53 protein-coding genes and 1 riboswitch (1 of these 54 running past the window's edge) are annotated in these 57,671 nt (G+C 49.9%); of the genes, 22 read left to right on the forward strand and 31 right to left on the reverse strand.

The genetic code is table 11. From position 1 onward, the window contains the following. Window positions 1-126: 126 nt before the first annotated feature. The 4 genes from FC99_RS07170 to FC99_RS07185 all read left to right on the forward strand — a co-directional run bounded on the left by FC99_RS07170 (window position 127) and on the right by FC99_RS07185 (window position 4,194). On the forward strand, window positions 127-1,029 hold the full coding sequence (locus FC99_RS07170) for a helix-turn-helix domain-containing protein (RefSeq protein ID WP_048734352.1): 903 nt from the start codon (window positions 127-129) through the stop codon (window positions 1,027-1,029). Window positions 1,030-1,354: 325 nt separating this feature from the next. Then, window positions 1,355-1,888, forward strand: coding sequence for a L,D-transpeptidase (locus tag FC99_RS07175; protein WP_048734348.1), 534 nt, complete (start codon window positions 1,355-1,357; stop codon window positions 1,886-1,888). A 237-nt stretch (window positions 1,889-2,125) separates the two neighbouring features. Next, complete coding sequence (locus FC99_RS07180; RefSeq protein ID WP_048734344.1) at window positions 2,126-3,856, forward strand: hypothetical protein; 1,731 nt, start codon at window positions 2,126-2,128, stop codon at window positions 3,854-3,856. Between the two features lie 68 nt (window positions 3,857-3,924). Then, window positions 3,925-4,194: a type II toxin-antitoxin system RelB/DinJ family antitoxin gene (locus FC99_RS07185; protein WP_048734342.1), complete on the forward strand. Its 270-nt coding sequence runs from the start codon at window positions 3,925-3,927 to the stop codon at window positions 4,192-4,194. Between the two features lie 641 nt (window positions 4,195-4,835). On the opposite strand, the gene FC99_RS14165 is transcribed toward FC99_RS07185, so the two are convergent. Both FC99_RS14165 and FC99_RS14170 read right to left on the reverse strand, forming a co-directional pair. Beyond that, window positions 4,836-5,141: a DapH/DapD/GlmU-related protein gene (locus FC99_RS14165; RefSeq protein ID WP_235805883.1), complete on the reverse strand. Its 306-nt coding sequence runs from the start codon at window positions 5,139-5,141 to the stop codon at window positions 4,836-4,838. 72 nt (window positions 5,142-5,213) lie between these two features. Further along, window positions 5,214-5,420, reverse strand: a complete 207-nt coding sequence (locus FC99_RS14170) for a maltose acetyltransferase domain-containing protein (protein ID WP_235805884.1) — start codon at window positions 5,418-5,420, stop codon at window positions 5,214-5,216. A gap of 96 nt (window positions 5,421-5,516) precedes the next feature. Here FC99_RS14170 and FC99_RS07195 point away from each other — a divergent pair, with 96 nt between their 5' ends. Then, a complete protein-coding gene (locus tag FC99_RS07195; protein ID WP_048734339.1) occupies window positions 5,517-5,798 on the forward strand; it encodes a type II toxin-antitoxin system Phd/YefM family antitoxin in 282 nt (93 codons plus the stop codon). Here the strand turns inward: FC99_RS07195 and FC99_RS07200 are convergent. The 4 genes from FC99_RS07200 to FC99_RS07215 form a co-directional block, all read right to left on the reverse strand. Next, on the reverse strand, window positions 5,795-6,712 hold the full coding sequence (locus FC99_RS07200) for an amidohydrolase family protein (RefSeq protein ID WP_048734335.1): 918 nt from the start codon (window positions 6,710-6,712) through the stop codon (window positions 5,795-5,797). The genes FC99_RS07195 and FC99_RS07200 overlap by 4 nt on opposite strands. Window positions 6,713-6,724: 12 nt before the next feature. After that, window positions 6,725-7,366 carry an NAD(P)H-binding protein gene (locus FC99_RS07205; protein WP_048734333.1) on the reverse strand — a complete coding sequence of 214 codons (642 nt, stop codon included), beginning with the start codon at window positions 7,364-7,366 and terminating at the stop codon, window positions 6,725-6,727. An 88-nt stretch (window positions 7,367-7,454) separates the two neighbouring features. After that, window positions 7,455-7,790, reverse strand: coding sequence for a MerR family transcriptional regulator (locus tag FC99_RS07210; RefSeq protein WP_048734330.1), 336 nt, complete (start codon window positions 7,788-7,790; stop codon window positions 7,455-7,457). Window positions 7,791-7,810: 20 nt separating this feature from the next. Beyond that, entirely contained in the window at window positions 7,811-8,188 is a 378-nt protein-coding gene (locus FC99_RS07215) for a DUF2255 family protein (RefSeq protein ID WP_048734328.1), read from the reverse strand. Window positions 8,189-8,335: 147 nt separating this feature from the next. Here FC99_RS07215 and FC99_RS07220 point away from each other — a divergent pair, with 147 nt between their 5' ends. Next, entirely contained in the window at window positions 8,336-9,187 is an 852-nt protein-coding gene (locus FC99_RS07220) for a LysR family transcriptional regulator (RefSeq protein ID WP_235805888.1), read from the forward strand. Between the two features lie 361 nt (window positions 9,188-9,548). On the opposite strand, the gene FC99_RS07225 is transcribed toward FC99_RS07220, so the two are convergent. Both FC99_RS07225 and FC99_RS07230 read right to left on the reverse strand, forming a co-directional pair. Beyond that, a complete protein-coding gene (locus FC99_RS07225; protein ID WP_048734323.1) occupies window positions 9,549-10,394 on the reverse strand; it encodes an aldo/keto reductase family protein in 846 nt (281 codons plus the stop codon). A gap of 212 nt (window positions 10,395-10,606) precedes the next feature. Then, on the reverse strand, window positions 10,607-12,262 hold the full coding sequence (locus FC99_RS07230; RefSeq protein WP_048734320.1) for an FAD-dependent oxidoreductase: 1,656 nt from the start codon (window positions 12,260-12,262) through the stop codon (window positions 10,607-10,609). Window positions 12,263-12,578: 316 nt separating this feature from the next. On the opposite strand from FC99_RS07230, the gene FC99_RS07235 reads away from it, so the two are divergent. From FC99_RS07235 to FC99_RS07250, 4 genes are all read left to right on the forward strand, one after another. Further along, window positions 12,579-12,977 (forward strand): DUF2255 family protein, encoded by a 399-nt coding sequence (locus FC99_RS07235; protein ID WP_048734317.1) that lies wholly within the window; start codon window positions 12,579-12,581, stop codon window positions 12,975-12,977. Window positions 12,978-13,136: 159 nt separating this feature from the next. Further along, on the forward strand, window positions 13,137-13,838 hold the full coding sequence (locus tag FC99_RS07240; RefSeq protein ID WP_048734315.1) for an ABC transporter ATP-binding protein: 702 nt from the start codon (window positions 13,137-13,139) through the stop codon (window positions 13,836-13,838). A 9-nt stretch (window positions 13,839-13,847) separates the two neighbouring features. After that, entirely contained in the window at window positions 13,848-16,424 is a 2,577-nt protein-coding gene (locus tag FC99_RS07245) for an ABC transporter permease (RefSeq protein WP_048734313.1), read from the forward strand. Between the two features lie 322 nt (window positions 16,425-16,746). After that, the gene (locus FC99_RS07250) at window positions 16,747-17,853 is read left to right on the forward strand and encodes a hypothetical protein (protein ID WP_048734311.1); all 1,107 of its coding nucleotides are present in this window, start codon (window positions 16,747-16,749) and stop codon (window positions 17,851-17,853) included. Window positions 17,854-18,059: 206 nt separating this feature from the next. On the opposite strand, the gene FC99_RS07255 is transcribed toward FC99_RS07250, so the two are convergent. The 12 genes from FC99_RS07255 to FC99_RS07315 form a co-directional block, all read right to left on the reverse strand. Then, window positions 18,060-18,458, reverse strand: coding sequence for a hypothetical protein (locus FC99_RS07255; RefSeq protein ID WP_048734308.1), 399 nt, complete (start codon window positions 18,456-18,458; stop codon window positions 18,060-18,062). 14 nt (window positions 18,459-18,472) lie between these two features. Then, complete coding sequence (locus FC99_RS07260; RefSeq protein ID WP_048734305.1) at window positions 18,473-18,781, reverse strand: hypothetical protein; 309 nt, start codon at window positions 18,779-18,781, stop codon at window positions 18,473-18,475. Continuing rightward, window positions 18,774-20,072 (reverse strand): Y-family DNA polymerase, encoded by a 1,299-nt coding sequence (locus tag FC99_RS07265; RefSeq protein WP_048734302.1) that lies wholly within the window; start codon window positions 20,070-20,072, stop codon window positions 18,774-18,776. Before FC99_RS07265 ends, FC99_RS07260 begins: the two co-directional genes overlap by 8 nt. A 536-nt stretch (window positions 20,073-20,608) precedes the next feature. After that, window positions 20,609-22,435 carry a bifunctional metallophosphatase/5'-nucleotidase gene (locus tag FC99_RS07270; RefSeq protein ID WP_053083549.1) on the reverse strand — a complete coding sequence of 609 codons (1,827 nt, stop codon included), beginning with the start codon at window positions 22,433-22,435 and terminating at the stop codon, window positions 20,609-20,611. A 300-nt stretch (window positions 22,436-22,735) separates the two neighbouring features. Next, complete coding sequence (locus FC99_RS07280) at window positions 22,736-24,346, reverse strand: putative polysaccharide biosynthesis protein (protein ID WP_048734297.1); 1,611 nt, start codon at window positions 24,344-24,346, stop codon at window positions 22,736-22,738. 687 nt (window positions 24,347-25,033) lie between these two features. Next, window positions 25,034-26,959 carry an ABC transporter ATP-binding protein/permease gene (locus FC99_RS07285; RefSeq protein ID WP_048734295.1) on the reverse strand — a complete coding sequence of 642 codons (1,926 nt, stop codon included), beginning with the start codon at window positions 26,957-26,959 and terminating at the stop codon, window positions 25,034-25,036. 186 nt (window positions 26,960-27,145) lie between these two features. Next, complete coding sequence (gene thiE, locus FC99_RS07290) at window positions 27,146-27,799, reverse strand: thiamine phosphate synthase (RefSeq protein WP_048734292.1); 654 nt, start codon at window positions 27,797-27,799, stop codon at window positions 27,146-27,148. Then, window positions 27,799-28,614: a bifunctional hydroxymethylpyrimidine kinase/phosphomethylpyrimidine kinase gene (thiD, locus tag FC99_RS07295; RefSeq protein WP_048734290.1), complete on the reverse strand. Its 816-nt coding sequence runs from the start codon at window positions 28,612-28,614 to the stop codon at window positions 27,799-27,801. The genes thiE and thiD overlap by 1 nt, the downstream gene beginning before the upstream one ends. Before the next feature lie 19 nt (window positions 28,615-28,633). Beyond that, window positions 28,634-29,422, reverse strand: coding sequence for a hydroxyethylthiazole kinase (gene thiM / locus FC99_RS07300; RefSeq protein ID WP_048734287.1), 789 nt, complete (start codon window positions 29,420-29,422; stop codon window positions 28,634-28,636). Between the two features lie 90 nt (window positions 29,423-29,512). Then, window positions 29,513-29,617: riboswitch (TPP riboswitch) on the reverse strand. Between the two features lie 48 nt (window positions 29,618-29,665). After that, complete coding sequence (locus FC99_RS07305; RefSeq protein WP_048734286.1) at window positions 29,666-30,502, reverse strand: oxidoreductase; 837 nt, start codon at window positions 30,500-30,502, stop codon at window positions 29,666-29,668. A 446-nt stretch (window positions 30,503-30,948) separates the two neighbouring features. Then, a complete protein-coding gene (locus FC99_RS07310) occupies window positions 30,949-31,707 on the reverse strand; it encodes an ABC transporter permease (protein ID WP_048734284.1) in 759 nt (252 codons plus the stop codon). Further along, on the reverse strand, window positions 31,704-32,354 hold the full coding sequence (locus FC99_RS07315) for an ABC transporter ATP-binding protein (protein ID WP_048734282.1): 651 nt from the start codon (window positions 32,352-32,354) through the stop codon (window positions 31,704-31,706). Before FC99_RS07315 ends, FC99_RS07310 begins: the two co-directional genes overlap by 4 nt. Window positions 32,355-33,001: 647 nt before the next feature. Between FC99_RS07315 and rlmD the strand changes: the two genes are divergently transcribed. Beyond that, window positions 33,002-34,357, forward strand: coding sequence for a 23S rRNA (uracil(1939)-C(5))-methyltransferase RlmD (rlmD, locus tag FC99_RS07320; protein WP_048736345.1), 1,356 nt, complete (start codon window positions 33,002-33,004; stop codon window positions 34,355-34,357). 82 nt (window positions 34,358-34,439) lie between these two features. After that, entirely contained in the window at window positions 34,440-34,880 is a 441-nt protein-coding gene (locus FC99_RS07325; protein WP_048734280.1) for a DUF2628 domain-containing protein, read from the forward strand. Between the two features lie 236 nt (window positions 34,881-35,116). Here FC99_RS07325 and FC99_RS07330 read toward each other — a convergent pair whose 3' ends face one another. Continuing rightward, window positions 35,117-36,337, reverse strand: a complete 1,221-nt coding sequence (locus FC99_RS07330) for an RNA-guided endonuclease TnpB family protein (RefSeq protein WP_048734278.1) — start codon at window positions 36,335-36,337, stop codon at window positions 35,117-35,119. Between the two features lie 346 nt (window positions 36,338-36,683). Here FC99_RS07330 and FC99_RS07335 point away from each other — a divergent pair, with 346 nt between their 5' ends. The 3 genes from FC99_RS07335 (at window position 36,684) to FC99_RS07345 (ending at window position 38,297) form a co-directional block, all read left to right on the forward strand. Further along, window positions 36,684-37,541 (forward strand): DUF368 domain-containing protein, encoded by an 858-nt coding sequence (locus tag FC99_RS07335; RefSeq protein WP_048734275.1) that lies wholly within the window; start codon window positions 36,684-36,686, stop codon window positions 37,539-37,541. A gap of 137 nt (window positions 37,542-37,678) precedes the next feature. Then, window positions 37,679-38,029: a type II toxin-antitoxin system RelE/ParE family toxin gene (locus FC99_RS07340; RefSeq protein ID WP_048734273.1), complete on the forward strand. Its 351-nt coding sequence runs from the start codon at window positions 37,679-37,681 to the stop codon at window positions 38,027-38,029. Then, window positions 38,019-38,297, forward strand: coding sequence for a helix-turn-helix domain-containing protein (locus FC99_RS07345; protein ID WP_048734270.1), 279 nt, complete (start codon window positions 38,019-38,021; stop codon window positions 38,295-38,297). Before FC99_RS07340 ends, FC99_RS07345 begins: the two co-directional genes overlap by 11 nt. Before the next feature lie 66 nt (window positions 38,298-38,363). Here the strand turns inward: FC99_RS07345 and FC99_RS07350 are convergent, their stop codons facing one another. The 4 genes from FC99_RS07350 to FC99_RS07365 form a co-directional block, all read right to left on the reverse strand. Continuing rightward, window positions 38,364-38,963 carry a hypothetical protein gene (locus tag FC99_RS07350; RefSeq protein ID WP_156166926.1) on the reverse strand — a complete coding sequence of 200 codons (600 nt, stop codon included), beginning with the start codon at window positions 38,961-38,963 and terminating at the stop codon, window positions 38,364-38,366. A 286-nt stretch (window positions 38,964-39,249) separates the two neighbouring features. After that, entirely contained in the window at window positions 39,250-40,761 is a 1,512-nt protein-coding gene (gene glpK / locus FC99_RS07355; protein WP_048734265.1) for a glycerol kinase GlpK, read from the reverse strand. 134 nt (window positions 40,762-40,895) lie between these two features. Continuing rightward, window positions 40,896-41,543: an endonuclease III domain-containing protein gene (locus FC99_RS07360; RefSeq protein ID WP_235805885.1), complete on the reverse strand. Its 648-nt coding sequence runs from the start codon at window positions 41,541-41,543 to the stop codon at window positions 40,896-40,898. Window positions 41,544-41,633: 90 nt separating this feature from the next. Further along, window positions 41,634-41,894, reverse strand: coding sequence for a hypothetical protein (locus FC99_RS07365; protein ID WP_048734262.1), 261 nt, complete (start codon window positions 41,892-41,894; stop codon window positions 41,634-41,636). Window positions 41,895-42,070: 176 nt separating this feature from the next. Here FC99_RS07365 and FC99_RS07370 point away from each other — a divergent pair, with 176 nt between their 5' ends. Further along, on the forward strand, window positions 42,071-42,805 hold the full coding sequence (locus tag FC99_RS07370) for a gamma-glutamyl-gamma-aminobutyrate hydrolase family protein (protein ID WP_048734260.1): 735 nt from the start codon (window positions 42,071-42,073) through the stop codon (window positions 42,803-42,805). Window positions 42,806-43,076: 271 nt separating this feature from the next. Then, window positions 43,077-43,733, forward strand: coding sequence for a DUF6198 family protein (locus FC99_RS07375; RefSeq protein ID WP_048734258.1), 657 nt, complete (start codon window positions 43,077-43,079; stop codon window positions 43,731-43,733). Window positions 43,734-43,805: 72 nt separating this feature from the next. Here FC99_RS07375 and FC99_RS07380 read toward each other — a convergent pair whose 3' ends face one another. The 3 genes from FC99_RS07380 to FC99_RS07390 all read right to left on the reverse strand — a co-directional run bounded on the left by FC99_RS07380 (window position 43,806) and on the right by FC99_RS07390 (window position 48,602). Continuing rightward, the gene (locus FC99_RS07380; RefSeq protein ID WP_048734256.1) at window positions 43,806-45,644 is read right to left on the reverse strand and encodes a S53 family peptidase; all 1,839 of its coding nucleotides are present in this window, start codon (window positions 45,642-45,644) and stop codon (window positions 43,806-43,808) included. Between the two features lie 149 nt (window positions 45,645-45,793). Continuing rightward, window positions 45,794-47,470: an alpha-glucosidase gene (locus FC99_RS07385; RefSeq protein WP_048734254.1), complete on the reverse strand. Its 1,677-nt coding sequence runs from the start codon at window positions 47,468-47,470 to the stop codon at window positions 45,794-45,796. 244 nt (window positions 47,471-47,714) lie between these two features. Next, on the reverse strand, window positions 47,715-48,602 hold the full coding sequence (locus FC99_RS07390) for an alpha/beta hydrolase (RefSeq protein ID WP_048734253.1): 888 nt from the start codon (window positions 48,600-48,602) through the stop codon (window positions 47,715-47,717). 206 nt (window positions 48,603-48,808) lie between these two features. Between FC99_RS07390 and FC99_RS07395 the strand changes: the two genes are divergently transcribed. The 3 genes from FC99_RS07395 to FC99_RS07405 all read left to right on the forward strand — a co-directional run bounded on the left by FC99_RS07395 (window position 48,809) and on the right by FC99_RS07405 (window position 51,448). After that, window positions 48,809-49,603, forward strand: a complete 795-nt coding sequence (locus FC99_RS07395) for a tyrosine-protein phosphatase (protein ID WP_048734251.1) — start codon at window positions 48,809-48,811, stop codon at window positions 49,601-49,603. A 69-nt stretch (window positions 49,604-49,672) separates the two neighbouring features. After that, window positions 49,673-50,605, forward strand: coding sequence for an alpha/beta hydrolase (locus FC99_RS07400; protein WP_048734248.1), 933 nt, complete (start codon window positions 49,673-49,675; stop codon window positions 50,603-50,605). Window positions 50,606-50,626: 21 nt separating this feature from the next. Beyond that, window positions 50,627-51,448, forward strand: coding sequence for a serine hydrolase (locus FC99_RS07405; protein ID WP_235805886.1), 822 nt, complete (start codon window positions 50,627-50,629; stop codon window positions 51,446-51,448). Between the two features lie 1,100 nt (window positions 51,449-52,548). Here the strand turns inward: FC99_RS07405 and purB are convergent. Then, window positions 52,549-53,844: an adenylosuccinate lyase gene (purB, locus tag FC99_RS07410; protein ID WP_048734247.1), complete on the reverse strand. Its 1,296-nt coding sequence runs from the start codon at window positions 53,842-53,844 to the stop codon at window positions 52,549-52,551. A 273-nt stretch (window positions 53,845-54,117) separates the two neighbouring features. On the opposite strand from purB, the gene FC99_RS07415 reads away from it, so the two are divergent. Together FC99_RS07415 and FC99_RS07420 are read left to right on the forward strand one after the other, a co-directional pair. After that, entirely contained in the window at window positions 54,118-55,404 is a 1,287-nt protein-coding gene (locus FC99_RS07415) for an adenylosuccinate synthase (RefSeq protein ID WP_048734244.1), read from the forward strand. Between the two features lie 22 nt (window positions 55,405-55,426). After that, complete coding sequence (locus FC99_RS07420; protein WP_048734240.1) at window positions 55,427-56,413, forward strand: GMP reductase; 987 nt, start codon at window positions 55,427-55,429, stop codon at window positions 56,411-56,413. 130 nt (window positions 56,414-56,543) lie between these two features. On the opposite strand, the gene FC99_RS07425 is transcribed toward FC99_RS07420, so the two are convergent. Next, complete coding sequence (locus FC99_RS07425) at window positions 56,544-57,311, reverse strand: CPBP family intramembrane glutamic endopeptidase (protein WP_048734239.1); 768 nt, start codon at window positions 57,309-57,311, stop codon at window positions 56,544-56,546. A 220-nt stretch (window positions 57,312-57,531) separates the two neighbouring features. Further along, on the reverse strand, window positions 57,532-57,671 hold the 3' end of the coding sequence (locus FC99_RS07430) for a universal stress protein (RefSeq protein ID WP_048734237.1). 295 nt of this gene lie beyond the right edge of the window; only the last 140 of its 435 coding nucleotides appear in the window; the start codon falls outside the window, past its right edge; it ends in the stop codon at window positions 57,532-57,534.

The raw sequence follows: 57,671 nt of genomic DNA on the forward strand, positions 1-57,671 counted from the left end.
GAATCCTTTGGTATTAGTATTTGGCTCTAGTGACTAACTTGTTCTTGCAATTTGCGTAAAAATAATGATGAAACGGTGTAAATAATAGAAAAAGTGGTTAAAATAAACTTAGGAGGAAAACTACATATGCCAGAACCTAACGTTACATTTAATTTAGAACAGCCACCTTTGTTTTTCGTCTGTGGACTATTCGAAGTTTCAAACTTATGGCGTCACAAACCCATGTACCAACAGGGAAATTGGGAAGTTATTCTTGTTCTACAAGGTAAAATCTTTTTGAAAATTGAAGACGTCATGTATACCGTAGAACAAGGTCAATGCTTCTTAGTTCCCCCTTATCAACACATGGTCGGTTACCATAATTCTCCAATTGGTACTCGCTACATTTGGATTCATTTCTTTCCCCAAGTTTCCGCTGATACCCAGACGGCTAATCCTTACTACACCGTAAAAATTCCTCGTCAATTTAAAATGAACGAACCAGACCACCTACTTATTCTAGCCTATCAGATTCTAGACCTCGCTCGCGACACACAAGGATATCCTTTAGACGCCGCTGTGCTTGAACTTCTACTAATGATGGGCCAAGACTACAACAAACAACAACACCTTCTCACCGAAAACACCAGCATCGTAGACAACGTTAAGGTATGGATTGATGGCCATCTCGAAAGTATTACCAATTCTGAAGATATCGCTCGTACCTTTAATTTCAACTCTATTTATCTCAACCGTCGCTTCAAACAGCAATGCCATGTTTCACTATATCAGTATGTGATAGACAGAAAGATAGATAAGGCTAAGCAATTATTGACTGCAACAGAAGATACTATCTACCAAATTTCACAAGAAGTTTATTTCAAGGATTCTAAAAACTTTTCACGGGCATTCAAAAAACGAACTGGACTAACTCCCAGCCGCTATCGACATGCATTCAATCGTAAGTTCGTGAACACCCCAAGTTTTGATCCAGAAGTCCCCACACCTGAGCGAATTACATATGTTTTAAATCAAGACAAAAAGCAGTAGAAATAGCTATCATTGTAAGCGGTTCCTATTGCTTCATATCAGCCTTCGCCTTACAATATAAGTAGTTGAAACGGTCACAAGGAGGTCTTTCAAATGGGGAGCATCGCAACGCTAGCCACCTGGTCGTTCATGTTGATTCTGATTGGCGCGGAAATTGTCCGGGGAATCTTTATGTTTAAGGGTTAAATTTGAAGTTAAGGTGGACTGGCGTTGCGTAGGCACCGGTCCTTTTTTTGTTGTCTTTGTTACCACGCCTTTTAACTTCTAATTCAAGCTCACCGGACAATGCTAAAATGGAAATTAGAACACAAGGAGGAAGACCCACTTGAAAATTGTAAAAATCTATCTGGCATCATTACTCATCATTCTGGGACTCGCCGGTGGTTTGGCAATGACCATCCCCACCACCATCACAGCCAACGCGACCGCCACCTGGAAGCGCCCTTCACAAAAGAAAGCCTATCCCAACTTAAAGAAATACAAACGTGCTTACGTAAAAGTATCCGTTGCTAAACAGCGCGTCTATCTCATGAACGGCAAGAAATCCCTCTACACCATGGTCTGCTCGACCGGAATCAAAGGCGCGCCAACTCCCAAGGGAACCTTCCACATTCAAAATCGCGGCAAGCATTTCTACAACGCTACGGTCAAGGAAGGCGCCTACTATTGGACCTCTTTCAAGGGTTCCGGCGCTTACCTTTTCCATTCCGTTCCCGTTAACGCTAAGGGCAAATACATCGTTAGTGAAGCCCATAAACTAGGCAAGCGTGCTAGTCATGGTTGTGTGCGCCTAAGTGTTGCCGATGCCCATTGGATTTACAGCCACGTCCCTTACGGCATGATCGTCAAGATTCACTAAATATTAATTTCGCATATAGAACGAGGTTCCTGCCGGGAATCTCGTTTTTACTTATCGTCATCATCACGTTTAGTCATTTGTCGTGTTCCCCTATCCCCCCATGCCTAACTAGGGTAAACTAGAGAAAGCAACCGTTTCTAACCAGACGCTGACTAGTTGAAGCATGGCCGGACACCAGCTCACTAGTCGCCCACATAGTCGTCGCTGTTTTTTTACATAAAGGAGTTTAGTAAACTTATGCTTTTAGTCGCGCTATTCGGAACCCTAACTGCACTGGGAATGACCATCCTAGCTTGCATCCAGCGACCCAATCGCTGGCAATTACTGGTCGGCACTTACGTCATTTTCTATGTAGTGGCGTTGTTTATCGACTTCATCAGTCTGCCCAGTAAGGCCCTTTACAGTCTGATCACAATGAACCTGATCTACGGTGTCTGCTACCTTCCACTACTGGTCATTAGCAGTCCCAAAGCCAAGGTCGAAGTCGAACGCAAGTCGAATTCACCATTCAATTTCAACTTGCCGCGCCTAAACTTTGGCTCAAAAATTGCGGCCTGGGTGCTGGCTATTCTAGTCGTCCTCGGTCTCTTTGGCTCGCTGCAGACCCGGTTCGGCGTCAAGGCCGTCTTTGACTCCTTAAAGGTCAAAACGGTCAAGACCGCTCCACTGTTGGACAAGTCCGCAACGCCTATCGCCATCGCTCCGGAAACCGTTCGGAACAAGATGAATAAGGCGATGAGTACCGTGCCGAACACGTCTTATTACAAATTAGGCGCACTCCAAACGCAGGTCGTTAAGGGCAAGACCGTTTATATTGCCCCCGTCGAATTCGATGGCTTCTGGCGTTGGCAACGGGCCCGGAACACCCCTGGTTATTTCATCATCGATGCCACAAACGTCAATGCGGAGCCCCATTTCGTCAAGCAATCCATGAAATACACACCAAGCGCCTATCTCTTTGACGACGCCCAGCGGGTCATTTATAACCGCTTCCCTAGTTGGGTCCAAGAAGGCCAGCCGCAGTTGGAAGTTAACGACCAAGGCGAACCTTACTTCATCCAAACCGTCTACAAGGCCCGCGGTGTCTCCAAACGAATCAATTATCGTAGCCTACACGTGGTTGTGCTGAACGCCAAGACCGGGGTCACCAAGCTTTACACAGCCGCCGGCGCACCGGCGTTTATCAATGAATCCATCGCCTCATCGACCGCCGCTGAAATGAACGAGATCTTCGGCCGTTACGGCAACGGCTTCTTCAACGCCTACTTCAACAAGACCGGCGTTAAGTTGCCTAATAGTAACGGGACCGAAGATGGCGTCACACCGGTCGCCGACAAGCATGGCAACATCTCCTACTTTAACGACTTCACGTCACCCAAGACCAGCGCCGATTCGACCATGGGTTACTCCATGATCAACGCACGAACGGGAACCCTGACCTACTATACTGGTAAGAACATTGGGGTCATGGACAGTGATGGTGCCAAGAAAATTGCCGAAAAGGAATACGTCGCGCAGAAATGGTCAGCAACCATGCCAATCATGTACAACATCGATGGCACGCCGACCTGGGTCGTTTCCCTGCTCGACTCCACCGGGGCCTTCCGGAGTTACGCCTACATCAAGGCTGCCGACCAAAGTGTTAAGGCCTACGCGACAACGGCTGCACAAGCCCTCGATCAATACCGAGTCCAACTCGCAGCGGCTGGTTCCACGGCTAGTTCAACGGCAACGAAGCTGACCAAGGCTAGCGGGACCGTTTCGCGGGTCGCCATCGTTCCTAACGGGAGTACCCAAAGTGTTCTCTTTGCCTTAAAGGACAATGACGTACTCTGGTCAGTCGGCACCGGCGACTACCCGAAGGCCGCCCTCTTAGAGTCTGGCGATAAGGTTAAATTGACCGCCAATGTAAATAAAGAGGCCAAGACTGGGGCTGTTCAGTCATTTTCGAATGAATCGTTTAAATAATCTCCACAACCTTTAATCTAGGTACTCTGCACACATAATGTGTTACAATCACTTGTGAGGTGATAGCTATGTCTAAAGATACAACGTTAACTATTCGCTTAAACAAGAATGTCAAAAGCAAAGCTGCTAAGGTTGCTTCCGGAATGGGCCTTGATTTGAGTACAGCTGTTAATATGTTTTTAGTGGAAATTAGTAAAACCAATAAACTTCCATTTACGCCAACAGGACCGGAATTTCCTGACATTTGGAATGATAACCCTCAAGATATTGCAGACTTTAACAAAAGTATTGGACTAACTGACGACGGGAGAAATTATGGTAAAGAGAACACCAATTAAGCAGGGTCATCTCTACTGGGTCGACTGTGAACCTCACGCAGGACATGAGGAAGGTAGCCATAACATCTACACTGGAAATATTCGTCGACCTGTAGTTGTTGTTTCAAACAACTAGTACAATCAAGAGGGAATGTCTATTGTATTTCCAATCACATCAAAACAACGAGTTAGTCGATATCTCTTACCAATCTTGGCAAAAAAACCTTCTAGTATCATTCTTACACAGATATTAGGATACGATATGTTCGCTCGTAACGCTGAAGCTCTAAATATCACCATACCAAATGAGCAACTCATCTTTTTAAAAAAAGTAGTTGAAAAAATGCTTTAAAGAATCTTTCGTTGCACTTACAATAGTTTTAGAAAAGGCCTTCTCTTTACCTGGGAAAGGCCTTTTTTGTTTCGTCAAAAAGGCACCACCCATTCAACTCAGGTGATGCCCCACTAATTACAGATTTAACCCCAAAGGTTGAAAGTTCCACGTTTTCTGACCGTTGTTGTGATAGAACACAATCTGATCTAGAGGAGGACAGATGCAACCAGCTTACAGCACAGGCGACTTTGGAGACACGTGGTCTTCGTAGCTTGAACAGCCGAAAGAGTGGCACTGCTTGTTTTGAGTCCATCATAGCCACCTCCGCTTAGTCTAACGGTACCAACGACTTGATAACACGTGCCGGCACACCCGCAACGACCGTGTTATCCGGAACATCCTTGGTCACGACCGCGCCAGCACCAACGACCACGTTACTCCCAATGTGGACGCCGCCAATGATGGTCACGTTGCCGCCAATCCAGACGTCATCCCCAATGGAGATTGGTTTGGTCGTCGTAATCAGATAACGACTGCCATCCGGCCGTGTACCAAACCGTTGCGTCGCGTCCAGTGAGTGTGCGCCACAGTATAATTTCACATCCGGTGCAATGATGACGCGGTTACCCAGCATAATTCGGTTGGCGTCCTGAAAGGTACAATTCCCGTTGATAAAGACATCGTCACCGACCTCAATGTGGACACCTTAAACAGCGCTAAACGTTCCATTAATGGTCAAACGCTGACCGACCTGGCCAAATAACTGCTGAATCGCTGCGGAACGTTGATCAACGTCCTGAGTAGTATTGATCACCGCTAGCCACTTTTTACCCCGCGCAATCATCCTTTGCAGCTCCGGGTCCCGGTAATCATAATTCTGACCCGCCAATAATTTTTCGTGTTCCGTCATCATTTGCTTTGACACGCTCCTTTATCGCTATTTTCGGCCACTTCCCGCCAGTCATGCTATACTGCGAACAGATAGTTCAAAATTGAAAGGAAGACCGTCATGTCAGTATTTACCACTGATCTCAATAACGCGCAGAAAAACCTGACCGCGCTAACCGATAACATCGTTGCCCATAACGACCACATCATTGTCCGCAAACCAGACAACAAGAACGTCGTCATCATGAGCGAAGCCGAATTCAACTCCTGGCAAGAAACAATTCGCCTACTGAGCACCGAAGCCAATCACCAAGACTTAAAACAATCCCTAGCCCAAGCCGACCGCGGCCAAATGCACACCTTAACCTCAGCAGAATCAGCTCACTTACACGCTCAGAATTAGCCTAGGCTCGCCAACAACCGTTGCCAGTTACCGCTAAAAATAGCCTGCTTCTGCTTCGCCGTGACCGTCATCTCATTTACGGCTTGTTCGATCACTGCCGTCGGACCCACTGGTGGAATGCCGAATGGCGCGTCAGTCCCAAATAACACGTGGTCGCTACCAAAGAAATCGGCGGCGAGATCTAAGGCCAACGGATTTCCTAAAATGGCCGTATCCACGTAAAATTTCTGAAAGTCCGCGTAGTCTTCCGCGGTTTGAATATACTTGATGCGTTGACTAAAGTACGGCACCATCGCCCCAGCATGGTGGACGATGACCTTTAATCCCGGATACTTGCGGAAATAGCGGGCCGCCACAATGCCGTACATGGCCTGGGTCAGCTCGTATTCCCAGCTAAAGGTCAGATTATTATCCGGCTTACGCATGTCAAACACGGGGTGGAGCCAGATGGGCGCGTTGATTGCCGCCATCCTGGCAAAAATCGGTTCGTATGCCGGAGCCGTGATGGGTTCCCTCATGGCCTGCGTGAAGAGCTGGACCCCGACCAACGCATCACTGCCGGCAACCTGTTCGTCGATGATCTTTAACGCGGCGGGTACGTTGCTCATAGGTAACATCGCCACACCAGCTGGGAAAATATCGCGGTTGGCGCGCACGGTGGTCGCAATTTCATCGTTAGCGGCCCGGCAGAGTTCGGCCGCCTGCTCAGGGTCGACAAAATCTTCGGGATTCAAATTGACCGCTGAAATAATCTGTTGATGATCAGCCGTTAACGATGCGCGGTGTTGCGCCACGTCCGTTAACAGCTGATTTTTCATATACGGAAACTTCGCCAAGATATCCGGGTGAATCGCGTTCATCCGGGCTAAGAATGTCGGCGGCAACACGTGCGCAAAGACGTCAATAACTGTCATCGCATTGCCCCCTTAGAACCAGCTGGGCTGGTCGCCAGCAGTCCCAGCCTTGGCCAAACCAACACTCGCATTCTGGAACGTGTCGGGCGCCTGAATCACGTTGAAGGCAAAATCCGCAACGCTCCGACGAGAAACCTCGGTCCCCTTGAAGCCCTCGGCCACCGTCAACGTTTCGTAGTCGACCTCGTCATTGTTCGTCAACCAAGCCGGTCGAATTTCAGTGTACGTCAACCCGGACTTGGCAACCAGGTCCGCCGTTCTCCGGAAAGCTGGTAAATAAGCCCCAATCATCCCTTCATTCCACTCGCCAAATTTACCGCCAACCTCATTCTGGGCGCCGAGTGAGCTGATGTAAAGGAACCGTTGCTTGCCCGTTTGGTGCATGGCATCGACCACGCTCTGTGTCTGGACATCGAGGTCCTGACCGCCCAAGTTGGCGTACACAATATCTGCGTCAGCCATTGCCTTAACAACTGCCACCGTGTCACGCACGTCACCATCGACCAAAGTAACCCGGTCATTATCGTCGTATTGGCTCAACCGTGCGGCATCCCGCAGAAATAAGGTCAGGGTGTCCGTCGTTTCGTTTAATAGACGGTCCGTTAAGATGCGGGCCATAGCGCCATGGGCACCGAGAATCATAATTTTAGTCATTTTAAAACTTCCTCCAGTTTGTTTAAGTCATGACTGCTGCTCGCCAGCCATTTTGACTAATTTACATATAAGCTCACTACCCGTTCAATTAATCAATGTACGCCGGTAACCGGGTAATCTTTGTTTCTAGGCGTTCGAGGGAATCCTGCAGCTGATCAATTTGGGTACGTAATTCCGTAGCCTGCATAGTCAAAATCTGACGTTGGCCCGCAACTGAGTTTTCCGCCTGTAACTGCTTGATCTCCTCAATCGTCACGCCACAGTCACGTAGGTCCAAGATGCTCTTGATCTGGGCAATATCCGCGGCCGTGTAATCGCGCATGCCACTGATTCTCGCGACCGGCGCCATAATCCCGACCTGTTCGTAATAGCGCAGTGTCCACGCACTGGTTTGGAGCTGCTTTGCGGCCTCATTGATTTTCATTTGGATTCCCCCTCGCCTTTCTATGCTGGTAAAATTTCGACGGTCGCCGACTGTGGTCCTGCCTGGAGCATGGGTTGGACGTAAGCGCTGGACCCATATTTTTGGCGATAGGCAGCGTCAATCTTAGTGGTCAATTCCACATCTCCTTGAATCGGGCTAAACCTCACCTCAAAGTTACAACCGTCTAGGTAGATTCGCCCGGCGCGCTGGCTGACCGCCGACTGATACCACGATGAACACTGACCGTTCCAAGCACGAACGTATAAGTGGTCACCGACGACCACGGACCAGATCCAGGTCGGCGTGCCGTAAGTCTTGCCGTCGCTGTAAAATGGTGAGATGCGCAGGTCATCGGCCGCGGCGAAGGCCTGGAGACGTTGCACTGTCCACTTTTCCATGTGACCCCTTCCTTTCTGCTGTTGTCTACAAGTCCCATCTTATGGCTTGACTTTTGATATGTCGAATGCTTAGATTAAATCAAATGGTATACAAATTAGCTATAGGAGATGGTGACGACGGAACTTCGCGTATTACGTTACTTTTTGATGGTCGTTCAGGAAAAAAATATTAGTAAGGCTGCGGCCCGCCTCCACGTCTCACAACCCACCGTATCCCGTCAGTTGCAGGAACTGGAGGCCGAACTGGGGACTGTGCTCTTTGAACGGGGCAATCGGACCATTCAACTCACGGCTGCCGGCGACTACTTTGCCAACCAGGCCAAACAGATTCTGTCCTTAACCGATAAAACGATGGCCAATATCCACCAAGAACAGGATATCAGCGGCGCCGTCTTCGTCGGGAGTGCCGAAGCGCGTAGCATGTTGACCGTAGCACAGGCCATTGGTCACTTGAATCAGGCGCATCCCCACGTTCAAATCAACCTTGTCAGCACGGACGCCAGCGAGATCCACCAGCAGCTGAGTTCAGGCGTCTTCGACTTTGGGGTCGTCATGGAACCCACCGATAAGACCGACTACGATTTCTTACGCTTACCGGGTGAGAGTCGCTGGGGACTGTTGGTCCAGAGCCGCTCACCGTTAGCGCAACAGGCCACGGTAAGCCTCGAGGATGTCGCGCACACCAAGCTCATCTTGCCACAGCAGGGCGGCAGTCAGCGGATTCATGACCTCTTTGGCCTCGAATGGGCTGACTTGGACGTCACGGCGACTTACAACCTGCTATACAATGCGTCGCTACTGGTCTCAGCCGGCGTCGGTAACGCGTTAGGGCTGGATGGCATCATCAACACCAATCAATCCGACTTGGCCTTCGTGCCGCTTGAACCGCGAACCTCGTCTGGCTCAAGCCTAGTCTGGCTGAAAGGTCAACGCCTATCAGTCGCCGCGCAAGCCCTCTTGGAACAGATTCGCGCAGAATTAACGCCAACTGAAAATTAAAAGCGTGCGTCAAAATAAATTTGAAGTCACAAAAGGCCTGGAAAATTGTCCAGGCCTTTTCGTATCTCCGGGTAACAATCGCCCGTCTACTCTACTCTGCTGAAGCCTTGGTGGTAACGGCTACCAGCTCAAATTCGGTCACCCTTGGCGCCAGCTTTACTCATATAGATCATCCTTAGCTTGCCACTAATTATCTTCAAAGACCGCTCACCATTCAGAACGCAAAGCCGCCCAACCGAAACGGGGGAGTATCGGTTGGGCGGCTTTCTGATAGGTCATATCAGTAAGTTCAAATTGTTTTCGTTACTAAATCTTGTTCTTAATATTGAAAATTCGTATCATTAATGCCAGTATTTATTTTCTAATCTCCGACTGGATGCCAACCGTTAGCGTCACTCAAGCGGTTCAAGAACGCCATGTCCTTGTCGTTGATTTCAAAATCGAGTTGGGCATTGGCTTCGACATGGGCCATTGCCCGCGCCTTAGGGAGTGGGGCAACGCCATTTTGAATCACGAAGCGCAAGGCCAACTGGGGAATGGAAACGCCATAGTTGCCAGCGACCCGTTCCAGCTCAGGGCTGTCGACCAAGCCACCGGTTGCCAGTGGTGAGTAGGCCTGAACCAAGATTTTGTTGGCTTCGGCCGTTTTCACGATGGAATCTTGCGTATGGCCCACGTAGTACTGAATCTGGTCAACGGCGGGCGTCACCGTGAGACCATCCCAAGTCAACAGGTTTTCCAGGTCATGCGAGTTGAAGTTGGACACCCCAACCGCCTTGGCCCGGCCACTCTTGTAAATATCTTGCATAGCCCGCCAAACGTCGCGGTTTTCGGCATCATGGTTGGACCCCATTTGTGCCCAAGGCCACGGCGCGTGGATGATGTAGGAATCAACGTAGTCCAAGTCCAGTGCAGTTAAACTGCTATCAAAGTCAGCCATTGCTTCATCGTAAGTCTTTGATTCAGCGGGCAACTTCGTCTGCACAAAGATATCTTCGCGAGCAACGTCGCTAGCGGCAATGGCTTCACCGACACTCTGTTCGTTTTGATATGCCTTAGCGGTATCGATGAAATGGTAGCCCGCCTTCAAGGCATTGCTGACGGCGTCGTAAGTTTCCTTACCAGGGCGCGTCTGCCAGGTCCCAAATCCAACCTTAGGCATTTTCAATCCGTTATTTAAGTCAAACGTCTCTGTAATTGTTGGCATGTGTTCATCCTCCTTAAGTGCTCATGAGTCTGAGTATAATACCTTCGTGTAGGACGAAGGCAAGAGGATAAGTTGATTTTTTGACTAAAAATTTTGAGTGGTTAATTGGCGGAAATCCCCCACTCCGATTGCCAAGGAGTCCGGCCGCTTCACCCATTACACAGTCTGACGACCCTAAAAAGGCACCCCAGTTTTCTTGGGATGCTATTACCTTAGTCTTTAATTAAATCTTGTGGACGGACTTCTCTGTAGAGGGCAAAAGCCCCATCCAAATTTACGACGTCAAAGCCCCTTTGCCGTAGGATTCGCTCGGCGATGTAGCTACGTTGACCGCTAAAACAGCTGACCACGTACGGTTGCTGTGGGTCTAGCTCATTCAGTCGCTCCCGCAATTGGTCCAGTGGAAGGTTTAGGCTATCTGGAAAGTGGCCATCATCCCGTAACTCGTCGGGATTGCGCACGTCCAGCAGCTGTTTGCCCGCTGCTAATGTCGCTGGTAACTCGTGCCACTGAATGGATTTACTGAGACCCGCCGCCAGATTCTCCGCCGCGTAACCCAGCATGTTTACGGGATCCTTGGCCGACCCAAACGGTGGTGCGTAGGTCAATTCCAATTCCGGCAGGTCATCGATCGTTAACCCACCCTTGATAGCGGTCGCTAACACGTCGATTCGTTTGTCGACACCCTGAGCACCGACACCTTGTGCCCCATAAATTTTCCCGTTTTGTGGGTCAAATATCAGCTTGAGAGTCATCGGCGTCCCATTTGGGAAATAGCTGGCGTGGTTCTGACCCCGAACGTGAACGACCTGATAGGCCAGTTGGTCTTGGCGAACTTGCTGTTCACTGAGACCCGTCATTGCCGCCGTTAATCCGAACGCCCGGACAATGGCGGTACCCAAACTACCACGGTTAGGGTGCGCAATTCCCATCACATTATCGGCGACCTGGCGTCCTTGACGGTTGGCCGGTGACGCCAGCGGAATCAGTGTGGCGTGACCGGTCAACTGTTGCTTAACCAAAATGGCATCCCCAACCGCATAAATATTCGGGTCACTGGTCTGGTAATGGTTGTCGACCACGATACCCTCGTGCCAGCCTAACTTCAGGCCAGCCGCCTTGGCCAATTCACTGGCTGGCCGCACGCCAACCGCTAAAATGGTCAGGTCGGCAGCAAGTCGCGTCCCATCGTCCAACACCGCTACATGGCCGTCATTCGTGAACGACTTAACCGCTTGATTGGTCAAAATATGAACGCCATTACGGATTAGCTCGTTTTGAACCATTGCCGCCATCTCGTCGTCCAGCGGCGGCAACAAGTGGCCCGCCCGTTCAACGATGGTCACGGCCAATCCGCGCTGTCGCAGGCTTTCAGCAACTTCCAAACCAATGAAGCCACCGCCAACCAATAACACGCGCTTAGTCGTTGCTTCATTGACCGTCGCCATGATTCGGTCGAGGTCAGGAATCGTATGTAGGGTAAAAACTGACTTAGCTGCGGCCAAACCCGGTAAATCAGGAGCGATTGGCCGTGACCCCGGCGCTAAAATCAACCGGTCGTAATGGTCGATCTGGACTTTCCCCGCATGACGGACCGCCACCGTCTTCTCCGCCGGGTGGATGGCGAGGACTTCGTGGTTGGGCTGAACGTTCAAGTTAAACCGTTGCCGTAGTTTGGTCGCACTCTGGACGATCAAATCGTCGCGGTCGGCAATTTCACCGGAAAGATGAAACGGCAGACCACAGTTCGCAAACGACACGTAGGGTCCCTTTTCGTAGACAGTAATCTCGGCTTGCTCATCCAGCCGACGTAACCGGGTCGCGGCCGACATTCCGCCAGCAACGCCACCAATAATGATGATTTTCATTTTCACGTCCTCCTATATGCCCCCATGGGTATTTATACCGTCAGTATACCAACTTTTACCCGTTTAACGCCATTATTTTCTCAGTTTCAACTTACCACTGTAGAACAGACGGTAACCACTGGTGCAACGGGCATCGGGAGACTTTTACACCATCTGGAACGGCCTAATATTCAGATATTAACTAGCAGATTAGTCATAATGGGTATATTTCTTCATAATCATTAGGAATATACTTACAAATCGTAAGTGATAGTTAGAATTTATTAATCACCCGCACATACTGACCGTTGAGAACCCGTAAATGGAGGACTTCATCATGGATCAAACCCTAACACAATGGACACCAGAACAATTAGACCTATTTTTAAACAACAAGACATTAACAATGAAGCCATACCAAACAGACATGGCAACCTTTGAAGAAGAATCACCGGTTTGGGAAGTCGTCGTGGACGGCAATGTTTACTCCCGTGGCTGGAACGGCCAACAGACGAACTGGTACATGGCCGCCGTCGCTCAATCCGCCGGTGAAATCAGCGTGGGTGACCACGACTTCGCCGCTCGCTTTGAGCCCGCCGACCGGACACCGGAATTAGATGCCAAAATTACCGCTGCGTACCGCGCGAAGTACGATGGTCAACGTTCCTTACCAAAGATGACATCGGCCGGTCCCACCACGGCAACGCTTCACGTCTTACCTGCCGACCAAGCTTAATTCCACTCAAGACTAGCACGTCAATTCGGCGTTGCTAGTTTTTTTCTATCGTCCTGTAACCGGTTTCCGTTGTGTTTCCTGGTCTGGCCGTCTACAATTAACGTAATATATACTGGGGGTTGACTGAATCGCCCCACCATAGAACAGGAGCATACATATATGGCTTACATCGAAGTTAAAAACGAAACCCGTAAGTTCGTTCAGGGTGATCAAGAGACAACCGCCAATCACGATATTTCTTTTAGTGTCGAGCAGGGTCAGGTGGTCACGATTCTCGGTCCCAGCGGTGCCGGAAAATCCACCCTGCTTAATATCCTTGGCGGCATGGACAGTCCCACTAGCGGTCAGGTCTTGATTGATGGCAAGGACATCGCGCAACTCAACGCCAAGCAGCTGACCACGTACCGGCGACAAGATGTCGGCTTCGTCTTCCAATTTTACAACCTCGTTCCCAATCTGACCGCCAAGGAAAATGTGGAACTGGCCTCGCAAATTACCAGCGACGCTCGCGACGTTGACGAAACGTTAGCCTTAGTCGGCTTAGACCAACGTGCTGGCAACTTTCCGGCCCAACTTTCTGGCGGGGAACAGCAACGGGTCGCCATCGCCAGAGCCATCGCGAAGAATCCCAAACTGCTTTTATGCGACGAACCCACTGGCGCACTGGATTACCAAACGGGAAAACAGGTTCTCCAGGTTATTCAAGACGGCGCAAGACAAACCAATATGACCGTCATCATCGTGACCCACAACGGGGCGATTGCCAAGATGGGCGACCAGATTATCCACATCAACGATGCCCGGGTCCAATCGATTCAACAGAATCCGCAACCCACGCCAATCGCTGAAATTGAATGGTAGGTGGCCCTCATGACAAATTCATTTTGGAAAGTTCTTTTTCGTGAAATTGGTCACTCCAAGGCCCGTTTTTTCTCGATCATGTTGATTATTTTTCTCGGCGTGGCCTTTTACACCGGGATTCGTGCAACGGGTCCCGACATGTCACAGGCCGCAACCGACTACTATGCGCAACAGAAATTAGCAACCAACAGCGTTCAATCCACGGCCGGCTTGACCAAGAGCGACCTCGCTGTTTTACACCAACATCGTAGTCAACTTACCTATCAAGCCGTCAATTACTTAGACATTAATCAGTTAAACAATAATCAGGTTGTCCGGGTCGCCGAACTCCCAACGACACAAAAATTGAACCGCGTTGCGCTCGTCAGTGGTCGTCTTCCCCGCAAGGCTAACGAAATTGTTTTAGACCAGCAGGCACGCACGGGCCAACCCAAGCTCAAGTTAGGCACCACCTATCGTATCGACACGACGAGCCAACTCAACCGGCAATTCAAACGGCGGAGCTTTAAAATCGTTGGCTTCGTCAATTCTCCCCGCTACGTGGAAACGACCGACCGTGGGGTGACCAATGTGGGTAAGGGCACGCTGGATTACTTTGCACTGGTCAAGCCCGGGACACTGACCGCCACGGTCGCCAGCAGAATCGATGTTGGCTTTAAAAACCTGCGACACGTGACCCCTTACACGGCCAAATATAACCGAATCAATCGCGCCAACACTGCTAAACTCAAGCGTTGGTTGAAACCACAAGCGGCCAAACGCCAAGCTCAGTTACAAAAACAGGCTAAGGCTCAACTGGTCCCTCAAGCCGCCAAAGTTCAGCAGTTGGCCCAACAATTGCCAGTCAATTCTCCCATTCTTCAAAAGGCCCAAGCCCAAATCAAGCAGGCCCAAGCAAGGATTAACGCGATTAGTCAGCCGACTTACCTGTACACCAGTCGTGCCGCTAATCCCGGTTACAGCGAATATCACGAGAACACACAACGGGTCGTGGCCCTGTCTACGGTCTTTCCGCTCTTCTTTATCGCCATCGCCGCGTTGATCTGTTTGACGACCATGACCCGGATGGTGGCCGAACTCCGTATTCAGATGGGAACGTTGAAAGCCCTAGGGTACAGCAACACCGTTATTGGGAGCGAATTTTTACTCTACGGCGGGCTAGCCAGTCTGCTCGGCACCTTAGTCGGCGTGGGATTTGGCGTCAATTTCTTTCCTCGATTCATCGCACAGGCCTACGGAACGATGTATAACTTGCCACCGATCTCTGCGCAGTATATCTGGACGGATATTCTGATTGCACTGGTCATTGCACTCCTCTGCACCATGGGCAGTGCCCTCATCGTTTTACGGGTCGACCTGCGTAGCTCGCCAGCGACTCTGATGCTGCCCAAGGCCCCCAAAGCCGGCAAAACACTGTGGTTGGAGCATTGGCACGGCCTTTGGAACCGGCTAAACTTCAATCACAAGGTGACCCTCCGGAACCTCTTTCGCTACAAACAACGCCTGTTGATGACGGTGTTAGGCATTGCCGGCTGTATGGCGATGATGATCACCGGCTTTGGCCTGAAGGATTCTATTGGCGATATCAGCCTCAAGCAATTCAATCAACTCTGGCATTACGACGCGATTGTCGTGCGTAACGGCTCACAGACTGCCAAGCAGCGGCAGGCCCTTCACTCGGAAAAGCTCTACCACAACGACCTCGTGCTCAAGCAAGCTCAGGTCACCGTGGAAAAGTCCGGGGTTGCCGTCCAAACCGCCACCCTGAGTGTTCCTCAACATCCCCAACAGTTGAAGAAATTCGTCGTCCTGCGTGACCGGCAGACTCACCGGGCCTATCAACTGAGCAATCACGGGGCGATTATCGACGAGAAGCTCGCCAAGCTTTACCACGTGAAGGTCGGCGACCAGCTTCCTATCAAATTGGGCAACCGCACCGCGCAAAACGTCCGGGTCGCAGCCATCGCCGAGAACTACATGGAACATTTCATCTACCTCTCACCGGCCTATTACCAACAGTTATTTGACCAGCATCCGGTCTACAACGGGAACCTGGTCCAGTTCAACGCGCACCATCAAAAGAAAGAGAACACCTTTGCCAATAACCTGCTCAAACACACGGGCATGTTGAACGTGACTCTTCTCAGTACCCAGAAGAAAACTAGCTTCCAGATGCTAGATAGTATGAATCTCGTTGTCTTGATCTTCGTCATTGCGGCCGGTGCTTTGGCGCTCGTCGTCCTCTACAACCTGACCAACATCAACGTTTCCGAACGAATTCGGGAATTGTCGACGATCAAGGTTCTCGGTTTCTATGACGGCGAGGTCACCATGTATATCTTCCGTGAAAACTTGATTCTGACCGTCATGGGAATCGTTGTCGGTTGCTTCTTCGGGGATTGGCTGCACACCTATATTCTCCAAACGGCCGAAACCAATAACCTCATGTTCTCACCGGGAATCCATCCCCTCAGCTACGTCTATGCGGCCGCCTTGACCCTGGCATTTAGCCTCTTCGTCATGTTCTTCATGCACCGTAAGCTGAAACATATTAACATGCTTGATGCCCTGCAATCGGTCGATTAACCCCGTATTCAGGCTAAAAAAAGGGGTCTGGGACAAAATTCCTAGACCCGTTTTACGCTTCGAACGCATATAGCGGAAACGTGCGCCAAAAGGCAGTCAACTCCGCTTAACCCCGATAGCCAAACAATCCAAGACCAGGATTATTCGTCTATCGACGTTAATGCTCATTGACTAACCGCCTTTCGTCCCACTCTCTTTTTGTTCGCCATTGTTGCGACTAAGTTACTCTTATTGAAATTAAATGCACCACAATGACTAATTTGTGGTTAAATAGTTATGTAACCCGTTTCAAATGACATATTTCGGAGGGGAATCATTCATCATGAGAAAAGCAGCATTATTCACGGCTTTAGCCGCAGCTGCCCTGTTTGTCGGGGGAACTACCACATTGGCTCAGGCCAAAACGTATACACAACATGGGAGCGCATTAGCCAACTACAACGTAAACAAGTACAAGACCGTTAAGAACAAGAACATGTTTGTTCCACGTTACGCCTTCAAGCAAAGCTACAGCTACATTTTCCAAACCGCACCCACAAGTATCAGTAGCACCAAGGGGAAAAAGGTTACGTTTAAATCCAACGTCTTCCTGCCCGTCACTTACAACAGATCCGCCGACTGGGGCAACCCTCAAAGTGAAGTCCTTTCTAAGGACGGCAACACGCTCTACGAACTGATTACAACCAGCAGTCAAAGCACTCGTGGCTGGATCGTTCGTTATAACCTCGGCGCACTGCGGAGCAAATTTGGCATCAGCACGAACCACATGGACGCCTTGCGCCGAGCAACGTATGACCATTCCGTTGGCAAGATGACTAGTACTGACAGGGCTATCATGGCCAACGTTAAAATCGGACCAACCTTCAACACCGGTCACGGTCAATCACTGGCGATGAACCCCAAGAATGGTCAGCTCTGGTTCATTGGTAAGCCCGTTAAAGCCGCAACTAACGTACAACAGGTTTCTAAAACCTCTCTGAAACCCGTTAAGAAAATCAACTTCACCTTGAAGAGCACGGTCACCATGGGTTCTAACCTGACATTTGATAAGAACGGCAACGCCTACTTCTTCACTTACTCTAATGGTGGTTGGTCACCTAAGGGCGCCGTTAAGATCTACAAGGGAAAGATCAACAGTAAGTCCGTTAAGTTCCACCTAGTCATGCAAGGACTGCGTTATCGTCCAGGAACAAAGCCTCAGTCCATGGCCTACAACCAGAAACGCAATCGGTTATACTTCGTCTCCGACAGTAGTATCTCTTCCGTCCCCGTTTCCAAGCTGGGTAAGTTGAAGCCTAGTCAAGTCGAAGCCACGAACCTCAATGGTCAACGTGAATTCGAAGGGATCCAGTTCACCGCTAACGGTGCTGGCTACCTGCTCGTTAACAAGGGCGCCGAACTCATGCAAACGACTAGCAACAATTTCTAGGATTTTTCATCAGACGCCATCCCCGTTAAACTACGGGTTGGCGTCTTTTTTAAACCAACTTTCACTATCGAAAAACTGCTCAATTGACCAGCACAATGTTATACTTGCCCCGAGGCGAGCTAGAACCCGCCTGAGAAACACACCATAACTCAATCTCCAACAAGGGGAACGCGAATACCGGTCGTGCGGTAGGAACGTTCCCCTTGCTAACGTTTTAGGCCCAAACTTGACGATTGCACACACCGAATCTCCCCCAACTGTAAGCGACGATAGCGCCCGGACGCCAGTCGCAAAACGATTCGATCGTCATTGATACCGCAAACAATGCCATCAACCAGCTTGAGGACTTGATCATCATCCATCACATTTAGCTGGAGATGCACCGGCTGTTGGGCGTGCCAAGCCCGCGCTAACTTCTGACTAACTTCAGCGATGTCTTGTTCCGGCAATGGCGCTTCTATTTGTTCTGCCGCATGCATCTTAGCTAGCGCACTGGTATGGTCAGATAAATAGAAACCGCCCCACTTCAGCATCCCGCGATCTTGATAATCGTGCTGAAAAAAGGCCGTAGCTGTCTTGTCATCTGGTAGTCGTTTTAAGTGCATCGCCTCTCACGTCCTTACCGAATCCACCGTTGACTTTCTGGCCAGCGGACGTGACCAAAATCAACGAAGTTTAACGTCAACTCCGTCTGTTGCCGTACCCCGTTGATGACTTGTTCCAACACCGTCAAGTCCGTCGTCTGCAGGCTGTGTAAGGGAATCGACCGTTCGCGATGATTTCGTCGTCGAATATCCAAAAAGAAATTAAATTCTGCTCCATACTGATTGTTGACCACGTCGATGCGGTACTGACAGTGCCACTGCGGCGTAAAGTGTTCCTGCAGCCGACTTCCAATCAGCTTGGCCTCCTGCTCACAATCAATCAAAACTATTCCCCCCATTGTGTCCACCAACTAGGGCCGCCCGCCGGAGCATCGTCCCACCAGGCATTAAACTGCTGGCCGGAATGATAGCTGTCTTACCAAACTGATCCCGTAACTTATCGATGACCCGATCAAACTGGTCATTTTTAATCTGCCGCTGCGGATCCTGAAATAAATCTAGTTGTAATTGACGACTCGCACTTAATCGTGACAGTCCCACCCCAATATTACGGACGGGTTGGCCATCCCAATGCTCACGAAACAGCGCAAGCAACGTTGCAACAATCGTCTGGCCATTATCGGTCGGGTCAATACGTCGCGTGTGATTCATCCCGCTACGACCATCTCCAGATTTGCCATCCCAAGCAAATCCGATGCCCAAACTGACACATGCCGCCTGTTGGCGATGATGCCGCATCCGTGATGTGACTTGCTGACCGATCTCACGAATGACCAATTCAATCTCACTTTGAACACTATAGTTTCGCGGTAACACTTGTGAATTGCTCCAACTCTTTTCCTTCGCGGGCCGTAACTGGTGTAACTGACTCCGGTCGATTCCCCAGGCCAACGCAAATAACTGATCGCCAATGATCCCCATCTCTTGATGCAACTCGTAAGGATTGATCTTGGCAAGATCTCCCATGTTGTGAATCCCTAACCGCTGTAAATGAGCGGCCGTCCGATGACCAATGCTCCAGACCTTCTCCAACTTGGTAATTGGCCAAATCTTTTCCGGAAATGTCTCATAGGTCAGCCGACCAATCAATTCGTGATCATGCTTGGCCTGTAGATCTAACGCCAGCTTTGCTTGCACCGGATTTTCACCAATCCCGACCGTCGTGTAGAGCCCTAATTCGTGACGAATCCGCAGTTGAATCGTCCGCGCAACGGCTTCTGGGGTCTCCCCAAACAACCGCCAAGAGTACGTCATATCTAAGATCGATTCATCAATCGAATACGGAAAACAGTCCGCGTCTGCCACAAACTGACGAAAAATGCGATTGACTGCCAAATTCATTTTAATATAATGGTTCATCCGCGGTGGAACGACTAAGATTCGGGGGTCATCCGGCACTTCGTATTGCCGCGACACGTTGCTGATGCCAAATAGTTTTTTTGCCATTGGTGACGCTGCCAACACTAAGCCACTCCCGGTGTTATCGGCCTCAGACATGACAACGATGACTGACTTCAGCGGGTTCAACCCCCGTGTCACACTCTCCACGCTGGCATAAAACGATTTGTTATCGATCATGAAAAATAGTCCATGCGGTTCCTGACGATAATCCATTGTGACGACCCCCTTTCAGCTGTTGTTTATATTATACGAACACTTGTTCGAGATTGCAAGACAATTTTTAATTAATTTTTTTATGCGGCAATCGGTCACTTCAGTCTCCCTTTTTGCCGTTATTTCTGTTTTTTAACTAACAGATAAAACCCGTCACTCTTTAAACTAACTTCCCCTTGGGTATTGATTGATATCACACGTTGTTCATTAGGTAAACACCTAACGTAACAAAACGATTAGGTTCGCTTTTAACCACATTACGTGTTAGAATGTACTTGTGAAGTTAGCCCTAGTCAACTAGCTTCCTCAACTTAGAACATCAAAATCAGCCCGACCGTCACTTAAACGCGGTCGAGCTGGTTTTGTCTTTTATACCTGATTTTAGCTGGAATCATTGAGGTTACAGGTAACTTAATTTGTTACAATTTTACAACTTACATATTTTGACGGTTCAGCCCTGAAACTGACCATATAGAAAAAACCTGAGCCATGTTAGCCCAGGTTTTTCGTTTAATTTAGAGGAGAAAATTTTAAGCTTAGTTGGCACCCAAGTAGACTTTTCGATCCAATTTTGGTGCTTGAACGGGTGTCCCGGCGGCCGTCATATCCTTGATGTAGTTGACGAACGTATCGGTATCCGTCCCAATTGAAGAAACGATCTTGGTGTCCTTGAAGGCTGCGAAGTCATCCCCACCGCCATGCAGGAAGTCATTGATGACCACATTGTAAGTGGCATCCATTTCGACTGGATCACCGTTAGCCTTGGTAATCTGTTCAACCTTGTAAGGCGTATCGGCCCCACCGGCTGGATTGTCGGCATAGGTGTACTTCAAGCCAGAAATCTGCAGATAGTACTGTTGCTTCTGGTCGTACTGTTGGTTCAGCGCGTCTTTGATCTGTTGACCAGTCATGGAAACGACTTGCAGGATGTTCCCAAATGGTTGAACGGCCGTGGCAGCACCCCAAGTGATGGACTTGTCGGGTTGAACCACCAGGTCTGAACGGACCCCACCGTTGTTAGTCATCGCAAAGTCAGCCTTGCTCCCGACCTTGTTGGCCTCGTAAAGTTGACCGTCCACGACCAATTCACCGGCCGCATTTTCCATGGTCTTCGAGTTGTTCAAACGACCCGTAATGGTTTCGGCAGTTGCGGCCTTCCCGATTACGGCGTTAACCTGTGGTGCAACGCGCTTGTCGGCATCGGCAACGATCGCTGAAACCTTAGCGTTATCCTTGATCTTTGGTGCTAACGTCTTTGGCAGAACAGGGTAAACGTGTGAAACAAGCCGCATAAACTTACCCGTCTTCGGGTTGATGTATCCCTGCGTGTTGTTGTAGGCCTTCCCAGTGTAAACGGCTTGTACGACGTGGGTCTTACCGACCGTGGCGTTCGCATACTGGTGAGAATGTCCCGCCACGTACAGACCAATATTGTTCTTCGGATCAGTCTGGTTGACCTTCTTCAAGATGTCAACGGCCGTTCCAGTAGTTTTTTTACCGTACGTTGAAACCCCGGTGTGGGCTAAGACGACGACTGCCTTCACACCTTTCCTATTCAAGATGCGGTCGTACTTCTTAATGGTCTTGGCTTCATCCAAAATCTTATAATCTTGGTAATTTTGGAGTAACGTCAACGTTGGCAAATCGGTCGTTTCGATGCCGATAAACCCAACCTTAGCCGTCTTACCGTGAGCCTTTACCGTCTTGATCACGTATGGCTTGTACCCATAAGGCCGCTTGTTGTTACTCTTCTTAACCACATTGGCCACAACTAATTTAATATTAGAGTTTTGATGCGGGTAATCTTTAATCAATTGCGACGCCGTGGCAGCTGGCTTTTGACCAGTCAGGATGCGGTTAAATTCACCCAGACCGTGGTCAAACTCGTGGTTTCCCAACGTCCCGATCTGAAATTTCATCGCCCGCAGCGTGTGCATGGTCGATTCGTGCGCCAACAGCGTTGAGTTGGCTGGCGAGGCGCCAACCATGTCGCCGGCTTCCACTCTAAACGTGTTGTTCGAGTGCTGTACCGCCTTGAAATGGTGCTGCGCTTGGTCCAATCCAGCCGCTAACCGGTTGACCGTCCCGACGCCCTGATAGGTACTCGATCCAATATTTACGGAACCCGTTGTTTCCAGACCCCCGTGCAGGTCATTGATCCCCAGCACTTGCACTGGAATGGCCGTTTTGTACTTCTTTGGAATCGACTTGTACCCCGGTTGCTCCGTTGGCATGGTGTAGTTGTCAGACTTAGTCGTGACCTTTGCCGTGCTGGCATTGGCTGATAAATCAACCCCACCCGCGATTAGTGCGGGAACTAAGACCGTTCCCATAAGTATATGACGCCAATAATGTTTCCCCATAACTAAAATGCCTCCCTGGAAGATAAGATTATGCACAATCCCAGAGTAGCAATGAAAGCCGTTACAAGCAATCGCTTTTTAGGATTAAAATCCGCTGTTCATTTCAAGGCGGCCACTAGTGGGGTTAGTGCCCGTGAAAAACTAATTCAGGGGGTGTTTGACAAGTCAATAAATGAACTGGGAGTCAGGCTTTCACACAAACCATTACATATCAGGTTGAACGTTTTACTTTCACAATTTACGCACTTCCCCTCAACTTTGACCGAAAAAAAAACGCGACAAATTTGTCAGCGTTTTTAGCTACCGGTGAAGCGCGACCTTTAACGGCCGTTTAAAAATCAACTGAGCGACACCCAACCGGTTCGCAAGCCAAACGTACAGGCCCAATGTCAGTAAACCGAGCACGCCCACGTACCCCATCGTCAGCAATTTTCCCGTAAAGAAAACGTGGCCGAATAACCATTGACAGCCATCGACCAGCACTGTGGCCGCTACGGCAAAGACCAAGTTGAGCTTGATGATCGGCAGGATAGCGTCCAATTTGACCGCATAGCTCCGACGAATCAGACGCCAACTGGCAATCGTGATCCACCCAAAGGCAATCGCCGTGGTCAACAGCGCCCCGTAGCCTTGGAAAACATAGACTAATGGGAGTTGTAGCACGATTTTAATACCTAGACCGATCAGTAGATACGTCGTCGCTTTTTTGCTCATCCGCAGGGCCTGCAAGACCGTCAAAAAGTCTAACGCCAGTCCTAAGACCAGACTTTGCCAGACGTTGGCTACCAGATAGGTGGCACCGGCACCATCGAAGTTAAAGAAAATGCCATAAGTGGGGTAGGCAAAGGCACTGACCATGATAACTAACGGCAAGAGGACGAACGTTAAGAGTTGAAAGTTGTTGGTCAGTAACGCGCCGATTTGAGACCGGTTAGCCTTGATATCACTGAGTTTACCAGCCAACAATGGGAGTGACGTTTCCGCCACCGCCATGGCCAGCGAGACAATGACCGTGGTGATCTTATTGGGGTTAGCCGAGAAGATCGTAAAGACGTACTGGGTCATCGCCGCCGACTGATGTAACAGTCCTTGCATAATTTGCTTGAAAAACAACTGGTCCACTAATTGACTCAGGGTAATTCCAGAACCAACGATCACAAACGGAATCGACTCGTAGCCAATCATTTTCAACAGGTGGCTTGCCGCATGCTGCTTACCGTCCTGACTCTGGGCCGTTAAACGCCGATACTCACCCCGTTGGCGCCATAAGTGGCCCAACAGGTACAGGTAACTCGCAATGGCTCCCACAAAGGCCGCCGCCACGCTCACGAAGACCGCCTGCACGTAACCTTGATGACCGACTTCAATCAGCCAATAGGTCCCACCTAAAATAACAATAATTCGAATAAATTGTTCCCATAGTTGGGAAATCCCAAACGGCTTGAGGTCCCCGTTTCCCTGAAACCAGCCCCGCAAGATACTCATTGACGGTAAAATTACAATGGCTGGCACTAAGCACCGAATCGCAATCGTCGCGTTCGCCACCGAACTAACGGGACTGTTTGCCGCTAGGACCGGCGCGATTCCATAGAGCAAGGCCCCACAGATGACCCCAGAAACGACCATGAAGCCAAACCCCGCGACCGCAATGTGCTTTGAATTAGTGAAACTGTCTTCACCATTAAAAAACGCGACTCGTCGGGCAATGGCGGACGGAAAGCCCGCGGTCCCCAGCGCAATAAACAGCGCGTATGGCGTGTAGGCTGTGTTAAACAACGCCTGTGCCACGGTTTGATGTTGCGGCGACCCAATCATCGCCAACCACGGAATCAGGTAAACCACCCCTAAAATCCGCGAAAAAATGCTCCCAAATGAGAGCCAAAATGATCCTGAAATAATTTTTTTATCCATAAATTGCGCTCACATTTCTAGTCTAGTGTGTTAGGCATCATTAGCTAGGATACGCCACTCCTTAGCCGCTGTACATAACCAATGCATCCGTTTGGGCTGAGTTCGGTTCTGAAAATGGCCGCTGCGGCAGACAGGCACGCCACCCTACGAGAAAATTAAGTCACAATATATTAGTCAAACTTGACCGCACTACGGCTCTGATTCGCCTACTACCATGACAACCAGCGAAATGCCTGGGCACCATGGTTTTCGCAGTCCAACTGATAGTGAATTCTCTGTCTATTCTCGCAATTAGCTGCGAACACACGGGGGACGATAGACGTGAACAAAATCTAAGAGCTTTAATCCCCAACTACAACAAAAAAGCTGACACTATCTCAAAATACAGATAATATCAGCAATTTTTTATTTAAAGCCGAGAGGTCGGCAGATATGGGCTCAGGCGCGTCGTTCTACTTAGTTGGCGGTGTTTTCCCGCCGGCTTAGTAGAAGACCAAGCTTGAAGACTCGTGTTTTTCGAGGCTTCAAGTTGCGTCCGCACCGTTCCAGCCCATATCTGCCGACCGGTAAGGCGAAGGGCCCACCAGATTGCCTAGTTTTAGTCTCACTGTTGTTGCTAGAGCAGGCATGACTGGTATTTTGGAACTTTCAACCTTTTAGTACCGCCGCAGTGCAAAATTTTCCTCATCATTCGTAAGCTAACGACTCGATTGGATCGAGTTTCGCCGCTTGACCCGCTGGTGCCAAGGCCGCTAGTAGGCTGATGATGACCGCAACGACGATCCCGAAGATCATGTAGTTACTAGTGATCTCAATAATCGTGTAGCCAATGTACTTATTGGCGACGTTATTGGCCAGTAGTGCGACAATTTCGGTGAAGATCAACGCTAACACACTGGAGAACAGACCGAGGAAGAAGGCTTCCGACAAGAATAAGTGCCGGACGTCCTTGCGCCGAACACCCAGTGCCCGGAGAATTCCAATCTCCTTAGTTCGTTCGGAAACGCTGATGTAGAGCACCACGATAATCATGATGGCCGATACCAGCAGCGAGATACCGGCAATGGCAGCTAAGACGTAGAACGCCAATTGAATGTAGGTGTTCAGCGTCGATACAATCGCGCCCGCCCCCGTCAACTGGTACTGTTTCTTGCCGTTGTCCGCCTTGAGTGCCTTGATCTTATCCTGAACACTCGTCACATTTTTCAGCGAGTCGATCATGACCGTCGCAAAGTTCGCCCTGAAGGTCAACTTTTTACTGCTGTACATGTTGCGAATCGTTTGTAAATTGGTCTGGAGTTGACCCGAACTGTCATCGGTAATTCCACTGACCGTCAGCGACTTGGTCATCACAACGGGAAGGTGCTTGCTATTCATGCCCGTAATGGACACTTTGACCTTTTTACCGATCAATTGGTATGGGTGTTGCTTGTTGAACTTCTTGGCAAAGACCTTGGACAACATCACTTCGCCCGTCTTGGCCTTGGTCCCCTTCTTCACACTCTTGGCCAACATCTGGTCAGTCATCGTTTGAAAAATAGAAGAGGTCGCTGAAGTCCCGCCACGCTGAACCTGAACGCCTTGCCCGTAGTAGCCGAGCTCGACTTTCTTCACGTGGCTGATTTTCTTGATGCGGGTCACGTCGGCCTGCCCCATCTCAAGTTTCGTTGGCTTTTGACTATCCGTATTCTGCGCCACCTGAACCGCGGTCGGCTTGATCTGCGAATAAATTTCGTGATTGATGTACCCCTTGACCCCACGACCGAGTCCCAGCATCAGAATCACACTGAAGATTCCAATCGAAGCCCCAAAGATGATCAACAAGTTCCGTTTCAAATTGTAGCGCATGTGCTTCAAGGCCATCTTGACCATCGCCGTAAAGCTCAGGTGCTTGGCTGGCAACACACTGTGGTCCTTCACGGGAAAGGCTGGTTTGAGCTGAGTATCATGGTCAATAACCCCGTCTTCCATGTGCACGATTCGCGTCCCGTGGTCAGCGACTTCTTGGGAGTGGGTCACACAGATGACCAATTTACCATCGGCCGCAATCTCATCCATCAGCGCCAAGATTTCCTTGGTGTTCTGCGAATCCAGCGCGCCAGTTGGCTCATCGGCAATGATGATGTCAGGATCAGATGCCAACGCCCGGGCAATGGCGACCCGTTGCTTTTGCCCACCGGACAGTTGGTTCGGGTGCTTGTGAATATGCTCCTTTAACCCCACCTGCGCCAACAATTTCACGGCCCGGTCATGCTGTTCTTTGTGGCTCAGCCCGGTCATCTGCAGTGAAACTAACACGTTGTCCAGAATGCTCAGGTGACTAATTAAATTGAAGTTTTGGAAAATAAAGCCAATCGTCTGTCGGCGAAAGGCATCGAGTTTCTTTGCCGAAATATTGCGGACGGATTCTCCATTCAGGAGCACATCGCCCTCATACTGGGCGTCCAGGCCACCGATGATGTTCATCAGCGTGGTCTTCCCGCCACCAGATTCCCCTAAAATAGAAACGAACTCCCCACGCTCGAACTGTAGGTCGATTCCCTTTAACACGGGGAACGCCGTCTTATTCATGTAGTAAGACTTATGAATATCCCTTAACTCTAAAAAGCTCATAGACTTCCTCCTCATAACCGGTATGCCTTGAAGAATACCCCTTTTGCGTCTATGCGACAAGTCCTTCACCCTATAAATTCTTCGTTACTTTGGCGACTTGATTAGGCGTTGTTAGTGGTCAAATTAATCCGCCATGGCAAAAAGAGCTATCCAACTTACGGATAGCTCTCTACATATTTTAAACGATTATTTCTGAAATGCCTGCCGCATTGCCGTCACGTCCGCTGCCGGTTGCGTGCTGTTAGTCAGTAACGTAATGACCGCCACACCGGCTGCACCCGTCTGCGCAATTGCTGGCAACGAATCCACGGTCACACCGCCGATCGCCACGATGGGCACGTTGGCTTGGTCGACTAGCTTTGCCAGCCCCGTCGTCCCAATCACGGGGTCGGCGTCGTCCTTGGACGTGGTCGGGTAGATGGGACCACTGCCCAAGTAGTCGATACCACTAACCTGATTGGCCGCCGCAACCTCTTTAGCCGTCGAGCATGACAAGCCCACGAAGAGATTCTGCCCAGCGACCGCATCGATCACCCGTTGGACGCCCTCATCGCTTTGCCCCACGTGAATGCCATCGGCGTGTAGGGCCAATGCCATGTCGACATCGTCATCCACGATAAACGGCACGCTGGCCGCATGACATTGGTCACGTAAATCGCGGCCCAACGCCAACCGGTCAGCTGCAGTCAACCGACTAGCACCCTTATCCCGAAACTGATAAGCCGTGATGCCGGCCTTCAACATGGTCGCTAAAACATCACGCAAGTCGCGGTCAGGAACGTCCTGGCTTCCCGCAACGAAATACGCGCGTAGTAATCCCGATTCAAATGTCACTGACATTATTCAGCGCCTCCTTGACGATAAGCCCAATGGTTCAACGGCCCATGACCATTGCCAACCGCGATTGGATTGGCGATGGCTGCCGTCACGTAGTCCTTGGCCACGCGAATGGCAGACTCAAAGTCCGCCCCCTTCGCAAGTTCAGCCGTGATGCAGGAGGACAAAGTATCCCCCGTTCCGTGTGTCCGCACCGTATCGACCCGTGGCGCCGTCAGCCAAAACGACCGTCCATCGGCCAATAAAACAAAATCACTGGCTTGATCCGGCGTCGCTTCATGGCCGCCCTTGATGACAACATTTTTGGCACCCAAGTCTTGCAAGGCTACGGCCGCTTGTTCCATGCCAATTGCGGACGTAATCTCTTGGCCCGTCAATCGTTCCGCCTCAGGTAAGTTTGGCGTCAAGACATCTGCTAGGGGCACTAATTCGTTGCGCACCGTTTCTACGGCGTCGTCAGCCAACAGTGCCGCGCCACCCTTGGCAATCATTACGGGATCGACCGTTAAGGGGCCAAAATCATAATGTTTTAGATTCTCCACGACCCCGTGCACGTGCTCGGCGTCCGCCAACATTCCGGTCTTGCACGCCCGAATTTTTAAATCGGCCGCTAACGACGCGAATTGTTCGTCGATCAGTTTTTGCGGCAGGGCCATAAAGTCCTGCACTCCGAGTGTATTTTGCGCGGTAACCGCAACAATAACCGCCGTACCGAAGACATTGCGCTCCTGCATGGTCTTTAGGTCCGCCATAACACCGGCGCCACCGCCGCTATCGGTCCCCGCTATCGTTAAGGTCTGTGGAAATTCATTTGCCATACTGTCTCATCCCTTCTACCTACTGATACGCGGCCACCGTTTTAATCTCGTCGACCGTCGTCAGTTGTAAGCCGTCCAGTAGTTGCACTGTAAAACTCCCCGCAGCTAGATTCGGCGTTTTTTTAGTAATCAGCTCGCCGATGGCCGCAAAGACCAGGCAAGCCGTTTGGGCTGCTTCAAAATAGTCGTCTTCAACCGCACAGAACGCCGCCACAATACTCGACAACATGTCACCGGAGCCCACGTGGACTTGAAAAAGCGGCGTGCCGTTCATGACCTTGACCGTCCGCGTGCCATCGGTAATGACATCGGTTGGCCCAGACAAAATGACCGTGCAGGCTAATTTCTGCGCACAGGCTTGGGCGATGGCAACTAGGTCACCGTCACCCTCGCCAGCGTCGATTCCCTTGGCCTGCCAGGACACGTCAGCCAACGCAGCAATCTCACCAGCGTTACCACGAATCACATCTGGATGAAATTCCTGAAATAGTTTAGTGGCAACCTGCTTTCGATAGGCAACGGCCCCCACCGCTACCGGATCGACCACCAAAGGACGATGTTTCTCATTAGCCAACTTGCCGACCGTTCTAATTTGCTCGACCTGGCGCTGTGTAAAGGCCCCTAGATTTAAACAAACAGCACTGGAAATATCCAGTAGCTCGTCGGCCTCGGCCACTTCTTCGGACATGATCGGTGACGCGCCCAACGCGTTCAATCCGTTGGCCACATCCTGGACCGTGACAAAGTTGGAGATGTTAAAGACGATTGGATTTTGCTGCCGTAACTCATTCAACAGAGCTAATTTCATGGTGAATCCCCCTTATGATTGCCGGTCAACCGGCGTTTCCAAGCCACTAAAAAACGGGCTGTCAGCTCCCGATAGAACTGGCGGCCCGAGACGGGTGCCACGACACGTTCCCTTCGCAAGTCTGAACTTGACAGGTTCCAAGGGATCGCGATTACTCGCATCTCAGCCCGCTAACGGACACCCCTAGTGTTCTTGGTTACTTCAAGCATAACAGGTTTTTCACCAACGTCAACGACTCTTAAATTACTCAATAATCCGTTGAGCAACTTCACCAATTAGCCGCCAACCGCGGTCAATCATCTTATCGGGCAGGAAGCGCCGCAGATAAAGGACCTGGCTCCCAGAACCGGCATGGTAACGGGTCTTGGGCCGCCGAGAAAGGGCCGCACGGTCGACTAACCGCGCAATCACTTGAGGCTTACTGGAGAACTGCTTAACGGCTTTTAAAATCGCCGCGGCACGATTGGCGGTTTGCTTGTAAGGGCCATTACCAGAGGTTTCCTGTAAGTGACTCGCCGCAATGTCAGCCCATTCAGATTGAATGCCACCGGGTTCGATGACGACCGTGTCGATGCCTAACGGTTGGAGCTCCAGTCGCAGCGAATCGGATAACCCTTCCAAAGCAAATTTAGACGCCACATACCAGCTGGCCATGGGTTGCGCCACTTTGCCGTCGACGGAGGTAATGTTGATGATCCGCCCCGCTTGTTGTTGCCGCATCATGGGCAGGACAGACTGAATCAACCGTGCCGCACCGAATAAGTTCACGTCAAATTGGTCCTGTGCCTGGGATAAAGGAACATCTTCCAACGCTCCCATTAGGCCATAACCGGCGTTGTTGACCAAAATATCAATCCGACCGGTCTCACTAACGATTCGGTCAACGACGCGCTCAACGCTATCGGGGTCCGTCACGTCTAAGGACAACGTGGTGATTCCCAAGTCGTCCAAATCATTCATGCGGCTGACCCGCCGCGCCCCAGCGTAAACGATGACCCCATTACGGTGCAAACTCCGAGCAATGGCGTTCCCAATTCCAGATGACGCCCCAGTAACCAACGCAACTTTTCGATGTGCCATAAGTATTTTCCTCCTTGAATTAGCTGTTTATTTCGAATCAGACTGGTACAAAATTTCCACACTGCAGCTGCCAGAGTTTCCGTCTACTGTGGAGACGCTCCGGACTGAGAAACAATCCTCCGACACGACTGACTATATCCCTGGCCTCCTCCAGCTTTGATTGATATCTTTAACTTCAAACGTTGAATACCAGAAACAACCCCTGACTGTTTAAACCCCAACTCATGAACAAACCGAAGAAGCTGTTACGATTGTCGTAGCCGGAGGTAGTTAGGTATATTCCCCGTGTCGGTGGCGTTGGTCGGGGTATTTTCCCGACCTACACCACGGGGCGACCTTTGAGACTTGGTCTTTTACAAGGCTCAAAGGCGAGCCTGAAGACCGCTCTCTGGCTTCAGGCGTCCCCCATGGGCGAATATACCTAGCTACCGCAGACGAAGATCAACCTAAATTGTCAGCTGCTTCCGTTCATTGTAGAAACCGCGGTAAGCCCAGTAACAGGCGAGGACGGAACCAATGCTGGTCGCCGACATTAACATAAAGGTCACCATGATTTGATATTTAATCGCCCGCACCGGGTCAACGCCGGCGAAGATCAACCCGGACATCATCCCCGGTAGACTAACGATCCCCACGGTCTTCGCGGAATCAATTGTCGGCTGCATGCCCGTCTTGATGCTATCGCGCAGGATTTCCTTGGACGCATCCTTCAGGTCGGCACCCAACGCCAGCTTTTCCAAAACGGCCTGTCGTTCCTGCTTGAATTGAGCGTTCAAATTGCGATAACACAGACCGATTGCCACCATCGAATTGGACGCGATCATCCCCGAAATCGGAATCATCTGTGATGGGATAAACTTGATGGCCCCCGCCAACATCAACACGCCCAGCGTCACAGTCGTACTGATGAGAATGGCGCCGATGGAAATTGGCAAAGCGCGTGGGATCCCATTACTCCGCTGTTTTGCATTGTATCCAGCGTTAAAAATAATGATTAAAATCAGAATGGCCGTCAACCAAACATTGTTCAATCGGAACACATATTTCAGCAAATAACCGACCACAAACAATTGGATCACGGCGCGAACAACGCCGATGATCATGTCACGGTCAATACCTAATTTTTCGTGCCACCCAATGGCTAACGCAATCATGACCAATCCCAGTGCTAAGACTAACGATTGATTATTTACGGCAAGATTCATAGGCTACCTCCCACGAGGCGGCCATCCTCAATGGTGATCAACCGTTTGGCCGCATCGATTTCTTCTTGATCATGGGTAATGGCGATGATTGTCAGCCCGTCATCCTGATTAAAATGCTGGATCATCGACCAAACGAACGCCTTATTTTCGGCATCCAATCCAGCTGTAACTTCGTCTAAAATCAAGACCTCCGGGTAAATCATGACATTGCGCAGTAAAGCGACCCGCTGGCGTTGCCCACCGGACAGGTCATTTACGGCTTTATCCAGGTCACTTGCCGTCAGTCCCACATATTCTAACCCAGTGATGGCCCGCTCTTCGTCGAAGCTCAACTGGCGAATCTGATAAGGAAAGGCGAGATTATCCCGGACCGTATTGCCAAATAGGGTCGGCTGTTGAAAACTATACGAGACCCGTCGCCGATAAACGATAGGATCGTAACTTTCAATCGGCTGGCCATCAAAGACCAACTCACCGCTGGTTTTGCTCAACAGTGACGCGATAATCCGAACTAGCGTTGACTTTCCGCTACCGGAGGGCCCCGCAATCGTTACCCACTCACGCGCGTCAATCGTCAGGTTAATGTCGGTCAAGATTGGGGTCTGATCGACTCGATACCCCACATTTTTCAACGTGATCAAGCTCATGGCTCCGCCTCCTCCGTAAAAATCGTCCATATGGTCTCATTGTACCCAAATCGCTTGAAATTGCCTATGGAAACGGCTTCATTTTAAAGAAAAATGTTGTTTTAACTGGCCATTAACACTCCGTTCAGCTGGCAAACGGGCGCGAACACCCCTACGACCAGAAAAATTTGGTATACTAGTCAGGACCGTAACTACTGAACGACTTAATAATAGGAGAAAACATGGCAAACTATGAATCCAGAAACACCCGTGGGAACGGCAGTCGTAATGACCGCAGCGCCCACAGTAACCAACGTGACCGTAATAACGATCACCGGAGTTATAACGACCGTAATAGCCGCGACAACGATCACCGTGGCTACGCTGGCCGTAATGATCGGAACAGCGACCACCGCGGTTATAACGACCGTAATGGCCGCGACAATGACCACCGGAGCTATAACGACCGCAATGGCCGCGACAATGACCACCGGAGCTATAACGACCGCAACCGCGATAACAATCATCGCAGCTATAATGACCGCAACCGGAACGATGACCACCGCCAAAACAACCGCTACAACCAGGGCAATGACCGGCGCGGCAGTTTCAGTCGCAACAATGATCGCCGCAACAACGACCGTCAAGCCGAGGGCGTACAGGTCGAAGTGGGTCAACGTTTCCCACTGACCATCAAGCGCATGGGCATTAATGGTGAAGGAATCGGCTATTACAAGCGCATGGCCGTCTTCGTGCCGGGCGCATTGACCGACGAAGAAGCCGTGGTGGAAGTCACCAGTGTCGCCACGCGCTTCATGCGTGCCAAGGTTCACCGTATCCGCAAGGCTAGTCCCCACCGTGTAGAACCACGCGATAGCTACGCCGATCAAGTCGGTGGCTTTGAGCTAGAACATTTAGACTACCCCGAGCAACTAAAATTCAAACAAGACATTGTCGCCCAGTCCCTGGAACGCTACCAACCAGAAGGCTACCGTCACTACGATCTACGGCCAACTCTGGGCATGGATGACCCTTACAACTACCGCAACAAGGCTCAATTCCAAGTCCGGCGTAATGCCGAAGGTCAAATTGAAGCTGGCCTGTACGCTGAACGAAGTCACGATTTAGTCGACCTACCAACGTGTTCAGTTCAGATGCCAGTCACAATGACCGTCATGCGGGCCGTTGTCGCCATGATGCAGGACTTGGACATGCCGATCTATGACGAAGAAGCCAAATCCGGTATCGTCAAGACGCTGGTCGTCCGAGCTGCAGCGCATACCGATGACGTTCAATTGGTCTTCATTACCAACTCGCAAAAACTGCCACACAAGCACGAATTACTCGAACGAATCGCCGCCGAGCTCCCTCAAGTAACTTCCGTCATGCAAAATATCAATCCAGGTGAAACTTCCCTGGTTTGGGGCGACGACACGCGTCATTTAGCCGGCGAAGAAACGATTACCGAAAAATTGGACGGTTTGGCATTCAAGCTCTCCGCCCGCGCCTTCTTACAATTGAACCCTTACCAGGTAGAGGTTCTGTACGGCGAAGCAAAGAAGGCCCTCGACCTACAACCAGGCGAAACGGTCGTCGATGCGTACGCAGGTATCGGTACAATTGGGTTGTCACTAGCTAGTGTGGCCGAAGAGGTTCGCGGAATGGACATCATCCCCGAAGCCGTCAGCGACGCGAACGAAAATGCCGCAGCTAACGGCATCACCAACGCCCACTATGAGCTAGGGACCGCTGAAGAACTCTTGCCAAAATGGATTATGAGTGGCTTTCGGCCGGACGCTATTGTGGTCGATCCACCACGTACCGGCCTGGACGGCGAGTTGATTGAAACCATTTTAGCCGTACGTCCAGAGAAGCTGGTCTATATCTCCTGCAACCCATCGACGTTGGCTAAGGACTTGGTTGAATTAGCCCACGATTACCGGGTCAACTACATCCAGTCCGTGGACATGATGCCCCAAACCGCCCGCTGTGAAGCTGTGGTTAAACTAACTCGGCGCCAATAGATTAATAGGCAGTCGCGACTTTTCGTGTTAGACTTTTAACTAACGATAAAGGAACGAATTCCGTAGAAAGTTGGCAAATGACATGCAAGATCCTTTTAAGGGCTTTAACGACGATGATCAAAACAACCAAAATGGTAACGGCCCTCAAGGACTCCCGTTACCGCCGAACTACGCCACCGTCGTTAACGCCGATGGGAACATGCGCATCGCAAAGGTTGGGTTTTCATGGACCATGTTGTTCTTTCCCCCGTTTCCTACAATTTTTCGGGGAGACTGGTACAACCTCCTTTGTATTCTGGGAATCGAGCTCAGCGTATCCATGTTGCTGGTCATGACCGTCAATGTTAACCAGTTAGCCCAAATCACATCGGTTTTCCAACCAGTTCTCGGTCTGGTGTGGGGTTCCCTTTACAACATGATGTATTTCAAGCATCTCTTTAATCGTGGCTTCGTGCCGGCAGATGACCGATCACGTGACCTGTTGATGCAGGCCCACTACTGGTCACAACCTAAGGAAAAGTAGACTGTGACAGTTTAAATTGATGTGAAAAAATCCCCACTACCAGAAATCGTAGTGGGGATTTTTACGTAACAACAGTCGTCTTAAAAAATCAGGGTAAGTCAATTGCCCCTGAATGAATTCGGAGGCTTGTCGCTCACGTGTCTTACAACACAGTAGTCCAACATGCCTGGTAGGCACTCCTACTCGTAGTGGCAACATCATCGGGTAATTGACGGCTACCCGTTTAACTGCCAGGTTTACCCAGCAGTTGTTAGCTTCTTAATCTTTGGATACTTGACACCGCTCAACCAGTTCTGCCCCAGCATCTCAATATTCATCGCTCCTAATCGGTCATCATTACACCGATACTGGCATTGCTGACACCAATATTCGTGAGTTTCATGGTGACTATTAGTCTTCTCAACCAGACCGCATTTTGGACAGTGTTGCGAGGTAAATGCTGAATTCACCTTCACAACATTACTTTGAATGGCCTGAGCCTTATACATTAAGAAAGATTCTAGCTGGAAGAAAGACCAGGAACGGTGACTATTGCGTAATGCTTTAGGTAAGTCATCGGTGTTGAATGTCACATTGGTTAAGTCCTCCAAAACGAAAAGTGTATGCGAACCGTATATCGTAACGAGTGTCTTAGCTATCCGATGATTCACATCGGTCATCCAGCGGTTCTCTCGTTGAGCCAGTTGCTTCAGTTTTTTCTTGGCAGACGTGGTACCTTTACTCTGTAATTGCCGACGAATCTCTAAGAAAATCTTCCGCTTACGTAAGATTTTCTGACCATCAAAGAATAACGTTTTTCCTTCACTATCAAAGGTAGTTGCTAAAAAGCGTAATCCCCGATCAATCCCTACGATTTGAGGATTACCTTGCTGGTCGAAATCAGGAACCTCTTTGGTAATACCAATGTGGAGGAACCACTTGCCCCGATTATGGACCAACTTGGCAGTCCCTAGCTTCCAATCCGCCGTAAAGTATTTCTCGAATCCTCTGTCGGTGAATCCTAGCTTAGTCCGCTTACCCAGTGTGGTTATTGAGATTTGCCGCATCTTGTCTACAAATGAATAATTACTCTGGCGAACTAAATCTGCTTGTGGTCGGCGAAACTGGATAGGTTTCACTAACCAGGCCAGGTCTCTAGGAGTTTGAATCCACTGTTTTTCCTCGTTCTTGTAGCGGTAAGGATGTTGCTTCATCTGTTCTCGGACAGTCTTATAGCGAGCCACAACCGTTCGAAAAACCGACTGAATCATCTGACTATTGAGCGGTGATTCCTGCCTGAATTGTTTGTACAGCCAGTGATTGATTTTTAACCAGCTCAATTGAAACTCATGGTCAAAAATCCATTGACTGACAATATTGGCCAATCGTTGATATTCCCGGCTCATCACTAGAAATTGTTCTGCCTGATCAGTGTCCGGATAGAGTCTCAGTTTGATTGTTCGTCCTAATTTAGCCAATGGATACCTCCCCTGTAGATTGGATTAAGTATATCATGTTTAGGCCTCTAGGGGAACGTACGTTTTGAAAAATGTTAAGTTCTGGCATTCATCCCGCGATTAAAATCGCAGGTTTTCTGCTTAGTCGTTAATAAATCTACTTATGATCTTTTCAGTAGAAGTTATGCCTAAAAATACCTATGCCATAGGTATTTTACAAAACTAAGTTTAAACGACTAAACCTATTTCACCCGACCAATCCATCAGTCCGTGATATTTAAGTTATCCTAGCATTCTACCCTTACAGGTTGTCCCGCCCGCCTAATTCTGGTATGTTGGTGAAAATGAGTCAAATAAGGAGATTCTCATGCAAACTACTCGCTCCGATGGCCCAGTGAAACGCTTCTTCAAGGGCGTTATTATTGCCCTGGGCTTTATTCTACCCGGTGTTTCTGGCGGTGTATTAGCTGCCATTCTTGGTATTTATGAACGCTTATTGGGCTTCATGGCCCACTTTAGACAAAATTTCAAACGTGACTTCTGGTATTTCGTGCCAGTCGGGCTTGGTGGCATCGTTGGGATTGCCCTGCTGTCAGCGCCACTAGAGTACCTGTTGGCTCATTGGCAAGTCATCGTGCTATGGGGCTTTGCCGGTGCCATTGTTGGGACTTTACCTGCACTGACTCAAACGGCAAGTTCCAAAACACCTCGTGATGGGATCGACTACCTGTGGTTCTTCGGTACTCTGTTGATCAGTGGTGGTCTTCTCTACTTCATGAGTGACCTCTTTGGTACCCTACCCGCTAATTTTACCGGATTTATGGTCGCTGGTGCACTGATTGCGCTAGGCGTGCTGGTCCCCGGTCTGAGCCCTTCCAATCTATTGCTTATTCTGGGATTGTTTACCCCTATGCTGACTGGCTTCAAGAACTTCGATCTACTTGGGGTTTATCTGCCGATTGCACTTGGGGGCATTCTATCCATGATTCTCTTTTCAAAGGGTATGGATTACCTCATTCATCGCTACCATTCACGCGTTTACCACTTCATCTTGGGCATCGTGACGGCCAGCACCATCCTAATTTTAGTCCCCAACAGTCACGCCGCCGAGAGTATCTCGTATGCCAACGCAACGTGGGCAACATTTGGGTTTAGTGTCTTAGCTCTTGCAATTGGGATTGCCCTCGGCTACTGGATGAGCCAACTTGAAGAAAAATATAAATAATTTGACGAACTCCGCAAAAATTCTCCTAGTTTTTGCGGAGTTAATTTATGTATCACAATAAAATAGCCAATTAGTTCTTTGAAAGTCATAATCATTGATTTTTGATAGCTAATTGGCTATCATTAGGAGAATTATCTTTGAAATTTGATTACTACGATTGGCAAGAGTTTTCTACGTTTTTAGAGAGTTTACCTCCGAAGGATGTCGCAAGATTGATGGAAACTATTTTTCGTACCGAAAAGTATGGCCTCTTGATTGCTGAACGCCAACGATGGGTTCGGAAGATAAACAAAGAACTTTACGAAATTCGTTCACAGCAGGGTAATGATATTCAAAGAGTCATTTATTTTCATGTTAATGATGAAAATTACCTAATCACTCATGGGTTCACTAAGAAGTCACCGAAAACGCCACGTAGTGAAATTAACAAGGCCCATCTTAGACAACTCAAATTTTCTCAACGAAAGGACAACTTCAATGACAAGTAAAACCGAAAAATACCTCAATCACCGCAGTGCCAACGATCCACAATTTGCGCGTTTGGCCCAACAGGAAGGTTTCAATCTTGAAGCCGCAGTTGCTGTTCGTCAGTTACGAGACACCAAGCACCTCTCACAACGAGACTTTGCGAAACTGGTAGGCAAACCGCAATCCACTATTGCCCGCATTGAAACCGGACAACTGAACGTTTCCGTTAAGGTGCTCAGCGAAATTGCCGTAGCTGTCGGGAAACAATTATCTATCCAGTTCACCTAGCCATTTAAAACCAGTTAGCCCTTGGGCTGACTGGTTTTTGAATGGCTACCATCACTGTCACTATTTTCAGTTAAAAATACCAATCGAATGCAGATACCTCTGACTGACTTTCGTATATTTAATCGTTGGCCGCTTCGCATGTAACCGTTCGTGTGCCGCTAGTGGTTTCGCGCTAAACCCCTTAGTATTGCTCGACCCCTGAAAAAACAAGTTAGTTTTCCCCTTCGCAGCTTTCAAGGCATAACGTCCTGTAATATAATTCTTATCGCCATTCTCCGCCACAAATAATGCGTGTAAATTCCAACGATTGTGGCCGACTTGATAAAACGTATTCGTCCGGTTAGCCTTTAATTTTTTAGTAATCGGCGCCCCTGGATTAAGATTAATCTCACTAAACGTCTGTAGCCCCAATTTCATCGTCTTTCGGGAAATGACGCTACCATCGATCTCATGAGCCGTGATATGGAGGTAAACGAGGTCACTCGCATGCCGGTTCCTCGTCTTGATCCCATAGGTATACCAATATCCCTGTAGCTGTTTAGGAATTGCCGACAATTGCTTCTGTGCCGCCTGTGCGTGGGTCGTGGGCACCATTAAAAAAACTGCTGCCAGTGAGAAAATTGCCAACAATCCCATCATCATTTTTTGCCAGTTGCTCGTCATCATATCTGCCTCCCGTCGCCTGTTCCGGTCATCGCCCAATCTGATTGCTGACTAAAGTATCACTTACCGATGCGTCCATGTCAATCTAAAGCAGCAAAAGAATGGTTATGAGAAGGGTTCCATAAATGTTGGCATATCAAGCGTTTCGACCGGCTGGCATGGACAGATGACCCTTTTTATACCAAACTTTATCGACAAAAAAGACTGCGAAAATTTTTCATCGCAGTCTCCCTCTAATTTTAGATTGTTGAAACGTATGACCAAGGGCAGTTGGCTCCAGTCGCACTCTTTATTCTGGCTTAAACGCCCTAGTCGCCGCCACGGCCTGTTGCCAACCGGCGTACAGGTGATTGCGGCGGTCTTCATCCATGTTCGGCGTGAACAGACGGCCGGCCGTTCGAATCTCCTTGACCTCATCCAGATTCTTCCAGTAACCAACAGCAAGTCCCGCCGTAATCGCAGCGCCCATAGCCGTCGTTTCCTCATCAGCCGCACGTTGAACCGGTGTACTTAAAATATCGGCCTGGAACTGCATCAAATAGCGATTCCGCGAAGCCCCACCGTCGGCCATCAGCTCAGAGATGTCGATCCCGGTATCCTGCTTCATGGTTCGCAAGACATCCCGCGTCTGGTAGGCGATCGACTGTAAGGTTGCTTTGACGAAATCGTTGCGGTTGGTTCCCCGCGTCAAGCCGAACACAGCCCCTTTGGCATCCGGATCCCAGTACGGCGCACCCAACCCGTTAAAGGCCGGCACGACGTACACTTCATCCTCATCGGTCGACGCCATCGCCGCTTGGCGCGATTCCGGCACGCTACTAATGATCTGCATGCTTTCGTGCAGCCAAGCCAACGCGGTCCCGGCAACCAAGATTGACCCTTCCAACGCGTAAGTCACCTCACCGTTGAGTTGGTACGCAATCGTGGTCAACAGGTTATGCTTGGAAAGCTGTGGCTCGTTCCCCGTATTCATCATGACGAAGGCCCCATCCCCGTACGTGTTTTTCACCGTCCCGGGTTCCAAGGCCAGTTGCCCGAGCAGTGCGGCAGATTGGTCACCGATGATGCCGGCAATTGGCACTTCCACCCCGTAGAACTGGAAGTTTTGCGTAACGCCATAGACTTCCGAACTGGATTTGACCTCTGGTAGCATGCTGACTGGAATGTTCAACCAGCTTAAAATGTCCGTATCCCATTTCAAAGTGTGGATATTAAACATCATGGTCCGGCTGGCGTTACTGTAGTCGGTGACGTGAATCTTACCACCAGACAGCTTCCAAGCCAGCCAACTGTCAACGGTCCCAAACAGCAACTCACCATTTTCAGCGCGTTCTTGGGCCCCCGGCACGTGATCCAAGATCCAGCGTACCTTGGTGGCACTAAAGTAAGCGTCGACGACTAGCCCGGTCTTCTCCTTGATCGTCTCCGCACGCCCCGCCGCAACCAGTTCCTTAGCGAGACTAGCCGTCTGTTGACTTTGCCAGCCAATGGCGTGATAGATGGGTTCGCCAGTGACCTTGTCCCAAACGATCGTGGTTTCCCGTTGGCTGCTGATCCCAATGGCCTGAATATTTTCCGGATGAATCGACGCATCGATCAGCGCGCTCGCAATCACCGACAGCACGCTGTTCCAGATCTCATTGGCATCCGATTCGACCCAGCCCTTATGTGGATAGTATTGCGGAACTTCCTTATAGCCTTCGATCACCTTACGACCGGAGTGATCAAAGATCAGCGCCCGCGTGCTACTGGTCCCTTGGTCAATCGCTAAGATATAATCTTCCGGTTTTTTTAGTGCCATATGTAAAAACTCCCTCCAAAATGTCTCTGTTTACGAAAACGGTTTCAAATTCACTGCGCTAATCATAGCACGTCCCTTGTGAAAAACGCTAAAATTTGACCCAGACCACTTCCGCCTTGAAAGTTTCTTAACCTTTACACCGTTAACTTTCGCCCTGCCAGAAAGGACCGATCAAAGTCCGCAGCTGATTTCACTTGTTTGCCAAATTCATCGATCAACGCGTGAAACTCTTGGCAATCGCTGAGGCCTAAGGGAAACTGCGGTAAAACTTTTTTCTGAAACGCCGGATAGGTCTTCGGCATGGTCGCCCCCAACCACGTAAATAGCCGGCGCGCGTAGGTATCGACCATGAACGTGCCGTGGTCGAGCGTATACATCAAAATGTAGTCGGCCGTCTCGTTGCCAATGCCCGTGATGCTCAGCAAGTCCCGGCGTAGGCTGACCCCATCTTGATGCTTCAACACGTCCAGGTCATCATCGACCGTTCCCAAGAATTCGGCCAAAGCTAAGATAGCCGCTCCCTTGCGGTGATAGAAGCCGCTGGTCTGAATCAATGGCAACAAATCATCCAAGGACAATTGCCGCAGGCGTGCCGGGTCAAATCCCGTTTCCCGTTTCAAATTGATCAGGGACGGCTCCACGTTACGCCAATTGGTGTTCTGGACTAAGATAGCACCCAACATAATCTCCACGGGTGTTTCGGCCCAAGGCGTCCCGGGTCGCAGCCAAGGTTGCGGGCCCATCTCCTGCGCCATGAGGTGATACAACTCTCCAATGGTCACGCAGCACGGCTCCTCTCTATTTTTCGTTCCGATACAAGACAAAAGCCAGCCGCGTTTGCCGTGACTGGCCGTTTAGCCAACTCTGTTGCTTTATTCAGCGTCGTCGTTACGCTTGATGACCAAGCGAATATCGTCATCGACACCTTCGGGATTTAGCTCCTCTTGGTAGTCAAAGTTGGCGCTTTCAAAATACTTCTTGATTTCGTCGTTCAACGTCTCTACGGCACGAACATCCTGGTCCTGCCGTTTTAATAAAAGCGTGTATTCCTTGGAATCCTCATCGACATTCTCGAACTTGTATTCAATCGCTTCGGAATTCAAAATTTCTTGAATCAACTGCCGTTCTGTCATCACGTTTACCTCGCTTAAATTTTTAGTCTACTACCTTACTATAGAGTTATTCGCGAAAATTGTTAATTATTTCATCAAGTTTTTTTCAATGACCGAGCCAAACAGCCCTTCTCGACAAGCTTCGTAGCAAGCGCGTATACTGAACATTAACCGAAAATTTGAAAGGAAGCGACGCTATGCGCCCACGAATTGCCTTGCCCGCCGACACCCTCGACGAGGCCACCAACATCATCAACGAACGAAATGCGGCCTTTGCGCCCCGGCCCGCCGTTGAAGCCATCGTTAAAGCCGGCGGTCTCCCCATCATCTTACCCAGCGTCGACCCGGCCGATGTTGCCGACTACCTGCCCCTATTTGACGGGGTCATCTTCCTAGGCGGCGCCGATGTTGACCCCACCTTTTTCGGTGAGGAACCCCACATGCGGTTGGGAAAGACCTACCGGAAACGCGACTTATTTGAAATTGAACTCTTGAAACAGGCTGTCGCCGCGAACAAAGCCATCATGGGCATCTGCCGCGGACTCCAATTGATCAACGTTGGCTTGGGCGGTACCCTGTACCAAGACCTCAGTGAGGACCCCAACGCGACGCTTAAGCACAGTCAGGAGGCAATGGGCAACCAGCCCAGCCATCACGTGACCGTCGTCTCTGGGAGTACCCTAGCCACCCTGACAGGTGAGCGGCCCTACGTCAACTCACGCCACCACCAGACGGTCCATGTCGTTGCCCCAACGCTGACTGTAACGGCCCGCGCCGACGATCAGGTCGTTGAAGCCCTCGAATCCAAGGACAGTGACCAGATTCTCGCGGTCCAGTGGCACCCGGAAAACATGTACAAGCATCATGACGAGTCGCGGCAGCTCTTCAAAAACTTTATCGACCGCGCGGCTAAGCGAATCGACAGGGATTAATGGTGCTGGTTGCAGGCTGAGTTGTCCGCTTATTTTCTCGTCGAATGGGGCTCTAAGCTGCGTCCACGACAGCCCTGACGACCGGTAAGACGAAAATAGCACCAAGTTGTCTGATTTCGTGCTCATCATCCCCATCGGATAAGCCATTCAGTCGTTAAACAACTGACGTTATCATGACGAATCCCATGTAAATTTGTTGTAAAAGACCTTTTAATCCACCTCGTCTTCGACTAAACTAAGAAATAGACTGAACAGAGAGGGATGAGCGGTAGTGGCGAAAATGCAGGACTTTGGACAACGGATGCGTTTTTTAGGGTTTTCTATCGTCCTTAATTCCGCCGCTAACGCGTTAACCATCTCAACTAATTTAGGGAGTGCCGTTTGGACCGGATCATCCGTGAACCTGGCCAACTGGATTCACGTCCCGCTTGGCTCCACTTTATTCATGTACGGTATCGTGATCACCCTGCTGAATCAAGTGCTGCTGGGACAGTTCGACCGCCGTCGGTTCATCTCGAACCTATTGTACATCATTCCATTTAGTTATCTGGTCGAATGGATCGGTTACTTCTGGAACTGGATTGGCGTGGGCCAACTTGCTCTGCCTTGGCGCGTGGTCGTCGATATCATTGGCCTCTTCGGGGTGGCGTTTGCCGTCTCCATTTATAATCGTTGTAATATTATCATGCATCCTAACGACGATTTGGCCTATATCCTAAGGTTCAAATACCTACGGGGATCCGCCGTCATTGCTCAATGGGCCAGCTACACGCCGCCATTGATCATCATCATTCTATCGTACCTATTTACCGGTCAGCTTCACGCAATCGGTTTTGGGACGGTCTGGGCCTTGGTCACCCAAGGTATCGTGATGGCGTGGGCGGACACGCACGTCTTCCCCCAGCTCAAACACCACGTTGACGTTTAACTTACAATTTAAAACCGGCACCCCGACCACTTATAGCTTAAGCGATTAGGATGCCGGTATTTTTACCCATTTTTACTTGAACTCCTGTGCTAGCTTGTCAAAATCGACGGTTCCTAAACCGGCCGCCTGATTGTACGTTTTCCCAGGTTGACCAACATAGTAGAGATTGCTGTTGGCCGTCGAGGAATCTAACCGCGTAAAGGGTGAATCTGCTGATTGTGCCAGACTGTAAAGTTGTGGATTCCACAGACCGACGCGTTGACTGCGGTCGCTGTTGATATCCGCCGCCAATGCCGCAAACTGTGGCGCCACAAAGCTCGTCCCGCCCATGGTCTCCCAACCATCAGTACCGGTATAAACATCGTACCCCGTCAGTGGATCGGCATCAGCCACGACATCTGGATAGTTGCGGCCGTTTGCCGTTCCCTGAATCAGCCCCGGGTGCAACCGCGGTAGACCATTCCCGGTCAAGTATTGCCGGGCGGCATACGTATTTACCCCGGAAACGCCTTGCTGGTACTTAGGTGTCGCATACAGAGCGGAAATGCCACCGCCACTACCACTTTGTAACATCGACAACAGGTCCGAGCTCTGCGTAAAGAAGGACCGGTCCTGACGATAAGCGGCGAACAGGACATCCCCGCCCCAAGTCCGTTCCTGAGTAACATCGACCCTCGCGCCATTTGGCAACCGACCGGAAATTGGCAATGTCGTCCCACCGGTCGCTGTGACCCACGGGTTATCCGCTGGAAAGTTAGTGTAAATGCCGTAGCCCACAGACCCATCACGCGTTAAGTCTTCACTGTACGCGCCAGAATCACCAGTCGCCGCAAACGTAGAAATCCCCTGCGTCGCCCCCTGAGCCAGCAGCACATTCATAATATTTCCATAAAGCGGCGTCAACAGGTGGGAGCTGTTCATCTCTTGTAAGATGCCTTCCGAAATGCCCCAGCTCAACGACAACGAACTGGCTCGGTTCTCCCCGAAGGCACTGGCAAACGCATTGATCCAGCCAACGTCGCTCAAAGCCGCGGTGTAAACGCGAATCTTAGCTTGTGGAGCCAACGCACCAGCCTGTTCCACGTCCAATGACGTTTCGGTGTTGCCCGGATCGACGTTGCCCCAGATATTGGCACCACCGGTCGTAGCAACGCTCAGCCGATTAGCACTGGCCGGAATCCCTTCAGCCGACCAGAAATGAGTGATGTCGCGAGTGTCAACCTTACTAAAACTAATGATACCAATGGTTTGCCCCTTCCCCTGATTCTGATCAGCCACCGCGGTTGCGTGGTACTGAGTCAAAAAGTTCTGGGGTGCCCCAGTCTTAGTCGGTCCATCCGTCGACGTCCCGTTGGCTGCTAGACTAGTCATCCTCACCAGATTGGTCATCCCCACGACCGCCTCGATCGGCTGCGCCACGGTCTTCGGCAACCGTGGCTGTTTGGCCGAATACTGCAGGCGCGTACCGTGATAGCGTGCCGTTTCGAGATTGGTCGCAAAGGTCTTGTCTACGGCAGACGCGGACCCCTTTAATTCCATAAATAAGCCATCATTAAACGTCGTAACAGTCAAATCTCGCTTTTTAAAGTATTTAGTCAATCGTTGTGTGGTGCTCGTCGATTGTCCGAACCGTTGTCGAAACTGCTGCGGTGTCAGAAAATCTTTAAACGACGAACTACCCGGCGTATTCACGGCCAAGGCCGTTTGCGTCAACTGTGACGAATGACGCGGCTTCAGAACCAAGTCTAAGGTGACCGTCTTACCCCCGGCTAATTTTTTGATTTTCTTTAAGCTAGTCAACTGACTTGCCCGATAAGGCGTCGCCAGTGGCGTTGTCTTGGCGGCATCAGCGACTACGCCAAAGCTTCCTAGTCCCATCAACAGGCTCGCCATCAACACACGAATTTTCATGCCGCATCCCCTCCATCAGCATCATTATAGACGCGTCCCCCAAAAAGTAACGTCCCGCTCGCCGTTTCTACATAGTATCGTTACTCAAGTTAACAAAAGGGACCTCTCCAGTAACGGATTGGTCCCTTAAAAGGTTTATTTAAGACTCATTAGAACTGATAAACTTTTGCTTCATACGGCCGCAGCGTGTCGCCTTGATCATCCGCATAATTGCCGATCAAGACTTGAGCATCAGCAGGCACGTCGTAATGCCGGTTCAGTGTTTCTTGAGTGTAATTGAGAATAACTAATAACGTCGTTGTCGCGTTTTTCCGCGTGTAAGCGTAGACCTGTTCGTCATCCTCATTGCCAGCGACCAGCGCATAGGTTCCGTCTGTAATGACGGGCAGCGTATGCCGTAACTGAATCAACTTTTGATAGTAGTAGAAAATGGAGTTCGGGTCAGCCAGTGCCTGTTCGACATTGATGGCCGGATAACTGGCGTTGGCCTTTATCCATGGCGTGTGTGTGGAGAACCCGGCATTGGCGCTCGCATCCCACTGCATTGGTGTCCGCGCATTATCTCGGCTACGCATGCCTAAATACTTCAGCATCTGCTGACCAGTCAATACATGTTGATCATCCACCAAAACATGGTAGGCGTTAATGGCATCTAGGTCGCGATAGTCATCTAGGCTTGCGAAATGGGCGTTGGTCATGCCGATTTCTTCGCCTTCATAAATGTAAGGCGTCCCCTGTTGCAGGTGTAGCATTGTCGCCAACATCTTAGCACTCAACACACGGTAGTCCTCAGTGGAATCATTGCCGAACCGAGAAACCACCCGCGGCTGATCATGATTGTTCCAATACAACGAGTTCCACGCCGTGCCGGCCAAGCCAGTTTGCCATTTGGTCAGATTGGCCCGCAAGTCCTTCAAGGATGCTTTGCGGTCGGTCCAGCGACCAAGCACGGGATTGTCACTTTCATCGAGTCCCATGTGTTCAAATTGAAAGACCATGTTGAGCTCGTCGCCATTGAGATTAGCATATTGTTTAGCCTCTTCGATGTTGACACCAGGAGCTTCACCGACCGTCACCATCTTGTGCTGGCTCATCACATTTTGGTTCATTTCTTGTAAGAATTCATGGATTCGTGGCCCATTAGCAACGACCGAACCGGCGTCCCCGTAGACTTGTCCCGCTGCCTTCTTTGCATCTGGGAGTCCCTTGGGCTTGGAAATATAGTTGATGACATCCATCCGAAAACCATCGACACCCTTAGCCGCCCACCAATTCATCATGTCATAGACCGAGTGGCGGACGTTAGGATTTTCCCAATTCAAATCGGGTTGTTGTGGCGCAAATAAGTGGAGATAGTACTGACCCGTCTGCTCGTCTAGCTTCCACGCGGAACCCGTAAAGGAAGCTCCCCAGTTGTTCGGTTCATGGCCATCCTGACCATCGCGCCAAATGTAATAGTCTCGGTACGGGTTGTCCTTTCCCTGCCGCGACTGCTTGAACCATTTGTGCTCGTCAGACGTGTGGTTAACAACCAGATCCATCATGATCTTCAATCCTAGACTGTGAGCCTTACTCAGCAGAGCATCGAAATCGGCCATATTGCCAAATTCTGGATTGATGGCGCGATAATCGGAAATATCATACCCGTTATCGACCTGGGGCGACTGATAGATTGGACTCAGCCAAATAATATCGGCACCGAGCTTCTTAATGTAGTCTAGGCGTTGCGTAATCCCTGGCAGATCGCCAATTCCGTCGCCGTTACTATCCTGATAACTCCGCGGATACACTTGATAAACAACCGCATTTTGCCACCATTTTTCCAAGATGAATTCACTCCTTCACGTCTAGTCGACTGGCGGTCGTTAGTCGCGACTACCAGCCAGTTGAATTCCACTTCATCAGTAAACATATCGTTTGCACAAACGTTTGTGCACCCTTAATGTAATCCCTTTCATTTTATTTGTCAACGCTCATTTTGATCCAATTTTCGTCCAATTTTCAACCAGTTAATGACAAAATTTTTTCCAAAACAAAAGAGCCTCCAGTCACCCCAAGGCCCCACAATTTCTATTCAAGTTCACCAGTCAAAATAAACTGTTTAATTTCCTTTAACGTCCGCTTAGATTCCGGTAGCTTGGACCACAGAATGTAGTCATGCAACATCGACTTCATCTGGTGGACCCGAAACGGCGTCCCATTTGCCATCTGGAATTTTTGCAGCAGCCGCTCATCATCGGCGGCCAATAATTCATTGGTCCCATAATACAATTGAACTGGCCCCAGGTCGTCGAATGTCCCGTAAATTGGGCTCACCACGGGATCGGTCACCGGATGTTCGCCCGCGTACTCAAACCCAATCTTCTTCAACGTTGCCAACGTCAGGTACGGGTCATGCTTCGCCGCCGTCTGGAGATCCGGATTCATCATACTGAGATCCGTCCACGGGGATACCAAAATAGTCCCGGCTGGTAGCGGTTCTTGATGCAATTTTAGTTGTTGGAGCAAGGTCAGGGCTAGCCCCCCACCGGCCGAATCGCCCATCAAGAAGAATTGGTCATCCGGATATTGCGCGCGTAAATAGCTATAGGCACGCATCGCAAAGACCACCGTTTCGTCCACGGTCGCCTCGGGCACCAGCGGGTAATCCACGTAAGTCACGCGCAGATTAGCCTCGTTGATCAACGTTTCCATCAGTTGCCGGTGACTATCGATACCCTGCATGGTATAAGCGCCGCCATGAAATAACAACACGTGTTGCGGCAACGGTGCGCCGGAAGCGGCCGTCAATAACCGACCACCGAAAACCCGCCGCTCCTCAGTCACAATGTTCGCCGCAAACTTTTCGGGCACGACGGCACGGTTCTGCCGACTAGGCTGTAAAAATGCTTGCTGGATCTGTTGTTTGAGCTGACTGTGTTGGGTCTTGAAAAGTAACCATTTCCCACGCAAACTCACGACTATCACCCTATCTTTTTGCCTTCGTCAAATCCCTGTACTCTCTCATGCCGCTCGAACTACCTGTTTCAAAAGTCGAAACGTATAAAGATAGTATACAGCGTTTGGCGGCAAAACACCTCCCTCAGAATCAATTACTAGGTAATTTCTGCGAAAACCGTTAGAATAGAGTACGTGACAGCTGATATTGAAAGGTGGATGAACTGATGACAAATAACCGAATTTTAAACGTGACTGGCGGCCGGAACTTCCGTGAGCTCGGTGGGTACCCAACAGTCGACGGCCACACGGTTAAGTGGCACAAGTTACTGCGGACCGCGGGACTCGCGGACCTCACCCCCACTGATCAACAAAAACTGAGCGATTATGGCGTGGTGGCCGACGTGGATTTCCGTTCCAAAGATGAACAGAAACAGGCACCGGACCGCGTACCAGCCGGGGCCACGTACCACTTTCTACCGGTCTTTCCCGCCGATGACCAGACGGATGCTTCGGCGTCTGAAGATGAATTGGAAAAACGCTTCTCGGTCAACGACCAAGCCGGCCACGACCACATGGTAGAGGTTTACCAACAGATGGTGACGTTGCCATCCGCGCAAAGTGCCTACCATGACTTCTTTGCCACGATGTTGGCGGCCGACCAGCCCGACCAAACGGTATTGTTCCATTGTACGGCTGGTAAGGACCGGACCGGGATGGGCGCCTTCTTTGCGCTGAGTGCGCTGGGCGTTGACCCCCAAGTCATTCGCAAAGACTACTTATTGACCAACGAAACGACGGCTGATCATGTCAACCAGATCAGCGAAACCGCTCGACAACAAGGTCACGGCGAAGCCTTCGTCACTAATTTACGGGCCTTATACTCTGTCAGCGATGACTACTTTAACGCCGCTACCAAATTGATCAACACCCAGTTTGGCGGCGCGCAGGATTACCTACACGATGTCTTGGGCTTATCTCATAGTGACTTAAACAACTTTAAACAACTCTATTTAGACTAACACCCATTGCCAGACTAACCGTTTTAGCGGGTAGCCTGGTTTTTCTAACCCACGAAAGGACCTGATGAGATGAAAAAGAAAGCTCTGACTTGGACGCTGCCGCTACTAGGAATCGCCGCAACGTCGCTAATTGCCAGCGAGCACCTGTTCAACTTTGCCTTTAAACGGGTCAACTACGTCCCGGAAACTTCCGCGGATAAACAAAAATACGCCGACGCTTACTACGCCTACGTCGATTGGTATCAAAAGATCGATAAGGAAAAATGGTATCTACACGAACACGACCCCCAGAATCGGATGGTCGCGGAGTACATTCCCGCCGAAATGCCGAGCAAGCAGACCGTCATCATTTCCCACGGTTACAAGGGTAACGGCGAGACGATGGCAAACTTTGCCCAGATGTATCACCGCTTAGGGTTCAACGTGCTGTTGCCCGACGACCGTGGTCACGGCGAAAGCGCCGGCAAGTACATCAGCTTCGGCTGGCTCGACCGCTTAGACTACCTCCAGTGGATTCAGCAGGTCATCGACCGCACTGGTGACGACGTTAAAATTCTGATGTTTGGTGTCAGCATGGGTGGGGCCACGATGGAGATGCTCTCCGGCGAAGACCTGCCGTCTCAGGTCAAGGCAATCATTGCCGACTGCGGCTACTCCAGCATTGAGGCCGAACTGACCTACCTGCTGAAGCGTCAATTTCACCTGCCAAAATACCCGATTGAACCGCTGGTCAGCACCATTTCCAAGCGGCGACTTGGCTACTACCTCGGCGATGTGACTGCCACGGACCAACTCAAGAAAAACAAACGGCCAATTCTCTTCATTCATGGGGAAAAGGACGTGTACGTCCCAGTTGGCATGGCCTACGAAAACTACGCGGCGACCCATGCGCCTAAACAGTTGTGGATTGTGAAGAACGCCTCCCATGCCGAGAGTTTTTGGACGAATCCAGCACGGTATCAGGCCCATGTGATAGAGTTTTTGCAGACTTATTTTAATTAAGCACAGAATGAAGGAATTAGAGTGAACAAGTTTAGACCAGTTCTTTTAGCAATTTTTATCGCTCTCGTTGGTTTCGGTTTATCGCCAACTTCAGCTCAGGCCACTAGCATTACGCATGAACAAACAGCCATTAAAAAGATTGCTAAACGGGATCTCAAACCAATGGGCGGCCGCTGGTCCGTCAAAATTACGCGATTAGGCCAATCACCCATCAGCGTTCAAACCGGTAACGCCAAAATTAAACGTCAACGTGCCGCAAGTACAATTAAGGTCTATATCATGTTGACCATTTTTCAGCGGGCACAATTGAAAAAGCTCAAGGTTACCTCACAGGACCAACGCGACTTAAAACTGATGATTCACAATTCAGATAATAACGCCGCTAACCGCTTGATTAAGCGTGCCGGTGGGATGAAGCACGTCAACCGAACAATCAAAACATATGGTTTCAAACAAACGACGTTAAATCGCCATCTGTTGGATACGCGGGCTCTACGTGAAGGACACGACAACTATACGTCAGTTCAAGATTTGACCACTTTTCTGACACGTGTCTATCAGCATCGCTTGCTAGGGGAAAAATACGATCAAAAGATGCTCAAACTACTAAAGGGATGCCGTAATCACAGTAAATTACCGCATCTGGTCAAGCAAGCCACTGTCTACAACAAGACTGGTGAGTACCCAGCCAAGGGGGTCCAGAATGATTGTGCCCTGTTTAAAACCAAACATGGCGTCTACTCCATCGTTGTCTTGGCTCAGAGTGGTCATCAGTATCAACAATATCGTGGCATGAATCGTTTAGGCCGTGATGTCGTCACTTACTTTAATCGGCATCACTAATAAAAATCGCAGGTCCAGTTCAATTACTGTACCTGCGATTTTTTTAGATTCTGATTAGGTTTGTAGGATAGGATTTTCCTCCTGCACAGTACATGATTTTCAGTCGATTTACCCAATATTTCCCCGCAAGGCAATCGCTACAAATGGCGTCACATCAGCATTCCACCACCAAGCTCACCCGTACACGCCCAATCTTAACCTGACCTGAAATCCCAGAAATCTTCACACATTTAGATTTCCCTTAACAATTTGTCGCAAAGTCATCACAACTTTAGCCCTTTTCTGGTCACAATCTCCGGGTATAGTAGTAATCATAGTAATTAGCCAATAACTGTTACTACTCAAATTCTATATCCAATCCCTTTTAGATTCTCTCCCCCTAAGAGAATCATTCCCTAGTTAGGTTCCCTCAAGCCTAACTACTCCTCTAACAACGAATTCACACCCCCTATGTGAATTCACTCCTCATGATAAAAATCGCGCTGCTCTCCTCCCCGAGAGTCGCGCGATTTTTTTATTCTATCCTAAATTCAAATGCTAGTTAAAGCTGACATTGCAATTGTATTAATAAGGACTGATATTGCCAAATTAGTGTAACTTGACCGCACTACGGCTGCCAGGGATTCCGCCTGCTGTGGGGACGCTCCGGACTGAGGGACGGTCCTCCGACTCGATTTGAAGCCACGAAAAACACGTGTCTTCAAAGTCGCCCGTGGTGTAAGCTGGAAAAATCACCAGCTAACGCCACCTCCACGGCTGGCTACATCCCTGTCCTCCTCCGGCTCTGATTGTACTCTACCATGACAACCATTGAAAAACTCACCTACTTTAAAGTATACCGTTCACTCGATAACAATTTTTACACTCATCCTCCTAGTTGACAGAAGACTACTGTGTAAGCCGAGAGGTTGCCAGATATGGGCTCAGGCGCGTCGTTCTGCTTAGTTGGTGGTGACTTTCCCGCCAGCTTAGCAGAAAACCAACCTTGTAGACTCGTGATTTTCGAGGCTTCAAGTTGCGTTCGCACCGTTCCAGCCCATATCTGGCAACCGGCAAGGCGAAGGAAATACTAGGTTGCCTAGTACTCACACCATATCGCGTTAAATCAACCCTAACCGTTTAAAGATAAAGTCCACCCGCCGTAAATGGTAATGGTAGTCGAACGCATCCGCAATCTGGTCTGGCGTCAAGCGACTTGTAATCTCGGCATTGGCTTCCACCAACGGTCGGAATTGAACCTGTTGATCCCACGCCTGAGCCGTCAATGGTTGCACCAAATCATAAGCATCTTCACGACTAAGGCCCGTTTCAATCAACTTCAACAAGAGGCGTTGGCTATAAATCAAGCCGTACGTCCGGTTCATGTTGGTCTTCATCGTTTCCGGAAACACATCCAGGTTCGTCAAGATTCGGTTGATTCGGTTCAGCATGTAATCCAATAGCATCGTATCTTCCGGTAAAATCATCCGTTCAGCCGATGAATGGGAAATGTCGCGTTCATGCCACAGGCTGACGTCTTCGTACGCCGTGACCATGGTGCCCCGCAAGACGCGGGCCAAACCGGTCACGTTTTCCGACCCAATCGGATTACGCTTATGGGGCATTGCCGACGACCCCTTTTGACCGGGATTGAAATGTTCTTCGACTTCATGAATTTCCGAGCGTTGCAGGCCACGAATCTCCGTGGCGATGTTTTCCACGCTGGTCGCAATCAAAGCCAACGTTGAAATGTAGTCGGCATGGAGATCGCGTGGCAAGACTTGCGTGGCGATTGGCTGAGCGCTGATACCCAACTGATCACAGACAAACGCTTCTACCTCTGGCGGCACGTTGGCAAAGGTCCCCACGGCGCCACTGATTTTTCCCGTTTCCACTTCGGCAGCGGCCCGGTCAAAGCGATCGAGGTTGCGTTGCATTTCCGCATAGAACCGCGCCATTTTTAGACCAAAAGTCGTCGGTTCGGCCTGGACACCATGCGTCCGCCCAATCATCACCGTGTCCTTATATTGAAGCGCCATTTTTCTCAGGGTCGCAATCAAGGTTTCCAAGTCCGTCCGCAGAACCGCGTTAGCCTGCTTCAACCGGTATCCTTGCGCCGTATCCACGACATCGGTACTGGTCACGCCAAAGTGAATCCACTTCCGTTCGGCCCCTAATGATTCGGACACGTTACGCGTGAAGGCGACCATGTCATGGTGGGTCACCGCCTCGATTTCGGCGATCCGATCAACATCAAAGGTGGCGTTAGCCCGAATCTTAGCCGCATCTTCGGCGGGAACCTCTCCTAATTTGGCCCAAGCTTCATCAATAGCGATTTCCACAGCTAGCCAAGATTGGTATTGATTCTCTAATGACCAAATCTGGCCCATCTCCGGTCGGGTATAGCGTTCTAACATGGCGATTTCCTCCTTGAAAGTCAGTAAAACACGAACATTATTTTAATATTTCGGAATTGCTTCGGTATTTATCATAACATAGATTATCCTAATTTTACTAGTCATTTCCGCGTTATCACGGGATTTATTAGTTGTGGGGCAACATTAAAAAGAACAATAATTAACATAATTTAAAAAATAGTTCGCTTTTCAGTTGATTTCTATTCCCGAACTTGATACAATGATTCTTGCTGGGTGTTCGGCCTAGTAAAAAATAACGATGAGGTGTTTGCGATGTCATCAACAGTAGTAGTTGGTAGTCAATGGGGCGATGAAGGTAAAGGAAAGATCACGGATTTTCTAAGTGAGAAGGCTGATGTCATTGCCCGCTACCAAGGTGGTGACAACGCTGGCCATACCATTGTCTTCAATGGTCAAACGTTTAAATTGCGGCTGATTCCGTCCGGTATCTTTTATGCCGACAAGCTGAGTGTGATCGGTAACGGGGTCGTTGTGAACCCGAAGTCCTTGATTGAAGAACTAACTTACCTCCACGATAACGGCGTCTCCACGGATAACTTACGGATCTCCGACCGAGCCCACGTGATTCTGCCCTACCATATCTTATTAGATCAAGCCCAAGAAAAGGCTAAGGAAAACAAGATTGGGACCACGAACAAGGGTATTGGACCGGCCTACATGGACAAAGCCGAACGAATCGGGATTCGAATCGCCGATTTGCTCGACCACGACATCTTTGCCGACAAGCTCCGCCAAAACTTAATTGAAAAGAATAACGTTTTAACCAAACTATATAATGTAGAACCACTCGATTTTGACACGATTTTCAATGAATACTATGCGCTTGGTCAACGGATCAAGGGCCACGTGACCGACACATCCGTTGTCATCAATGACGCCATCGATGCCGGTAAGAACGTGCTGTTCGAAGGTGCCCAAGGCGTCATGCTCGACATCGACCACGGGACTTACCCCTTCGTCACGTCTTCTAACCCCGTCGCTGGTGGTGTGACCATCGGTGCCGGCGTTGGCCCAACTAAGATCGACCACGTTGTCGGCGTCTGCAAGGCCTACACATCACGGGTCGGCGATGGCCCATTCCCAACCGAACTCTTTGACGAAATCGGTGACACGATTCGCGAAACCGGCCACGAATACGGCACGGTAACCAAGCGTCCTCGCCGAATCGGCTGGTTTGACAGTGTCGTTCTTCGCCATGCCAAACGGGTTTCTGGACTGACGAGCCTCTCGCTGAACTGTTTAGACGTTCTGACTGGCTTGAAGACCGTTAAGATCTGCAAGGCCTACGAACTAAACGGCGAGACCATTTACCATTACCCCGCTAGCCTGGTCGACCTGGACGCCTGCCATCCCGTTTACGACGAGCTGCCAGGCTGGACGGAAGACATTACCCACTGCCATTCCGTCGAAGAATTACCCGTTAACGCCCAAAATTATGTAAAACGCCTAGCCGAACTGGTTGGTGTGGAAATCGCCACGCTTTCCGTCGGCCCCGACCGCGAACAGACGAACATTTTACACGACGTCTGGAACGCCTAACCTTAATAAGGAGTGACTGTCCATGCATCCTGCTGAAGTATTTGACTACGAAGATATTCAACTGATTCCTAACAAATGTGTGATTGAAAGCCGGAGTGAGGCCGATACCAGTGTTCAATTTGGCCCCCACCGCTTCAAGATTCCCGTGGTTCCCGCCAACATGGAAACCGTCATCAACGAACCGTTAGCCATTTGGCTGGCCAAGCGCGACTATTTCTACGTGATGCACCGTTTCCAACCCGAAGAACGCCGGGGCTTCATCGAACGGATGCACGAGAAGTCACTCTTTGCTTCCATTAGCGTTGGCGTCAAGGCTGACGAACACGCCTTCATCGATGAACTCGCGGCCGCCAACCTGGTTCCGGAATACATTACCATTGATATTGCTCACGGCCATAGCGACGCCGTGATTCGGATGATCAAGCAGATCAAAGAAAAATTACCGGATAGTTTCGTCATTGCCGGTAACGTCGGAACACCCGAAGCCGTTCGTGAACTGGAAAATGCTGGTGCGGACGCCACCAAGGTCGGTATCGGCCCAGGTAAGGCCTGCATCACCAAGCTCAAGACTGGTTTCGGGACCGGTGGCTGGCAACTCGCTGCCGTACGCCTCTGCGCCAAGGCGGCCCGGAAACCAATCATCGCTGATGGTGGGATTCGCTATAACGGCGACATTGCTAAATCGATTCGTTTTGGTGCGACCATGGTCATGATTGGCTCCATGTTAGCTGGCCACGAACAATCCCCTGGTAGTCTGTTGACTATCGACGGGCGGACCTTCAAGCAGTACTGGGGATCTGCCTCCGAAAAGCAAAAGGGCGCCTACCGTAACGTTGAGGGTAAGCAGATGCTGGTTCCTTACCGCGGCGACATCGCTAACACGCTAAACGCCATGGAAGAAGATTTACAATCCTCCATTTCGTACGCGGGTGGTCGCAACCTGATGGACATTCGCACGGTGGATTACGTCATCGTGAAGAGCTCCATTATGAATGGTGATAGTTACTAAACAGCTTAGACACAAAGAAACACGCAGACTTTCAAATACAAGGTCTGCGTGTTTTTGTGCATTTAAGCTCGGGATCACAACTCCCTGTTTAAATTTCAAGTGACACCTTGTTGCTCTACCCAAAGAGGACTTAAATTCTAAACCGTTCCACAACTTCAGCGCGTTTCGAACGCCGTAGCAAAATTAGGGCGACCGTGCCGTAAATGACCAACGGAATCAGCCCACTCCAAGCGGGGATATTTCCCTTGGATATGAGTCCACTTCGAGCCAGTACCTGCGTGTCAAACGTAAAATGCAACAGAATTGGCCAAATCAAGCTTCCCGAACGCAAATAAGTCGCGCTTTGCAGGAGACCAAAACCGAACGCCATCAACACCTGGCTAATGGTGAGTGAAACCGACTGATGCGATAAATTAATCAAATGGCTCACCGCAAACAACGTGCTACTCAGTAAAACTGCCAGCCATACAGAATTTCCCCGACCAAGCCGTTGGAGAAACCCAACCAGCAGGATTCCCCGGAAGAGAGATTCTTCAAAAATAGCCACCAATAGGGCCACTACAGCCATCACCAGCACATGCTTCACGCTTTTCCCGTGTGCCAACTGTGTTTCTAAGGCCGCCAATAAGAACACGACTAAAAATAACGAAAACGCATTGACCCTGAGTTGCGCGCTAAATGGCAGGTCTGTTCGCCACTGAATATGGACCTTTAGCCAGTAGTGATTCAGTAGCCAAAGTGCCAATAATACCGTAACCTCTTCTAAGAGTGCCGATATGGTAATCGAAAATCTTAGCCGTTCAAACAGTGTCCCCACACTATTCATCACAGCCAACGCCACAATCCACGCAACCACCAAGTAGTAGACTGGCTGTTGCTTTCCCCTATTTAAATCCACGAAAACTACCCCTTCGTATGTTCGACATGAATTCAGTATACCGCTAAACTGCCTGTCTCCGCGCTAGTTTATGGGGCAAAGTTTCTTTGCGGACCGCGCTACGCCATAGCCCAACAGAAAAAGCCGGCCAATCACTCAGCCGACTTTTCCATTTTTTCACATGACATACAGGTCACTTTATATAGTAACAAATTTTTCGACTTCTGGCTTCTTTTCAGCCTCACCGAACGACCAATACCGAGATGGGCGCATACTTGGCCATGTAAGCGGCTTGACTGCCGAAGTGCCGACTGACGCCTTTTTTGGCGAGCGACCCCACCACCAACAGATCCGGATGAACCTCTGGGATCACATCCTTCA

The sequence above is a fragment of the Levilactobacillus koreensis JCM 16448 genome, from assembly GCF_001435525.1.
GTDB classification, from domain to species: domain Bacteria; phylum Bacillota; class Bacilli; order Lactobacillales; family Lactobacillaceae; genus Levilactobacillus; species Levilactobacillus koreensis.

Coding starts and splice junctions, on each gene's coding strand:
- FC99_RS07170 (WP_048734352.1), top strand. CDS start 127: ATGCCAGAACCTAACGTTACATTTAATTTAGAACAGCCACCTTTGTTT.
- FC99_RS07180 (WP_048734344.1), top strand. CDS start 2,126: ATGCTTTTAGTCGCGCTATTCGGAACCCTAACTGCACTGGGAATGACC.
- FC99_RS07185 (WP_048734342.1), top strand. CDS start 3,925: ATGTCTAAAGATACAACGTTAACTATTCGCTTAAACAAGAATGTCAAA.
- FC99_RS14165 (WP_235805883.1), bottom strand. CDS start 5,141: ATGCTGGGTAACCGCGTCATCATTGCACCGGATGTGAAATTATACTGT.
- FC99_RS14170 (WP_235805884.1), bottom strand. CDS start 5,420: ATGATGACGGAACACGAAAAATTATTGGCGGGTCAGAATTATGATTAC.
- FC99_RS07195 (WP_048734339.1), top strand. CDS start 5,517: ATGTCAGTATTTACCACTGATCTCAATAACGCGCAGAAAAACCTGACC.
- FC99_RS07200 (WP_048734335.1), bottom strand. CDS start 6,712: ATGACAGTTATTGACGTCTTTGCGCACGTGTTGCCGCCGACATTCTTA.
- FC99_RS07205 (WP_048734333.1), bottom strand. CDS start 7,366: ATGACTAAAATTATGATTCTCGGTGCCCATGGCGCTATGGCCCGCATC.
- FC99_RS07210 (WP_048734330.1), bottom strand. CDS start 7,790: ATGAAAATCAATGAGGCCGCAAAGCAGCTCCAAACCAGTGCGTGGACA.
- FC99_RS07215 (WP_048734328.1), bottom strand. CDS start 8,188: ATGGAAAAGTGGACAGTGCAACGTCTCCAGGCCTTCGCCGCGGCCGAT.
- FC99_RS07220 (WP_235805888.1), top strand. CDS start 8,336: ATGGTCGTTCAGGAAAAAAATATTAGTAAGGCTGCGGCCCGCCTCCAC.
- FC99_RS07225 (WP_048734323.1), bottom strand. CDS start 10,394: ATGCCAACAATTACAGAGACGTTTGACTTAAATAACGGATTGAAAATG.
- FC99_RS07230 (WP_048734320.1), bottom strand. CDS start 12,262: ATGAAAATCATCATTATTGGTGGCGTTGCTGGCGGAATGTCGGCCGCG.
- FC99_RS07235 (WP_048734317.1), top strand. CDS start 12,579: ATGGATCAAACCCTAACACAATGGACACCAGAACAATTAGACCTATTT.
- FC99_RS07240 (WP_048734315.1), top strand. CDS start 13,137: ATGGCTTACATCGAAGTTAAAAACGAAACCCGTAAGTTCGTTCAGGGT.
- FC99_RS07245 (WP_048734313.1), top strand. CDS start 13,848: ATGACAAATTCATTTTGGAAAGTTCTTTTTCGTGAAATTGGTCACTCC.
- FC99_RS07250 (WP_048734311.1), top strand. CDS start 16,747: ATGAGAAAAGCAGCATTATTCACGGCTTTAGCCGCAGCTGCCCTGTTT.
- FC99_RS07255 (WP_048734308.1), bottom strand. CDS start 18,458: ATGCACTTAAAACGACTACCAGATGACAAGACAGCTACGGCCTTTTTT.
- FC99_RS07265 (WP_048734302.1), bottom strand. CDS start 20,072: ATGGATTATCGTCAGGAACCGCATGGACTATTTTTCATGATCGATAAC.
- FC99_RS07270 (WP_053083549.1), bottom strand. CDS start 22,435: ATGGGGAAACATTATTGGCGTCATATACTTATGGGAACGGTCTTAGTT.
- FC99_RS07280 (WP_048734297.1), bottom strand. CDS start 24,346: ATGGATAAAAAAATTATTTCAGGATCATTTTGGCTCTCATTTGGGAGC.
- FC99_RS07285 (WP_048734295.1), bottom strand. CDS start 26,959: ATGAGCTTTTTAGAGTTAAGGGATATTCATAAGTCTTACTACATGAAT.
- thiE (WP_048734292.1), bottom strand. CDS start 27,799: ATGTCAGTGACATTTGAATCGGGATTACTACGCGCGTATTTCGTTGCG.
- thiD (WP_048734290.1), bottom strand. CDS start 28,614: ATGGCAAATGAATTTCCACAGACCTTAACGATAGCGGGGACCGATAGC.
- thiM (WP_048734287.1), bottom strand. CDS start 29,422: ATGAAATTAGCTCTGTTGAATGAGTTACGGCAGCAAAATCCAATCGTC.
- FC99_RS07305 (WP_048734286.1), bottom strand. CDS start 30,502: ATGGCACATCGAAAAGTTGCGTTGGTTACTGGGGCGTCATCTGGAATT.
- FC99_RS07310 (WP_048734284.1), bottom strand. CDS start 31,707: ATGAATCTTGCCGTAAATAATCAATCGTTAGTCTTAGCACTGGGATTG.
- FC99_RS07315 (WP_048734282.1), bottom strand. CDS start 32,354: ATGAGCTTGATCACGTTGAAAAATGTGGGGTATCGAGTCGATCAGACC.
- FC99_RS07325 (WP_048734280.1), top strand. CDS start 34,440: ATGCAAGATCCTTTTAAGGGCTTTAACGACGATGATCAAAACAACCAA.
- FC99_RS07335 (WP_048734275.1), top strand. CDS start 36,684: ATGCAAACTACTCGCTCCGATGGCCCAGTGAAACGCTTCTTCAAGGGC.
- FC99_RS07345 (WP_048734270.1), top strand. CDS start 38,019: ATGACAAGTAAAACCGAAAAATACCTCAATCACCGCAGTGCCAACGAT.
- FC99_RS07350 (WP_156166926.1), bottom strand. CDS start 38,963: ATGATGACGAGCAACTGGCAAAAAATGATGATGGGATTGTTGGCAATT.
- glpK (WP_048734265.1), bottom strand. CDS start 40,761: ATGGCACTAAAAAAACCGGAAGATTATATCTTAGCGATTGACCAAGGG.
- FC99_RS07365 (WP_048734262.1), bottom strand. CDS start 41,894: ATGACAGAACGGCAGTTGATTCAAGAAATTTTGAATTCCGAAGCGATT.
- FC99_RS07370 (WP_048734260.1), top strand. CDS start 42,071: ATGCGCCCACGAATTGCCTTGCCCGCCGACACCCTCGACGAGGCCACC.
- FC99_RS07380 (WP_048734256.1), bottom strand. CDS start 45,644: ATGAAAATTCGTGTGTTGATGGCGAGCCTGTTGATGGGACTAGGAAGC.
- FC99_RS07395 (WP_048734251.1), top strand. CDS start 48,809: ATGACAAATAACCGAATTTTAAACGTGACTGGCGGCCGGAACTTCCGT.
- FC99_RS07400 (WP_048734248.1), top strand. CDS start 49,673: ATGAAAAAGAAAGCTCTGACTTGGACGCTGCCGCTACTAGGAATCGCC.
- purB (WP_048734247.1), bottom strand. CDS start 53,844: ATGTTAGAACGCTATACCCGACCGGAGATGGGCCAGATTTGGTCATTA.
- FC99_RS07415 (WP_048734244.1), top strand. CDS start 54,118: ATGTCATCAACAGTAGTAGTTGGTAGTCAATGGGGCGATGAAGGTAAA.
- FC99_RS07420 (WP_048734240.1), top strand. CDS start 55,427: ATGCATCCTGCTGAAGTATTTGACTACGAAGATATTCAACTGATTCCT.